49 protein-coding genes and 1 tRNA gene (1 of these 50 cut by a window edge) are annotated in these 42,126 nt (G+C 64.8%); 25 read left to right on the top strand and 25 right to left on the bottom strand.

Annotated features, from left to right (window positions below; genetic code table 11):
• The 6 genes from AC1DVR_RS07660 to AC1DVR_RS07685 form a co-directional block, all read left to right on the top strand.
• Positions 1-154, top strand: the final stretch of a protein-coding gene (locus tag AC1DVR_RS07660) for a gamma-glutamyltransferase family protein (RefSeq protein ID WP_477999946.1). It extends 1,418 nt beyond the left edge of the window; only the last 154 of its 1,572 coding nucleotides appear in the window; its start codon lies off the left edge, out of view; the stop codon is at positions 152-154.
• A gap of 1 nt (position 155) precedes the next feature.
• Positions 156-608: a GAF domain-containing protein gene (locus AC1DVR_RS07665; protein ID WP_477999947.1), complete on the top strand. Its 453-nt coding sequence runs from the start codon at positions 156-158 to the stop codon at positions 606-608.
• Positions 608-1,345 carry a GFA family protein gene (locus AC1DVR_RS07670; RefSeq protein ID WP_477999948.1) on the top strand — a complete coding sequence of 246 codons (738 nt, stop codon included), beginning with the start codon at positions 608-610 and terminating at the stop codon, positions 1,343-1,345. Before AC1DVR_RS07665 ends, AC1DVR_RS07670 begins: the two co-directional genes overlap by 1 nt.
• Positions 1,346-1,378: 33 nt before the next feature.
• Positions 1,379-2,275: a homocysteine S-methyltransferase family protein gene (locus AC1DVR_RS07675; protein WP_477999949.1), complete on the top strand. Its 897-nt coding sequence runs from the start codon at positions 1,379-1,381 to the stop codon at positions 2,273-2,275.
• Positions 2,272-2,919: an RluA family pseudouridine synthase gene (locus AC1DVR_RS07680; protein WP_477999950.1), complete on the top strand. Its 648-nt coding sequence runs from the start codon at positions 2,272-2,274 to the stop codon at positions 2,917-2,919. Before AC1DVR_RS07675 ends, AC1DVR_RS07680 begins: the two co-directional genes overlap by 4 nt.
• Before the next feature lie 112 nt (positions 2,920-3,031).
• Positions 3,032-4,657, top strand: a complete 1,626-nt coding sequence (locus AC1DVR_RS07685) for an FMN-binding glutamate synthase family protein (RefSeq protein WP_477999951.1) — start codon at positions 3,032-3,034, stop codon at positions 4,655-4,657.
• Here AC1DVR_RS07685 and AC1DVR_RS07690 read toward each other — a convergent pair.
• The 3 genes from AC1DVR_RS07690 to AC1DVR_RS07700 form a co-directional block, all read right to left on the bottom strand.
• Positions 4,654-6,630 (bottom strand): oxidoreductase, encoded by a 1,977-nt coding sequence (locus AC1DVR_RS07690; protein ID WP_477999952.1) that lies wholly within the window; start codon positions 6,628-6,630, stop codon positions 4,654-4,656. The two genes, AC1DVR_RS07685 and AC1DVR_RS07690, sit on opposite strands and share 4 nt — an antisense overlap.
• A gap of 181 nt (positions 6,631-6,811) precedes the next feature.
• Positions 6,812-7,534, bottom strand: coding sequence for a metallophosphoesterase family protein (locus tag AC1DVR_RS07695; protein ID WP_477999953.1), 723 nt, complete (start codon positions 7,532-7,534; stop codon positions 6,812-6,814).
• Complete coding sequence (locus AC1DVR_RS07700) at positions 7,531-8,982, bottom strand: aldehyde dehydrogenase family protein (RefSeq protein WP_477999954.1); 1,452 nt, start codon at positions 8,980-8,982, stop codon at positions 7,531-7,533. Before AC1DVR_RS07700 ends, AC1DVR_RS07695 begins: the two co-directional genes overlap by 4 nt.
• Positions 8,983-9,214: 232 nt before the next feature.
• On the opposite strand from AC1DVR_RS07700, the gene AC1DVR_RS07705 reads away from it, so the two are divergent.
• Positions 9,215-9,871, top strand: coding sequence for a peroxiredoxin (locus AC1DVR_RS07705; RefSeq protein ID WP_478000005.1), 657 nt, complete (start codon positions 9,215-9,217; stop codon positions 9,869-9,871).
• Between the two features lie 39 nt (positions 9,872-9,910).
• Here AC1DVR_RS07705 and betI read toward each other — a convergent pair whose 3' ends face one another.
• Positions 9,911-10,519, bottom strand: a complete 609-nt coding sequence (betI, locus tag AC1DVR_RS07710) for a transcriptional regulator BetI (RefSeq protein ID WP_477999955.1) — start codon at positions 10,517-10,519, stop codon at positions 9,911-9,913.
• 107 nt (positions 10,520-10,626) lie between these two features.
• Between betI and choX the strand changes: the two genes are divergently transcribed.
• Positions 10,627-11,559 carry a choline ABC transporter substrate-binding protein gene (gene choX / locus AC1DVR_RS07715; RefSeq protein WP_477999956.1) on the top strand — a complete coding sequence of 311 codons (933 nt, stop codon included), beginning with the start codon at positions 10,627-10,629 and terminating at the stop codon, positions 11,557-11,559.
• Positions 11,559-12,563: an alcohol dehydrogenase catalytic domain-containing protein gene (locus tag AC1DVR_RS07720; RefSeq protein WP_477999957.1), complete on the top strand. Its 1,005-nt coding sequence runs from the start codon at positions 11,559-11,561 to the stop codon at positions 12,561-12,563. The genes choX and AC1DVR_RS07720 overlap by 1 nt, the downstream gene beginning before the upstream one ends.
• A gap of 24 nt (positions 12,564-12,587) precedes the next feature.
• Here the strand turns inward: AC1DVR_RS07720 and AC1DVR_RS07725 are convergent, their stop codons facing one another.
• Positions 12,588-13,892, bottom strand: a complete 1,305-nt coding sequence (locus AC1DVR_RS07725; protein ID WP_477999958.1) for a CorA family divalent cation transporter — start codon at positions 13,890-13,892, stop codon at positions 12,588-12,590.
• A gap of 84 nt (positions 13,893-13,976) precedes the next feature.
• On the bottom strand, positions 13,977-15,275 hold the full coding sequence (locus AC1DVR_RS07730) for a D-amino acid dehydrogenase (protein WP_477999959.1): 1,299 nt from the start codon (positions 15,273-15,275) through the stop codon (positions 13,977-13,979).
• A 234-nt stretch (positions 15,276-15,509) separates the two neighbouring features.
• Here AC1DVR_RS07730 and AC1DVR_RS07735 point away from each other — a divergent pair, with 234 nt between their 5' ends.
• Entirely contained in the window at positions 15,510-15,863 is a 354-nt protein-coding gene (locus AC1DVR_RS07735; protein WP_477999960.1) for a hypothetical protein, read from the top strand.
• Position 15,864: 1 nt separating this feature from the next.
• Here the strand turns inward: AC1DVR_RS07735 and AC1DVR_RS07740 are convergent, their stop codons facing one another.
• The 5 genes from AC1DVR_RS07740 to AC1DVR_RS07760 all read right to left on the bottom strand — a co-directional run bounded on the left by AC1DVR_RS07740 (position 15,865) and on the right by AC1DVR_RS07760 (position 21,899).
• On the bottom strand, positions 15,865-16,680 hold the full coding sequence (locus AC1DVR_RS07740; RefSeq protein ID WP_477999961.1) for a glycosyltransferase family 2 protein: 816 nt from the start codon (positions 16,678-16,680) through the stop codon (positions 15,865-15,867).
• Positions 16,677-17,735, bottom strand: a complete 1,059-nt coding sequence (locus tag AC1DVR_RS07745; protein WP_477999962.1) for a glycosyltransferase — start codon at positions 17,733-17,735, stop codon at positions 16,677-16,679. Before AC1DVR_RS07745 ends, AC1DVR_RS07740 begins: the two co-directional genes overlap by 4 nt.
• Before the next feature lie 115 nt (positions 17,736-17,850).
• Entirely contained in the window at positions 17,851-18,792 is a 942-nt protein-coding gene (locus tag AC1DVR_RS07750; RefSeq protein WP_477999963.1) for a hypothetical protein, read from the bottom strand.
• Between the two features lie 84 nt (positions 18,793-18,876).
• Positions 18,877-21,018 (bottom strand): polyribonucleotide nucleotidyltransferase, encoded by a 2,142-nt coding sequence (pnp, locus tag AC1DVR_RS07755; protein ID WP_477999964.1) that lies wholly within the window; start codon positions 21,016-21,018, stop codon positions 18,877-18,879.
• A 170-nt stretch (positions 21,019-21,188) separates the two neighbouring features.
• A complete protein-coding gene (locus AC1DVR_RS07760) occupies positions 21,189-21,899 on the bottom strand; it encodes a winged helix-turn-helix transcriptional regulator (RefSeq protein ID WP_477999965.1) in 711 nt (236 codons plus the stop codon).
• A 209-nt stretch (positions 21,900-22,108) separates the two neighbouring features.
• Here AC1DVR_RS07760 and AC1DVR_RS07765 point away from each other — a divergent pair, with 209 nt between their 5' ends.
• Together AC1DVR_RS07765 and AC1DVR_RS07770 are read left to right on the top strand one after the other, a co-directional pair.
• Positions 22,109-22,309 carry a hypothetical protein gene (locus AC1DVR_RS07765; protein WP_477999966.1) on the top strand — a complete coding sequence of 67 codons (201 nt, stop codon included), beginning with the start codon at positions 22,109-22,111 and terminating at the stop codon, positions 22,307-22,309.
• Positions 22,310-22,480: 171 nt separating this feature from the next.
• Entirely contained in the window at positions 22,481-23,038 is a 558-nt protein-coding gene (locus AC1DVR_RS07770) for a hypothetical protein (protein ID WP_477999967.1), read from the top strand.
• Between the two features lie 48 nt (positions 23,039-23,086).
• Here the strand turns inward: AC1DVR_RS07770 and AC1DVR_RS07775 are convergent, their stop codons facing one another.
• The 4 genes from AC1DVR_RS07775 to dapB all read right to left on the bottom strand — a co-directional run bounded on the left by AC1DVR_RS07775 (position 23,087) and on the right by dapB (position 25,682).
• Positions 23,087-23,971: a DMT family transporter gene (locus AC1DVR_RS07775; protein WP_477999968.1), complete on the bottom strand. Its 885-nt coding sequence runs from the start codon at positions 23,969-23,971 to the stop codon at positions 23,087-23,089.
• A gap of 87 nt (positions 23,972-24,058) precedes the next feature.
• Complete coding sequence (locus tag AC1DVR_RS07780; RefSeq protein WP_477999969.1) at positions 24,059-24,286, bottom strand: hypothetical protein; 228 nt, start codon at positions 24,284-24,286, stop codon at positions 24,059-24,061.
• A gap of 98 nt (positions 24,287-24,384) precedes the next feature.
• Positions 24,385-24,654, bottom strand: coding sequence for a 30S ribosomal protein S15 (gene rpsO / locus AC1DVR_RS07785; protein ID WP_477999970.1), 270 nt, complete (start codon positions 24,652-24,654; stop codon positions 24,385-24,387).
• A 218-nt stretch (positions 24,655-24,872) separates the two neighbouring features.
• A complete protein-coding gene (dapB, locus tag AC1DVR_RS07790) occupies positions 24,873-25,682 on the bottom strand; it encodes a 4-hydroxy-tetrahydrodipicolinate reductase (RefSeq protein WP_477999971.1) in 810 nt (269 codons plus the stop codon).
• 168 nt (positions 25,683-25,850) lie between these two features.
• Between dapB and rbfA the strand changes: the two genes are divergently transcribed.
• The 4 genes from rbfA to AC1DVR_RS07810 are packed head-to-tail and all read left to right on the top strand — an operon-like array spanning position 25,851 to position 28,463.
• Positions 25,851-26,276 (top strand): 30S ribosome-binding factor RbfA, encoded by a 426-nt coding sequence (gene rbfA, locus AC1DVR_RS07795; protein ID WP_477999972.1) that lies wholly within the window; start codon positions 25,851-25,853, stop codon positions 26,274-26,276.
• 4 nt (positions 26,277-26,280) lie between these two features.
• Entirely contained in the window at positions 26,281-27,000 is a 720-nt protein-coding gene (locus AC1DVR_RS07800; protein ID WP_477999973.1) for a phosphodiester glycosidase family protein, read from the top strand.
• A 3-nt stretch (positions 27,001-27,003) separates the two neighbouring features.
• Complete coding sequence (gene truB / locus AC1DVR_RS07805) at positions 27,004-27,939, top strand: tRNA pseudouridine(55) synthase TruB (RefSeq protein WP_477999974.1); 936 nt, start codon at positions 27,004-27,006, stop codon at positions 27,937-27,939.
• Between the two features lie 8 nt (positions 27,940-27,947).
• Positions 27,948-28,463 carry a DUF1643 domain-containing protein gene (locus AC1DVR_RS07810; protein ID WP_478000006.1) on the top strand — a complete coding sequence of 172 codons (516 nt, stop codon included), beginning with the start codon at positions 27,948-27,950 and terminating at the stop codon, positions 28,461-28,463.
• Between the two features lie 71 nt (positions 28,464-28,534).
• Here the strand turns inward: AC1DVR_RS07810 and AC1DVR_RS07815 are convergent, their stop codons facing one another.
• The gene (locus AC1DVR_RS07815) at positions 28,535-28,726 is read right to left on the bottom strand and encodes a DUF1674 domain-containing protein (protein WP_477999975.1); all 192 of its coding nucleotides are present in this window, start codon (positions 28,724-28,726) and stop codon (positions 28,535-28,537) included.
• A 66-nt stretch (positions 28,727-28,792) separates the two neighbouring features.
• On the opposite strand from AC1DVR_RS07815, the gene AC1DVR_RS07820 reads away from it, so the two are divergent.
• Entirely contained in the window at positions 28,793-30,043 is a 1,251-nt protein-coding gene (locus AC1DVR_RS07820) for an RsmB/NOP family class I SAM-dependent RNA methyltransferase (protein WP_477999976.1), read from the top strand.
• A 13-nt stretch (positions 30,044-30,056) separates the two neighbouring features.
• Here the strand turns inward: AC1DVR_RS07820 and AC1DVR_RS07825 are convergent, their stop codons facing one another.
• The 4 genes from AC1DVR_RS07825 to AC1DVR_RS07840 are packed head-to-tail and all read right to left on the bottom strand — an operon-like array spanning position 30,057 to position 33,401.
• Entirely contained in the window at positions 30,057-30,794 is a 738-nt protein-coding gene (locus AC1DVR_RS07825) for an SDR family NAD(P)-dependent oxidoreductase (protein WP_477999977.1), read from the bottom strand.
• Entirely contained in the window at positions 30,791-31,366 is a 576-nt protein-coding gene (locus tag AC1DVR_RS07830; protein WP_477999978.1) for a DUF3833 domain-containing protein, read from the bottom strand. The genes AC1DVR_RS07825 and AC1DVR_RS07830 overlap by 4 nt, the downstream gene beginning before the upstream one ends.
• The gene (locus AC1DVR_RS07835; RefSeq protein ID WP_477999979.1) at positions 31,366-32,112 is read right to left on the bottom strand and encodes a DUF1365 domain-containing protein; all 747 of its coding nucleotides are present in this window, start codon (positions 32,110-32,112) and stop codon (positions 31,366-31,368) included. The genes AC1DVR_RS07830 and AC1DVR_RS07835 overlap by 1 nt, the downstream gene beginning before the upstream one ends.
• Positions 32,109-33,401, bottom strand: a complete 1,293-nt coding sequence (locus tag AC1DVR_RS07840; RefSeq protein WP_477999980.1) for an NAD(P)/FAD-dependent oxidoreductase — start codon at positions 33,399-33,401, stop codon at positions 32,109-32,111. Before AC1DVR_RS07840 ends, AC1DVR_RS07835 begins: the two co-directional genes overlap by 4 nt.
• Positions 33,402-33,699: 298 nt before the next feature.
• On the opposite strand from AC1DVR_RS07840, the gene AC1DVR_RS07845 reads away from it, so the two are divergent.
• The gene (locus tag AC1DVR_RS07845) at positions 33,700-34,212 is read left to right on the top strand and encodes a sigma-70 family RNA polymerase sigma factor (protein WP_478000007.1); all 513 of its coding nucleotides are present in this window, start codon (positions 33,700-33,702) and stop codon (positions 34,210-34,212) included.
• 5 nt (positions 34,213-34,217) lie between these two features.
• On the top strand, positions 34,218-34,862 hold the full coding sequence (locus AC1DVR_RS07850) for a ChrR family anti-sigma-E factor (protein ID WP_478000008.1): 645 nt from the start codon (positions 34,218-34,220) through the stop codon (positions 34,860-34,862).
• Between the two features lie 104 nt (positions 34,863-34,966).
• Here AC1DVR_RS07850 and AC1DVR_RS07855 read toward each other — a convergent pair whose 3' ends face one another.
• Positions 34,967-35,854 carry a cation diffusion facilitator family transporter gene (locus tag AC1DVR_RS07855; RefSeq protein ID WP_477999981.1) on the bottom strand — a complete coding sequence of 296 codons (888 nt, stop codon included), beginning with the start codon at positions 35,852-35,854 and terminating at the stop codon, positions 34,967-34,969.
• 197 nt (positions 35,855-36,051) lie between these two features.
• Here AC1DVR_RS07855 and infA point away from each other — a divergent pair, with 197 nt between their 5' ends.
• The 6 genes from infA to AC1DVR_RS07885 all read left to right on the top strand — a co-directional run bounded on the left by infA (position 36,052) and on the right by AC1DVR_RS07885 (position 38,799).
• The gene (gene infA, locus AC1DVR_RS07860; RefSeq protein ID WP_008028414.1) at positions 36,052-36,270 is read left to right on the top strand and encodes a translation initiation factor IF-1; all 219 of its coding nucleotides are present in this window, start codon (positions 36,052-36,054) and stop codon (positions 36,268-36,270) included.
• A 70-nt stretch (positions 36,271-36,340) separates the two neighbouring features.
• Positions 36,341-36,916, top strand: coding sequence for a Maf family protein (locus AC1DVR_RS07865; protein WP_477999982.1), 576 nt, complete (start codon positions 36,341-36,343; stop codon positions 36,914-36,916).
• Positions 36,913-37,947: a ribonuclease E/G gene (locus AC1DVR_RS07870; protein WP_477999983.1), complete on the top strand. Its 1,035-nt coding sequence runs from the start codon at positions 36,913-36,915 to the stop codon at positions 37,945-37,947. The genes AC1DVR_RS07865 and AC1DVR_RS07870 overlap by 4 nt, the downstream gene beginning before the upstream one ends.
• Positions 37,944-38,123, top strand: a complete 180-nt coding sequence (locus AC1DVR_RS07875; RefSeq protein WP_477999984.1) for a DNA gyrase inhibitor YacG — start codon at positions 37,944-37,946, stop codon at positions 38,121-38,123. Before AC1DVR_RS07870 ends, AC1DVR_RS07875 begins: the two co-directional genes overlap by 4 nt.
• A gap of 127 nt (positions 38,124-38,250) precedes the next feature.
• A tRNA-Phe gene (locus tag AC1DVR_RS07880) sits at positions 38,251-38,326 on the top strand.
• Positions 38,327-38,553: 227 nt separating this feature from the next.
• Entirely contained in the window at positions 38,554-38,799 is a 246-nt protein-coding gene (locus AC1DVR_RS07885) for a helix-turn-helix transcriptional regulator (RefSeq protein ID WP_477999985.1), read from the top strand.
• A 237-nt stretch (positions 38,800-39,036) separates the two neighbouring features.
• Here AC1DVR_RS07885 and AC1DVR_RS07890 read toward each other — a convergent pair whose 3' ends face one another.
• From AC1DVR_RS07890 to AC1DVR_RS07905, 4 genes are all read right to left on the bottom strand, one after another.
• Positions 39,037-39,435: a helix-turn-helix domain-containing protein gene (locus AC1DVR_RS07890; RefSeq protein ID WP_477999986.1), complete on the bottom strand. Its 399-nt coding sequence runs from the start codon at positions 39,433-39,435 to the stop codon at positions 39,037-39,039.
• Between the two features lie 251 nt (positions 39,436-39,686).
• Positions 39,687-40,319 carry a hypothetical protein gene (locus AC1DVR_RS07895; RefSeq protein ID WP_477999987.1) on the bottom strand — a complete coding sequence of 211 codons (633 nt, stop codon included), beginning with the start codon at positions 40,317-40,319 and terminating at the stop codon, positions 39,687-39,689.
• 181 nt (positions 40,320-40,500) lie between these two features.
• On the bottom strand, positions 40,501-41,532 hold the full coding sequence (locus AC1DVR_RS07900) for a nucleotidyltransferase family protein (protein ID WP_477999988.1): 1,032 nt from the start codon (positions 41,530-41,532) through the stop codon (positions 40,501-40,503).
• Between the two features lie 404 nt (positions 41,533-41,936).
• Positions 41,937-42,126 (bottom strand): integrase core domain-containing protein (locus AC1DVR_RS07905; RefSeq protein ID WP_477999989.1); only part of this gene is annotated, 190 nt, incomplete at its 5' end.

A 42,126-nucleotide genomic window follows, 5' to 3' on the forward strand; every position in this document is an offset into this window, starting at 1 on the left:
CGACGCCGTGCGCGCCGAACTGGCGCAAATGGGCCATGAGGTGTCGATCCCGCGCGATCCCCTCGGCGGCGCGCAGAACATCCTGTTGGACGACAGCGGCATCCTGATCGGGGCTTCGGACCCGCGCAAGGATGGCTGTGCCCTGGGGTACTAAGATGAACCGCGCCGAAATCTCCGCCAGCATCCTCGCCCTGACCGAGGGCGAGACCGACGCCGTGGCCCTGATGGCCACGGTCGCGGGCGAACTGCACCACCACCACGATTTTGCCGACTGGACCGGGTTTTACCGCGTGGTGGCACCCGAGCTTCTGAAGATCGGCCCCTATCAGGGCGGCCACGGCTGCCTTGTGATCCCCTTCTCGCGCGGGGTTTGCGGGGCTGCGGCGCGCACCGGCCAGATCCAGAACGTCCCCGATGTCGAGGCTTTTCCGGGCCATATCGCCTGCGCCGCCTCGACCCGGTCGGAACTGGTCCTGCCGGTCTGGAATGGTGCGGGGCGGCTTCTGGGCGTCTTGGACATCGACAGCGACACACCGGCCGCCTTCACCGCCGAGGATGAGGAATGGCTCGTCCCCCTCCTCGCGCAAGTTTTTGAAAAGGCCGAGTGATGGAGGGGTCGTGCCTCTGCGGCGCGGTGCGGTTCCGCGCCGTTCCGCCGCTGCGGCAGGTGATCGCCTGCCACTGCACGCAATGCCGCAAAAGCTCCGGCCATTACTGGGCCGCGACCGCCGTGCCGATGGCGCGGTTCCACCTGACTGAAGATGCGGGCCTGCGCTGGTTCCGCTCCTCCCCCACGGCGGAGCGCGGCTTTTGCGCCGGCTGCGGCGCCAGCCTGTTCTGGAAACCAACGGGCGAGGACCGCATCTCGATCGCCGCCGGTGCCCTTGATGGCCAGACCGGGCTGAGCATCGAAAGCCATTGGCATCAAGAGGATGCGGGCGATTACTACACCTCCCCCGCCCCGGCCGAGGCGCTGACAGGCAGCTGCCTCTGCGGCGCCAACCACTTCACCCTCGCCGGCCCGATGGGCGAGGTCACGGCCTGCCACTGCAGCCAATGCCGCAAGCTCTCCGGCCATTTCGCGGCCTCTTTCGATGCCGAGGAATCCGCCCTGCGCTGGCACTCCCACCTCATCCGCGAATTCGCCACCCCCGGCGGCGGCCAGCGCGGCTTTTGCCCCAGCTGCGGGTCGAGCCTGTATTTCCGCCTGGGTGACGACTTCTCGATCGAGGCGGGCTGCATCGCCAACCCGACCGGCGGGCGCCTCAGCGGCCACTTCTTCACCGCCGACAAGGGCGATTACTACGCGATCAGCGACGGCCTTCCGCAAGCGCCCGGGGCCTGATAACACGCGGCATTCGCGGTATCGGAGGCGACGATGGCAGAGATCATCCTACTTGACGGCGGCATGGGCCAGGAACTGGTGGCGCGTTCGGGCGACGAGCCGACGCCGCTTTGGGCCACCCGCGTGATGATCGACCACCCCGGTCTGGTGCGCGAGATCCACGACGATTATTTCGCCGCAGGGGCCTCGGTCGCCACGACCAACACCTACAACATCCTGCACGACCGGCTGGAGGGCGTCGGCCTCGACAACCTCTACCACGCCCTGCACCTGCGCGCCCTGATGGAGGCGCATGAGGCGCGTGCGGCGGCCGGGCGCGGGATGATTGCAGGCTCGATGGGGCCGCTGGGGGAAAGCTACCGCCCGGACCTGACCCCGGAAGTGTCTGTTTCCGCACCGCTTTATGCCGAAAAGGCGCGGATCCTGGCGCCGCATGTCGATGTGATCCTGCTGGAGACCATGTCCTCGCTCGACCTCGCCCGCGGGGCGCTTCAAGGGGCGCAGGCGGCGGGGCTGCCCGTCTGGCTTTCGGTCTCGGTCCATGACCGCGACGGCAGCCGCCTGCGCTCGGGCGAGCCGATCGAAGGGCTGCGCGCCCTGATCGCCGAACACCCGACCGCCGCTGTTCTGGCCAATTGTTCGATGCCCGAGGCGATGCTGGATGCTTTGCGCGTGCTCTCCACCATGGGCCTGCCCTTCGGCGCCTATGCCAACGGCTTTTCCGAGATTTCCTCGCTGCCCCTGCCCGAGGGCGGCGGCGCGCCGGATTACACCCACCGCCACGACCTGACGCCTGAGAAATACGCCGATTTCGCAATGACTTGGGTCGATATCGGCGCCACCATCGTCGGCGGTTGCTGCGAGGTGGGTCCCGCCCATATCCGCCATCTCGCCGCCCGGCTCAAATCTGCCGGCCACAACATCGCATGAAGGATTTCGACTACAACCCGCCGGATGTGCCGCTGTCGATCCTCCATGAGGACCGCGCGATTCTGGTGGTGGACAAGCCGCCGGGCCTTCTGTCGGTGCCCGGCAAGCTGGAGGGCCGCGAGGATTGTCTGGAAACCCGCCTGCGCCGCGCCTATCCCGGCACGCTGCTGGTGCACCGGCTGGATTGCGACACCTCCGGCGTGATGATCTTTGCCCGCAACAAGGCCGCGCAGGGCTTTCTGGGGCAGGAGTTTGAACAGCGCCGCGCGAAAAAGACCTATATTGCAAGGATTTCGGGCGTTCTGTCGCCCGCGACCGGCCGCGTCGATCTGCCCATCGGGGTCGATTGGCCGAACCGGCCGCGCCAGATGGTCGACCCGGTCAAGGGCCGCGCGGCGGTGACGGATTGGGAGGTCCTGACCCAGTCCGAAGACGAAACCCGCGTCCGCCTCTCTCCCCTGACCGGGCGCAGCCACCAGTTGCGGGTCCATATGCTGGCGCTCGGCCATCCGATCCTCGGCGATCCGATCTATGCGGAGACGCCCGAGGCCCATCCGCGCCTGATGCTCCATGCCGAGACGCTGGCACTGCACCATCCCGACACCGGGGAATGGGTCAGCTTCACCGCGCCCTGCCCCTTCTGACCCCTCCGGTCGCGAATCATCACAAGCTGTTTTCCGGACCTTCATCGTTCTGTGCTATGACGGGACGAAAGCAGGAAAGCGCCCGCCCGGCGCCCAGGAGAAGAACCGCGCCATGACACCCAAGACTTTGTTTGAAGTCAGATTTCTGCCGCTGACCGCCGCCGCGATCCTTGCCCTTGTCTTCACCCTTCTGGCCATCGCCTTCCCGGCGGAACGTTTTTTGAACGTGCCGCTGGTGATGCTCTGTTTGGCGATTCTGGCGCTTGGCGCGCATGACCTGACCCAGACGCGCCACGCCATCCTGCGCAATTACCCGGTTGCGGCGCATCTGCGCTTCATGCTGGAACATATCCGGCCCGAGATGCGGCAGTATTTCTTCGAGGGCGACAAGGACGGCGCCCCCTTTCCGCGCGACAAGCGGGCCATCGTTTATCAGCGCGCCAAGAAAGAGCTCGACAAGCGGCCCTTCGGCACGATGTTCAACGTCTATGAGGAGCAGTACGAATGGCTACACCATTCGATCGCGCCCAAGGCCGCAGCCCCCCTGGAGGCGATGCGCGTGCTGATCGGGCCAGAGACGAAAGCGCCCTATGCGGCCTCGCTCCTGAACATTTCTGCGATGAGTTACGGGGCCTTGTCGGCCAATGCGATCCGCGCGCTGAACAAGGGCGCGCAGCGGGGCGGCTTCTTTCACGACACCGGCGAGGGCGGCGTTTCGCCCTATCACCGCGAGTTCGGCGGCGATCTGGTGTGGGAACTCGGCTCGGGCTATTTCGGCGCCAGGGGCAAGGACGGCAGCTTCGACCCGCACCGCTTTGCCGAGGCGGCCGCCGATCCGCAGATCAAGATGGTGGAGCTGAAGCTGAGCCAGGGTGCCAAGCCCGGTCATGGCGGCGTCTTGCCTGCGGCGAAGGTGACGCAAGAGATCTCGCTGATCCGCGGCGTGCCCATGGGCGAGGATTGTGTTTCGCCCGCCAGCCATTCGGCCTTCTCGACCCCGGCGGGCTTGCTGCATTTCGTGGCCTCCATGCGCGAGATGTCGGGCGGCAAACCGGCCGGCTTCAAGCTTTGCATCGGCCATCGGTGGGAGTTCATGGCGATCTGCAAGGCGATGCTCGCCACCGGAATTACCCCTGATTTCATCGTGATAGACGGGAAAGAGGGCGGCACCGGCGCAGCCCCTCTGGAGTTCATGGACCATGTCGGCATGCCCCTGCGCGACGGTCTGAGCTTTGCCCATAACGCGCTGGTGGGCGTCGGTCTGCGCGACAAGATCCGCATCGGCGCCTCGGGCAAGATCACTTCGGCGTTTGATATGGCCAAGATCCTGGCCCTGGGGGCGGACTGGTGCAACGCGGCGCGCGGCTTCATGTTTGCGGTCGGCTGCATTCAGGCGCAGTCCTGCCACACCGGCATGTGCCCGACGGGCGTGACCTCGCAGGACCCCTTGCGCCAGCGGGCGATCGATGTGCCCGACAAGGCCGAGCGCGTGGCGAATTTTCACCGCAACACGCTGCATGCCCTGACCGAACTGGTCGCCGCCGCCGGCCTGTCGCACCCCTGCGAGCTGAAGCCGCATCACCTGATGCGGCGCGCGGCCTCTGACACGGTGATCTCTTTTGCCCAGCAATATGAGATACTTGCGCCGGGTCAGCTCTTGTCCGACCCAGCGGCCTCGCCGCAGTTCCGCGAGGCTTGGGCGCAGTCCAGCCCCGACACCTTCAGCCTGATCAGCTAAAGCCCAAGCGCCAGCTTCCGCCCCTCGTGGAAGGCATAGGCGGCGAGACGGGGTGCCGTGCAATCGCCGATCCGGTGCACCTCTTTCCCCGGGAAGGTTTCGGGGAAAGGATCGAAGGCGCAGTTGGTCGTGGACATGACAAGGGCGGAGGCGGGTAGGGTTTCCTCCTTCCCTGTCAACAGGTTACGCACCGTCACCCCATTGCCGTGCCAGCGGCTGAGGCAGTGTTCGGTCTTGAACTCCACCCCCAATTGCGCGAGCCGCCGGCGGGTAGCACCATCGGCGGCGGTGCGGGCGATTTCCTTGCCGACGAAGGGTTCAGGGGTGACGATGATCACCTTCCTGCCCTGTTCGGCCATGGCCCAGGCGGTGCCGACGCCGCGCCAGTTGGACCCCTCGTCATAGATCACCACGCTATCGCCCAACCGCGCCTCGCGCCGCAGGACGGCTTCAGGCGACCAGACGCCACCAAGCTCGATGCCCGGCAGGCTTTCGAGCTGCGGCACCCAGCGTTGAAATCCGGTCTCGTCCGGCAGCGACCCAGTGGCAAGCACCACCACATCCGCCGGATGCGCCGCGATTTCGTCGGCGTCGAGATAGGTGTTCAGCCGCAATGTGACGCCCAGCTTGGTGAACTGGCCTTCGTACCAATCCATCAGAGAAAGGATCTGCGCCCGCCGCGGCTGCATCCCCGCCAGACGGAACTGCCCGCCAACCTGCGGCAAAGCCTCAACGATTTCAACGGCATGCCCCCTTTCTGCCGCCGCACGGGCGGCCTCCAACCCGGCGGGACCGGCGCCTACGACCAGAACCGAACGCTTTTGCGCGGCGGCCGTGAACCGGTCGCCGCCCCATTCAAACTCACGCCCCGCCGAGGGGTTGATCAGGCAGGAAATCCAGTAATCCCGGCTGCGCCGCCCCCAGCACATCTGGTTGCAGGAGATGCAGCCGCGGATATCCTCGACCCGCCCTTCGGTGGTTTTGCGCGCCAGATGCGGATCGGCGATCTGCCCCCGCACGATGGAGACAAGATCGGCTTCACCACTGGCCAGGATCGTTTCAGCATTCTCCGGTGTTCTGATTCCCGCTTCCGAGGTTATGACAGCGTGTTTAACAATTCCTTTCAACTGCGCGGTCAGCGGGGTGGAAAGCTTTTCGCCATGGGTGAAAGGCGGGATGATGCCTTCGAAATCGAGATAGCTTCCGTAGCCGCAGGTCACATAGTCCACATGGCCGGTCGCGTCGTGCAAGCCTATGATTTCACACATTTCCGCGTCGGACAGCATGACCGGATAGGTCGGCGAATAGCTGATGGCGAGGCCGATGATGAAATCCTCGCCACAGGTCTTGCGGATGCGCTCGATCAGGGTTCGGGAAAACCGGGTGCGGTTTTCCAAGGACCCGCCCCAGCGGTCGCTGCGCTTGTTGCTCCACGGCGTCCAGAACTGATCGAGCAGGGAATGGTAGGCGGCCCAGACCTCAACCCCCTGGAATCCCGACAGTTTTGAGCGGAGCGCCGCCGCGGCATGGGCGTCGAGCAGCTCTTCGATCTCGGCCTCGGTCATGGCATGGGAGCCGTCGCTGTCGTGATAGCTGGGCTGGCCCGAGGGCGACCAATGCGGCGCGAAGCTGAGGTCGGAATCGCCATGCGCGCCGACGTGGTATTGCTGCTGCAGGATCACGGCGCCCGCAGCCTTGACCGCCTCGGTGATCTTGCGGAAATGCGGGATCACCTCATCGGAGGAATGCAAGTAATTTCCGCGGGTTAGCACGCCCGTCCGGTGCACGGGCACCGGTTCGGAGACGATCATTCCCGCCCCGCCCAGGGCGCGTTCCAGAAGATAGCCTTCGACCCTTGGGCCCGGAATACCCATGTCGGACATGTTGGCGGTATGGGCGCCAAAGACGATGCGGTTGCGCAACGTATGGCCGCGCAGGGTAAGGGGCGACAGAAGATGGCGGTGTTGCGACATGTGGGCCTCATGCGTTTCCGGCATGGGACCGCGAATCGACACATGTGTCAAGTTTTCTGATGCGGCAAGAATGCCGGGACGCCGTGTCTTCCCGCCGTCTTGCTTCCGTCTTGCTTTTGTCTTCACAAAATTCCGCACTGAAAGCCACAGCGGGCGATCCTAAGTGCGCCAACGCACAGGGTCAGGCGGCCCATCCCGTGCTCAAAGCTGCCACCCAATCGGGGAAATCGGCAGCGCGGGCGATGGAATCGCGGCGGTCATAGGGGATCAGGCGCTGGGTCACGGACCAGCCATGCGGCCCCCTGTCCAACAGCGCATAGGCGGCATGCGGGGCGCCGGCGCTGATCGCATAGGGCGAAGGCGCATCGCTGTCGGCAAAGCCGGGGCAGCCTACCGAGCCGGGGTTCAGGATCAGCCGACCATCGGGCAGGGTCACGGCGCGGGCGATATGGGTGTGACCGCAGAGCAGAACCTCGGCCGCGATGCCTGCGGCATGGGCCGCAATCTGGGACAGGGGGGCGCGGTGCAAGGTGCCGTGCTGCAGCTCCTCCAGCCAGAAGGTGTTGTCGTCCTTTGGCGTGGCATGGCAGAGGAAGACCTCCGCCACCTGCGCGGTGGGGGCCAGAGTGGCGAGCCACTCCAGCGCCTTGGCCGGCATATGGGGGGCCGCCGCCGCGTCCCAGTTGTCGTAGGTGCGGTCCACCAGCGCCCTGTCGTGATTGCCGCGCACGGTGAGGGCGGCAAGCTCCTCCAGAAGGTCGGCGGTGCGGGCCACGTCAAGCGGGCCCGAGAAGCAGTCGCCGAGGTTCACGGTCAGATCGGGCGATTGATGGCGCAGGTCCGCCATTACCGCTGCCAGGGCATCGGCATTGCCATGGATGTCCGACAGGACCGCAAGCCTCATTCGGCGGCCTGCGTCACGTCCCAGCCGGAGATGGCCTTGGATTCGAGGAACTCCTCCAGCCCCCAGATGCCGCCCTCGCGCGCGCGGCCCGAGGCTTTGACGCCACCGAAGAAGGCCCCTGCCCCGCGCGAGCGGCCATTGGTCTGCACCATCCCCGCCTTCAGTGCCAAGGCCATCCGGTTGCGTTTCGCGCCGTCGCGGGTTTGTACATAATCGGTTAAGCCATAGGGCGTATCGTTGGCGAGACGGACCGCCTCCGCCTCGGTATCGAAAGGAATCATGCACAGAACAGGCCCGAAAATCTCCTCACGCTCGATGGTCATGCCGGGTTTGACATCGGCAAAGACGGTCGGCTTCACATAGAAACCACGGTTCTTGTCCTCGGGCAGGCCGGGGCCGCCGGCGACCAGGCGCGCGCCTTCGTCGATGCCCTTCTGGATATAGCCCTGGATCTGATCCCACTGGCGCTTGTTGACCACCGGGCCGATATGGTTGCCGGGCAGATGGGCGCTGTCCACCTTGATCGAGGCGGCAACCTCGGCCGCGATGGTCACTGCGCGGTCATAGGCGGGACGCTCGACGAACATCCGCGAGGGCGCGTTGCAGGACTGGCCGGAGTTGTCCATCATCAGCCGCACGCCGCGCTCGACGGCTTTGTCATCGGCATCGGCGAAGATCACGTTGGCGCCCTTGCCGCCAAGCTCCAGCGTCACCCGCTTCAGCGTGTCGGCGGCGGCCTTGGAGATGGCTTTGCCGGCACGGGTCGAGCCGGTGAAAGAGATCATCTCGACATCGGGATGGGTCGACAATTGGGCGCCCACACCCATGCCGTCGCCGTTGACCAGGTTGAAGACGCCGGGCGGCAGGCCCGCATCATGGCAGAACTCGGCGAAGATCATCGCGTTGAGGGGGGATTCCTCGGAGGGTTTCAGCACGCAGGTGCAGCCGGCGAGGATGGCGGGAATCGCCTTCAGCGCGATCTGGTTCATCGGCCAGTTCCACGGCGTGATGAGGCCGACGACGCCGATCGGTTCAAGCGCGATCATCGTGTCAGGCGCATGGGGGCCGAGCGGGCGGAGCCATTCCAGCGCATCGAAGGCGGTCAGGAAATTGGTCAGGTGCCAGGGCAGGCAAGGCGCCTGCTGTTCGCGGGAATGGTCGATGGGGGAGCCCATCTCCATCGACATGGCCCCAGCCAGGTCTTCAACGCGCTTTTCGTAATGCTCGAGGATGCGGACCACGGCAGCCCGGCGCTCGGCCGGCGGGGTGGCGGCCCAGAGCGGGAAAGCGGCCTTGGCGGCGGCCACGGCGGCATCGGTATCGGCCTGCGACCCGAGCGAGATCACAGCACAGGGTTCCTCCGTCGAAGGGTCGATCACCGGGCAATCGCGCGGGGTGGCGGGGGCAACCCAGGCCCCGTTGATGTAGAACTCGCGGCGGATGATCATGGCAGGCTCCTGTGAAAGACGCCTGATCGTGGCATTCCCGGCCGGGGTCGGCAAGCATTCCGGCGTCATTTTTGATCAAATTCCGACCAATTTGGCCTGCGGGAAGATCACCCGCGCCGGAGGGATTTGGCGGAACAGCAGACTTTCTTGGGGCGAGGGCGCCGGAGGGGGATGAAATTTCGTTCCGATTTGGATATGTGCTAGGCATCAGAAGCCATTCATGAGGATGACCATGGGCCTTCGCATCAACGACATCGCTCCCGATTTCACCGCCAATTCGACCGCCGGGGAAATCAGGTTCCACGACTGGCTGGACGGCCATTACGGAATCATCTTCAGCCACCCGCGCGACTTCACCCCGGTCTGCACGACCGAGTTCGGTGCCGTCTCGCAATTGGTGCCCGAGTTCAAGAAGCGCGGCACGAAGGTGCTGGGCGTGTCGGTCGATTCGGTGCAGGACCATGAGAAGTGGAAGCGCGACATCGAGGCTTTCGGCGGCGCGCCGGCCGATTTCCCGATCATCGACGACACCAGCCTGACTGTCGCCAAGGCCTATGACATGCTGCCGGCCGAGTTTTACCTGCCGACCGAAGGCCGCACCCCGGCGCATTCGGCGACCGTGCGGACCGTGTACATCATCGGCAAGGACAAGAAGATCAAGCTGACCATGACCTATCCGATGTCGGTGGGCCGGAATTTCGCAGAAATTCTGCGGGCGCTGGATGCGGTGCAGCTGACCGATGGCGTGCCGCTGGCGACCCCGGCGAACTGGGAAGTGGGCCAGGATGTCATCGTGGCGCTGGCGCTGAACAACGAACAGGCGACCGAGAAATACGGCGCCCTCGACATCAAGCTGCCCTATCTGCGTTTTGCCAAGGCCCCGAAGTAAGGGCGCGATTTTGCGCAGAAAAATCGGGGTCCCCGGGGGTCAGGGCTGTTGCAGTCCCTGCCGCTCGGGGCCCGTCAGAAGCGCGTCGGTGACATCAAGCACCAGATCGGTGGCGGTGGCGATGCTCAGATCCTCACCGGTGGCGCGGCGCAGCCAGAGCCCGTCGATCATCGCGCCGAGCGACAGGGCCAGCTGGTCGAATCGGCCCTGCGTGACCAGCCCGGCGAAGACCGAGGCGAGATTCGACTTCAACCGCCGGTAAAACACCCGCTGCAGCCGCGCGTAACGCGGGTTGGTGGCGGAAGCGGCACAGACCGAAAGCCAGGCATTCGCGATGTTCGGCTCGAACAGCCCGGTCGGGAAGTTGCCCCTTATGATCGCCTCCAGCCGGCCCCGCCTTGTGGTTGCGAGTTGCAGGCCCTTGACGACCTCCTCCATCAAAAGCCGGTTGTTCAGCCGCACCATAGCGAAGAGGACGTCCTCTTTACCCTTGAAATAATAGGACAATATCCCCGGCGACATGCCGGCCTCCTCGCAGATGCGCTTGGTGGTCATCCCCCCAAGCCCATGCTGCATGAAGACGCGGTGCGCGGCCTCGATCAGTTCCTTGCGGCGCAGGTCTTCTATTCTGGTGCGGGTTCGGCTCATGGTTTTCTATAGCAGTTCAAAATTTTGTATGCACATACAAAAATTTATATTGACGCATAAATTCACCGGGCGCAGGCTTGCCCAAAATCAACACTGGGGAGTGGATCATGCGGAACAAGCTTGCGGGATGGGTGACGGCGGTTGCGGTTGTGGCGGCATCGGCGGCCTTTGCCGATGCCGAAAGCTGCAAGGCGGTGCGGATGTCGGACCTTGGCTGGACGGATATCGGCCTGACCAACGCCACCGCGATGACGGTGCTTTCCGCTCTGGGCTACACGCCCAGTCAGAACCTGCTCGCCTTGGACGTGACCTTTGTTTCGATGCAGCGCGGCGATATCGACATTTTCCAGGGCAACTGGCGCCCGTTTCAGGACGAGCAATACAAGCAGTTCTTCGATGACGGCTCGGTCACCCGGCTGGGGATGAACCTGGAAGGCGCGAAATACACCCTCGCCGTGCCGAAATATGTCGCCGATGCCGGCGTTGCGAGCTTTGACGATCTGGCGGCGCATGGCGCGGAGTTCGGCAAGAAGATCTACGCGATCGAACCGGGATCGAACCAGCCCTTGCTGGATATGGTCGCGGCCAACCGGCATGGGCTTGGGGATTGGACCGTGGTCGAAAGCTCGGAAGCCGGGATGCTGGCGCAGGTTGACCGGGCCGAGGCGAAGAAGGAATGGATCGTCTTCCTCGGCTGGCAGCCGCATCCGATGAACGTGACGCATCAGATCAGCTATCTCTCGGGCGGCGATATGGAGTTTGGTCCGAACTATGGCGGGGCGACCGTCTATACCATCGCGCGGCGCGGCTATGCCGAGGCCTGCCCGAATGTGGCCAAGCTTTTCGCGCAGATGAAATACGACATCGACTTTGAAAACACCGGGATGCAGATGGTGACCGGCGACGGGAAAGAGTTCACCGATGCCGCCAAGGAGATGCTGGTCCAGCGGCCGGAACTGCTCGACGCCTGGTTGAAGGATGTGACCACGCTGGACGGCAAACCCGCCCTGCCCGCTGTCAAAGCCGCTTTGGGGATGTGATGAGGGCCGCAATTCTTGACGGCTACGGCCAGCCTTTGCGGCTGGTCGATTTGCCCATGCCGGTGCCCGGCCCGGGTGAAATTCTGATCCGGCTGGAGGCGAGCGGGGTTTGCCACTCGGACGTGCATATCTGGAAGGGCGAAACGCGGCCCGCTGCGGCGCCGGACCCGTTTATCCTTGGCCATGAAGGGGTTGGTGTGGTCGAGGCCTTGGGCCCCGGTGTCACCGACTGGCAACTTGGCGATCGGGCCGGGGCGGCCTGGATCCATGACACCTGCGGGATTTGCGATCTGTGCCGGTCGGGGCACGAAAGCTTCTGCGCCGCCCAGCGCGCGCATGGCTTCAACGTGCCGGGGACCTTTGCCGAATATGTCGTGGCCAAGGCCGCCTTCGCTGTGCGGGTGCCGGAGGGTGGGGCGGCGGCGCTTGCGCCCCTTATGTGCGCCGGGCTGACCGCCTTTGGCGCGGTGGAGCGGGCGCAGGTCGCGCATGGCGAGACCTGTGCGATCTTCGGCTGCGGCGGTCTGGGGCTTTACGCGATCCAGATCGCGGCGCGGCGCGGGGCGCGGGTGGTGGCGGTGGACTCTGATCCGGCCAAGCTGGACCTTGCCCGCAGGATGGGGGCTTCGGAGGTGGTGCTTGCCACGCCGGCGCTGGCCGAGGGCTGGCCCGAAGCCTTGCGCGCCCATGCCACAATCAACTTTGCCCCCACGCCGCGCAGCTGGCCCGCGATGCAGGCGGCGACACGGCCTCTGGGCCGGATCGTGGCGGCGGCGATGGTGTCGGAACCGGTGCCGCTCAGCCAGGAATGGCTGACCTGGACCGGGATCACCATCACCGGCACCAGCGTCGGCAGCCGCAGCCAGATGGTGGAGATGATGCAGGAGCACGCCCGCCAACCCTTTGAAAGCGCTGTCGTAAAGATCCGGCTTCAGGACGTGTCGGAGGCTTTGGCCGCCCTCGCAAACGGTCGGGCGCGGATGCGCTACTGCGTCGAGTTCTGAAACCCAGGACGCCGGGACGGGGGCCTACTTCCCCTCGGCCCGGCGCGCCTTTTTCTGATCGACACGGCGCACGATGCGATAGGTGAACCAGCCGAGAAGCCCCGAGCCTACCGCGAAGGCCGAATAGGACAAGGGCCAGGGAATCCCGTCGGTCACCCGCGAAAACTCGGACATGCCGCCCATGCCGGCCAGGATGTTCATCGGCAAAAACACGAGGCTCAGCATGGTCAGCTGGGTCACGCGGCGGTTCTGGTTGATGTTGATGAAACCGATGGTCGCATCCATCAGGAAGTTGATCTTGTCGAACAGAAAGGCCGTGTGGCTGTTCAGGCTTTCGATGTTGCGCAGCACCTGTTTGGCGTCCTGCGTGATGTCCTTGGCCAGAACCCGCGACTGCATCAGGAAGACGATGGCGCGCTGGGTGTCCATGATATTGGCGCGGATACGGCCGTTCAGATCCTCTTCCTCGGCGATGTCGGCGAGGACGGAGGCGGCCTCTTCGTCGGTCATGGTTTCCGACAGGACATGTTTGCCGACGCGGCTGAGGGTCTTGTAGATATCCTCAAGACTGTCGGCGGAATATTCCACGTCCGAGCCGTAGAGGTTCAGGAGAAGGTCGAAGCAGTCGCTGGCATAGCCCGGCACCGTCTCGGCCCGGCGGCGTTGCAGGCGGAAGACCGGAAGATCCTCGTTGCGCAGCGAAAACAGGATATCCTTGTGCAGGATGAAGGCCACCGGGATCGAGCGGCTTTTGCCGCCGCGGTCCAAGAGGAAGTTGGAATGCAGGTTCAGGGCGCCGTTTTCATCGACATGGAAGCGGTTGGAGACCTCCAGATCGGTGGCATCGCCGGGGTCCTGCAGGTCGAGCCCGTAAAACTCGCCGATATAGGCGCGCTGTGCGGAGGAGGCGTTCAGAAGGTCGATCCAAACCGGCTTCTTGCCCTCCAGATCCTTGCGGGCCTTGATCGGGTTTTGCTTGATCCGCCCGCCGTTGAGTTCAAAGACCGTGACCTTGGTTTCGGCCAGACGCGGGCCGGCCACCTCTTCCAGCCGGTCGCGGAGTTCGTCGGACACTTCCCACAGCACATCGGTCGAACGGCCGGCCGGCACGCGCGGCCACAGCATCGCGGCCTCGTCTTCGGGCAAAGCCTCAAGGATTTCAACGATGTCGGCCACGGCCAGCTTGGCCATGAAGTTTTCCAGCTCGCCCAGATGCTGGCGTTCGACGACGCTTTCGACCAAGCCCTGATGCGGGGCGCTTTGCCCTTTGACCAGACCCTCGACCAGCTTCTGCTTGCGGAGGAGTTCGCGCACGGCATCGAGATACATGGCCACTCCGTCCCGGTTTCAGGCATGGTTCAACAGGGCCGGGGCGGTCCTGTCAAGCCGGGATGGCGCGAAAAGAGCGGGCTTTCAGGCGGCCTTGGCGTTCAGCGGCACCGAGGCCGGCGCAGGCTTGCGGCCATAGCGTGCGATGCCGAGATCGGAGGTGTCGATCTGCGGCGCACGACCCGAGACGAGGTCGGCCAGAACCTGGCCCGAGCCCGTGGACATGGTCCAGCCCAAGGTGCCATGCCCGGTGTTGAGCCAGAGGTTGCTGTAGGGCGTGGTGCCGATGATCGGCGTGCCGTCGGGGGTCATCGGGCGCAGACCGCTCCAGAACAGGGCCTTGGACTGGTCGCCCGCGCCGCCGAAGAGGTCCTCGACCGAATGGGTCAGGGTTTCCTGCCGGCGCTTGGACAGCGTGTTGTCGAAGCCCGAAATCTCCGCCATGCCGCCGACGCGGATCCGGTCGCCCAGACGGGTGATCGCGATCTTGTAGGTCTCGTCCATCACGGTCGAGACCGGGGCCTTCTCGGCGTCGACGATTGGCACGGTGATCGAATAGCCCTTCACCGGATAGACCGGCAGCTTCATCCCCAAGGGTTTGGCCAGCGCGGGCGAATAAGACCCCAGCGCCAGAACATAGGCATCCGCCGTCACCCGGCCTTCCGAGGTTTCGACCCCGGTGATCTTGCCGCCCTGGCTTTCCAGTTTCTTGATCGACACGCCATAGCGGAAGGTCACGCCCGCCGCCGCGCACATCTCGGCCAAGCGGTTGGTGAACTTGAAGCAATCGCCGGTCTCGTCCCCCGGCAGGCGCAGGCCGCCGGCAATCTTGTGCAGCGAGGTGGCAAGGCCCGGCTCGGCGGCCACGCATTCGGCGGGGGTCAGGACCTCGAACGGGACGCCATCAGCCTTGAGGACCGCGATATCCTTGTAGGCGGCATCGACCTGCTTTTGCGTGCGGAACAGTTGCAGCGTGCCTTGCGTGCGTTCGTCATAGGTGATGCCGGTGGAGGCGCGCAGGTCGCGCAGGCAGTCGCGCGAATATTCCGCCAGCCGCACCATCCGGCTTTTGTTGACCGCATAGGCCGCCGAGGTGCAGTTGCCCAGCATCCGGATGATCCAGTCGAGCCGCGCCACGTCGATCTTCGGCTGCAGGATCAGGGGGGCGTGGTGCATGAAGAGCCATTTCATCGCCTTCATCGGGATGCCGGGGGCGGCCCAGGGCGAGGCATAGCCGGGCGAAATCTCACCCGCATTGGCAAAGGAGGTTTCCAGCGCCGGGCCAGGCTGACGGTCGATCACCGTCACCTCATGGCCGGCTTGTGTCAGATACCAGGCCGAGGTCACGCCGATCACGCCAGCTCCCAGAATAACCACGCGCATGAAACTCTCCTGTCTTGGGGTTGGTTCAATATAGGGCAAAGTCGCTGACGCTTCTTTGCGAAGATCGGCGCGGCGGGCGGGGATGTGTGAAGTTTATCCCGCCCTTTTCATCATTCTTCGAAGGATTTCCTGCAGGCTTTTCGCCATGCCGGATATTTGTGCGTTTTGAAAACTTTGACCAGCCGCGAGGCGACTCGGTCTAGACTGCGATCATTGCATCAAGAGGAGGACTGAATGAAGCGACTTGCTGCCATGACCGCCCTGCTGATCACCGCTTCTGTGGCGCATGCCCAGGATGTAGGCGGGCAATACCGGGTGAAGGGCACCAATCTGGACGGCACGAGCTATGAGGGCGAGGCGCAGATCACCGCAAGCAGCGATTACACCTGCCACATCGTCTGGACCACCGGCGGCTCGACCTCCTCCGGCATCTGCATGCGCGACAGCAATGCCTTCACCGCCGCCTATCAGCTGGGCGACAAGATCGGTCTGGTGATCTACCTGATCCAGAAGGATGGCACGCTGGAGGGCAGCTGGACGGTGGATGGCGTCAACGGCGTGGGGACCGAGGTGCTGACCCCGGAATAGGTCAATACTGGTCCAGATCGCGGAAATCGGGCTCGACCGCCGGGCGCTGTTGCAACGCGTCATGTTCCCAGCGCTTCGCCTCGGTCAGGAAAGCATAGACCCCGCCGGTCGCCGCATTGACAAACCCGGCCCAGCCGCAACGCCAGAGGCCGTTGTGGAAGTAAAGCCGCAGGAAATAGAGCGGCGGGGAGAGGAGCATCTTCCACGGCTGGGCCTTCTTGCCCTGTTCGGCCTTCATCTCGGCCTTGAGGGTGGAGTATTTGTTTTCCTTCAGGATCTGCTCTTTCATCCCGATCGGGCGAAAGTGCAGAAGGCCGCCGTTCGGGGCCTTTTCGACCCGGCCTTGGGTGACGATGCCCTCGTGCACCTTGGCTTTCAGGTCGAACCGCGCCTTGCCGTTGCGGAAGAGGCGGGCGTTGAAACGCTCCTTCGCCTGCGGCAGGGCATAGCCGAAACCGCCGAGATAGGGGTAGCGGGTGACGCGCCAGGCGGTCACATCGGGGTTTTCGATCAGGCGCGGCAGGTCGGCGGCGAGTTTCAGGCTGATGCGCTCGTCACTGTCGACCGAGAGGCACCAGGGCTGCTGGCATTGCTCCAGCGCGAACTGCTTTTGCCCGGCATAGCCGCGCCATTTTTCCGAAATGATGCGGAGGGGGAAGCCCTCGGCCTTGAGGCGTTCGAGAATCTCCAGCGTGCGGTCGGTGGAGCCGCTGTCGACCACGACAATCTCGGCGCACATGTGCAGGCTGCGGATGCAGGGCTCGATATAGGGTTCCTCATTCTGGCAGATCACGAAGGCGGAAATCGGAAGCGTCATGCCGCCCCTCCCTGCCCCAGAAGGCTGCCCCGGAAGACCGCCATATAGTCGCGGCAGACGGCATCTTCCGACAGGAAATCATCCAGCCTTTGCCGGGCGTTGACGGCATATTCCCGCGCCTTGGCCGGGTCGTCGCGCAGACGGATCAGCGCCGCGGCGATCTGGGCGTCATTGTCGATATCGGCCATCAGCCCGTCCACCCCGTCGCGCATGTACCAGCTTGGCCCTTCGGAGCGGGTCGAGACCGAGGGCACGCCGGCCGCCCAGGCCTCCAGCAACAGGTTGCCCAGGGGTTCGTGGCGCGAGGGCATGAGGAAAACATCGGCGGCGGCGATATGGTGGACCGGATCATCGACCCAGCCGATGAAGCGCACCCTGTCGCTGACGCCAAGAGTCTTGGCCAAGGCGGCGAGGTCATCCCGCTCACCGCCATCGCCGATCAGCCAAAGCCAGGCGCCGGGGATGCGGGCAATGGCACGCACCGCCATGTCGAGCGCCTTGCGCGGCTGGAAGCGGCCCCCGGCGGCCACCAGGAACACGCCCTCGGGCGTGTCATGGGCGGCACGGGGGATGGGTTTGGGCGTCACGTCGGGGGTGAAGTTCGCGATGGTCAGGGCGGGCTTGGTCCAACCCAGATCGCGGCATTTCTGCGCGATGCCGGGGACATTGCCGACCAGAAGGTCGCAATTGCCGAAATGCTTCAGGTTTTCCGGAAAATCCCCCATCCGAGCCAGTTTCACGACTCCGGGCCAGCGGTGCAGCAGCCGTGCCGCGCGCGGCATCCAGGCCATGACGGCGTCGGGTTTCCAGTCCTTGACCCAACGGTCGGCCTGATAGTGCAGAACGGCGGAGAGCGGCGACAGGCGGCTGAAGTTGTTGCGCATCACCGGGCCCAGATTGGCCACATGATGATCCCAGCTGCGCCCCGGGCGGATCACAAAGCGCTGCTCGACCCCACGCCGGTCCAGCGCCTGCGCCAGCTTGACGAAAAACCGCTCGGCCCCGCCCTCCTTGCCGAAGTGAAAGTGGATGACTTTGAGGGTTTTGGCGGTCAAATTCAGGTCTCCGGCAACATTTGGCTCAAGCGGGCGCGGTGCCGCAAAGGCCATCTTCGGACCTTCATCGCATCTTGCCATGTCAAAGGTCCAGCGTGAAGTCGGTGGGGCCTGCCTAGCGCGCGGGCATTGGCAGGCGCGACAGGATGGCGAGGCGGGTCAGCTTCCGGCGTGCGGCGTCGATCTGGGTTTGGCGGGCCAGATCGGTGGCGGCGCGCAGGCTCGCCAGCGCGGCGGGGGTGACTTCGGGGGCCTGCATCGGCCCGCTCAGCTCCGCCTTCTGCGCCTCGGTCGCCTGCCAGTCGCGGCGGGGGAATTGGTAGAAGCGGTAGCGCGGGTCATTCTGCGGCAACATCCAGACATCGGGGCGCTGTGCGGGGTTGAAGATGCCCAGCATCGGCAGGTGGATGGTCTCTGCCCCCGACATCCAGGCCGCGAGCCAGGAAAAGGTGCTGACGCTGACCGCGATATGGCGGGCGAGGCGGATCGCGGTGAAATCCCCGAGGATGCCCTGGCTCGGCACGAACCGCGCCGAAGGATAGCGGCGGCGCAGCAGGTCGGAATAGTAGTCGTCCGACAGCTGGCCCAGAAAGACCGGCTTCAGGCCCGTACTTGCGATCAGCTGGTCGTACCAGCCGAGCGGTACAGGACCATAGCCGGAATGGGCCGCTTTCAGGATCTCGTCGCCGCGGACGTTGATCAGAAGCTCGTCGGCGGCGGTGGCAGGGCCCATGCCCTCGGCCAGCGGGAAGAGGCTGGCAAAGCGGGCGGGTGGCGCGAAAAGGTCGCAGTAGAGCGGCACATCGCGCAGCTTGGCGCGGGCCAGGGCACCGGAACGGAACAGATCCTCCACCCCCTGCCCCGCGCCCTTGTGGAGGTGCAGCGAGGGGGTCAGAAACTCCCACCGTGGCGCACCGGGGCGGGAGAGGTGCCAGAGCGGCAGGTCATAGCCGCGGATCTCCAACCCCGGAACCCGGTCCTGCAGGCTGGTCGCATAGATCAGCTGCAGCATCTGATTGCCAAGATTGCCGCGTGGCAGAAGATAAAGATCCGGCATGGCAGCCCCCTCGGAAGAAAACACCCGAGGCTGGCGCCCCGGGTGCAGACAGGATCATGGATTGATCGCCAAGGACAGAAGGGCTCAAGCCTCGGAAGGCTCTTCCTTCTTCTCGGTGATTTCCAAGCCGGTTTCCTGATCGACCATCTTCATGCCAAGGCGGACCTTGCCACGCTCGTCGAAGCCGAGGAGCTTGACCTTGACCTCTTGACCCTCTTTCAGGATCTCGTTCGGGTGGTTCAGGCGCTTGGAGGCGATCTGCGACACGTGGACGAGGCCGTCCCGCTTGCCGAAGAAGTTCACGAAAGCGCCGAAGTCGACCAGTTTCACCACTTTGCCGGTGTAGATATGGCCTTCTTCCGGCTCTGCCACGATCGACCAGATCATGTCATAGGCCTTCTTGATCGCCGCCGCGTCGTTGGACGCGATCTTGATCATGCCGTCGTCGTTGATGTCGACCTTGGCGCCCGAGACTTCCACGATTTCGCGGATGACTTTGCCGCCGGAGCCGATGACTTCCCGGATCTTGTCGGTCGGGATGGTCATGGTTTCGATCTTCGGCGCATAGGCCGAGAAGGCCTGCGGGCCGGAGAGCGACTTGGCCATCTCACCCAGAATGTGCATCCGGCCGTCCTTGGCCTGCGCCAGGGCCTGCTCCATGATCGCGGGCGTGATGCCGGCAATCTTGATGTCCATCTGCAAGGAGGTGATGCCATTGGCGGTGCCGGCAACCTTGAAGTCCATGTCGCCGAGGTGATCCTCGTCTCCGAGGATGTCGGTCAGCACGGCAAAGCGGCCGTCGTCTTCCAGGATCAGACCCATGGCAACGCCAGCCACCGGCGCTTTCAGCGGCACGCCCGCGTCAAGCATGGAGAGCGAACCACCGCAGACCGAAGCCATCGAGGAGGAACCGTTGGATTCGGTGATCTCGGACACGACACGGATCGTGTAGGGGAAATCGGTCGCAGCCGGCAGAACCGCCTGCAGCGCGCGCCAGGCCAGCTTGCCATGGCCGATTTCACGACGGCCCGGGGAGCCGACACGACCCACTTCACCAACCGAATAGGGCGGGAAGTTGTAGTGCAGGAGGAAGTTCGACCGGGTGTTGCCGTTCAGTGCGTCGATGATCTGCTCGTCTTCGCCGGTCCCGAGGGTGGTGACCACCAGACCCTGGGTCTCGCCCCGGGTAAACAGGGCCGAACCATGGGTGCGCGGCAAGAGGCCGGTTTCGCAGACGATCGGGCGGACGGTCTTGTTGTCACGGCCGTCGATGCGGGCACCGCCGTTGATGATGTCACCGCGCAGGATCGAGGATTCCAGCTTCTTGATCGCTGAGCCGAGGTTGATGTCGGCCAGGTCTTCCGGCGCCAGCGCCGCCTTGATCGCAGCCGAGGCGGCATCGATCGCGTTCGAGCGTTCCTGCTTGTCGCGGAGCGCGAAAGCGGCGCGCATCTGCACTTCGCCGGCGGCCTTCACCTTGGCGTAGAGCGCCGAGATATCGGGGGGCGAGAAGTCGAAGGGCTCTTTCGCGGCGATTTCCGCAAAGTCGATGATCAGGTCGATGACCGGCTGCATCTGGGCATGGCCGAACTTCACGGCGCCGAGCATTTCGTCTTCCGACAGTTCGTAAGCCTCGGACTCCACCATCATCACGGCGTCTTTGGTGCCGGCGACGACGAGGTCAAGGCGCTGCTCGGGGTTCTTGCGGAGCTGGGTCATGTCGTCCATGGCCGGGTTCAGCACATAGGCGCCATTGGTGAAGCCGACGCGGGCGGCGGCGATCGGGCCCATGAAGGGCACGCCGGAGATGGTCAGTGCTGCGGAAGCCGCGATCATCGCAACGATATCGGGGTCGTTGACCAGGTCGCAGGACAGCACGGTCGCCATGACGAGGACTTCATGCTTGAAGCCTTCGACAAACAGCGGGCGGCAGGGACGGTCGATCAGGCGCGAGACCAGGGTCTCTTTTTCCGAAGGGCGGGCTTCACGTTTGAAGAAGCCGCCGGGGATCTTGCCGGCGGCGTAGTATTTCTCTTGGTAATGCACGGTCAGGGGGAAGAAATCCTGTCCGGGTTTCGCCGCTTTGGCGAAGGTCACGTTGGCCATGACGGAGGTTTCGCCCAAAGTGGCAACAACCGAACCATCAGCCTGACGCGCAACCTTGCCCGTTTCCAGCGTGAGCGTTTCGTTGCCCCACTGGATTGATTTCGTAGTGATATTGAACATGTATCGTTTCCTCTCGGATCAGCCCGGCGCTCCGGGTGTCCGTGTCTGGCGGCCCCATTGCCGCCGCCCCCCCAATCCTTCGCATGTGGCCGGGGGCATGGCCTCACGTCGCAGATTGCGGGCGCATACAGGAAAATGAGGCGTTTGGGAAGAGGCAGGGTGGCGCAGGCCTATTCGGCGGCGGGCAACATCCGGATACCCTCGATCGTCGCGTAGTAGGAACGCGGCAGCCATTGCTGGATGGTGCGCTGCAAAAGCGCGTCGCCCGTCACATACATGCGCCCGGCATCGACCTCGCGCGCAACGGTGGAGCGGCCATAGAAGATCGCGCTCAGCGACACCTTGGTCAACTCGACGTAAAGATCGACGTCGAAGTCGGGCATGGCGACGCAGACTTCGCAGGGCGACCCCGGTTGAGCCACGAGGTAATAGGTCGTGTAAGGCCCGGGTTCGTCCGAGAAGTTGAACCGCACCACCACCCGCCGCTGGGGAAGGACCTCTGATTTGATGTATTTGCCATAGGCCCACATCATCTGGGCAACGTCACTTTCCGCCAGGGCCACATCGGCCTCGATGTTGCGCTGCGCCCAGATGCACAGGGCATCCATCGCGGGTTCCAGATCGATCGCCATCTGGGTGCGCACATAGTCCACCGTGCCCTTAGCGCGGTCCTCGATCCGCTCGATCAGGCCCATGCGTTCCAGCTCGGTCAGGCGCTTGGACAGGACACCGGGAGATATGTTGCCAACGGCACGGCGCAGATCGCTGAAGCGGGAATAGCCCGACCACATCTGATTGAGGATCGGCAGCGTCCAGCGCGGCTCGATCACCTCGCAGGCCTTGGACAGGGCGCAGATCGTCCCATAGGGTTTGGTGGGCATGGCATCCCTCCTTTGCGGCAGTTTACGGCAGCGAGGCGCGTTGCGGCTAGTACGAAAACCGTAGCGCCAGCGTTCCTTTCCAGAACTGGCCGCAGGCCGGGGCGGCGCGCAGGATGGGTGGCAGGAAACCTCAAACCAAAGGTGACATCATGCTGAACCCTTCCCGAGACCGCCTTTCCCTTACCTCCCTTATGCCGCAGCTTCTGCCGATGGCCCCCGCACTCGCCCTTTGCGACGAGGCCATTCGCCGCCGTCAGATCCGTGGCAGCTATGGGCGCATGACCGACACCCAATTGCGCGACATCGGCCTGACGCCCCATGAGGTGAACGTCGCCCTGTCGCTTCCGTTGGACCGCAATGCGACAGATTTTCTGGCCAAGGCGGCGTCTGCAGAGGCGACGAAGTGGTGACAGGCAAGCCCGGCCTTTCATGTACCCCGGCCTTTCGGGTACCAAACAGGCGCCGCGCCATCGCGGCGCTTGCGAACCACGCTTCTGTGGTCATTGCATGACGCGGTTCCATCCCATTCGACTTCGAAATCGGGTTATGGCATCCTCTGTAAAAAACCTGGGGAGGAATGCATGAAAACGGTTCGTCTCGCCGCAGTGTCCCTTTCCGTCTCCTGTCTCATCCTGTCGCTCGCCACGACTATCGCACGGGCCAGAGTGGCCTTCGACCAGATGCCCGCAGGCTGTAATTGGGTGACGCATTATTCCAACGGAAATGTCTGGCGCGATACCTTCACGGGAAAGCAGGGGCGTTTCTACATCGTGGAGACGACCGATGCGAAGAACGGCGCCAAGCACGTAAAGCAGACCAGATACGATCTTGAGGGCCGGATGGTCTATCGCGACTGGGGCGGCGGGAAATGGGAGAAGTTCAAGCCCTTCAGCTGCTATGACGAGATGGGCACCTGCACCTACCGTTTCTCCAACGCCGATGGTGCCAACCTCAAGATCGTGAACACGAAGACCAAGTCCGGGGAGGGCTATCTGATCCGCGCAGGCGTTCCGGGCGGCGAGACCTTCAACGACGATCATGTCTTCTACGGCCCGTTCAACCTGTCCGTGCGGCAGTGGTCGAAGAACTTCTCTGACACGACCGGTGATTTCCGCCAGTGCGGAAGCGGTATTTCCTGACCCCGACCTTGACCCTGCCACGAAGCGGCAGGAGTGACGGAGGAAGCTTCAGCCCTGATGGCTGCGACCCGCCACCAGCGCCACGCCGGTCAAGGTCACCACAAGGCCCAGCGCCATGGTCAGGGTGAGAGGCTCGCCAAACAGGAAGAAGGCCCAGATCAGCGTGACGGGGGGCGAGAGGTAGATCGTGGCCGAGACCATGGCCGCAGGGTAAAGCCGCAGGAAGGCAAAATAGATCACCCAGGCGCCATAGGTTGCCAGGACGACCAGCCAGAGGATGCCGAGGAGGAAATCGCGCCCCGGCGGCGGGGCAAGCCCGCCCGAGGCCGCGGCGAAGGGCGCGAAAAGCAGCGCCGCCCACAGGCATTGCAGCGCCAGCCTTTGCGCCACATGCAACTCCACCGCCCGGCCTCGCACCTGCAGGACGGTCGAAAAGGCGAAAGCCACCATGCCCAGGATCGGCAGGACATAGGCCCAGGCCGGGGCCGTCCCCAGCGCCAGCGCATCGCCCGAAACCGCCAGCACCCCGAAAAGCGCGATGCCGGTACCGAGCCATTGCCGCCCGCTGAGAGGCTGGCCCAGCATCGGGGCCGACAGCGCTGCGATGGCCAGGGGCACCAGATCGGCCATCAGCGCGACAAGGCCGGTCGGCACGCGCTGCCCGATGGCCAGCGCAAAGCCGCCGAGGTAGAGGAACATGCCGAGAAAGGCGAAAAACCCCTGCTCCAGGACCGCGCGCGCGGTGATCCTTGGCCCGCGCAGCAGGGCCAGCGGCAAAAGCCCGAGGCCCGAGACCAGGCTGCGCCAGAACAGCACCTGCGGCACGCTGGCGACATCCGAGGTGAAGCGGACACCGACGAAACCCGAGCTCCAGGTAAGGATCAGACCGGTGGCAAGCACCACGAACAGCAAGGGTGAGGGGCGCAGGGTCATGGTGTGACCCTGCCAGAGTGGCCGGCATCCTGCACCGGGCAGCCACGACACCTGCGGGGCCGATTGCGACGATCTCAGGGGGCGGATCTACCACCTGCCCAGAAAGCCGAAGAATGCGAGGCAGATCACCATGGCCAGCAGAACCAAGCCCGCGATCAGGTCAAAGGGCGGACCGGCCAGCAAGCCGGCAAAGATCAGGGCGCTGGCCGCCACCCCGGCCCGCATCCGGCCCTGCAAGCGCGGTTGGCCGATGAAGGACAGCACCAGAAAGACAAGGGCGGCAAAACCTGCCAGCGCATTCCATCCCATCAGCATCTGCACATCCCTCTGGCCCGTTCCGTGGGGCTTCATGCCACAAAACAAAACGCCCGCAGCTTGCGCTGCGGGCGTTTCGGTTTCCCGGCTGGGAAAGCTTAGCGACGCAGGCCGAGGCGAGCGATCAGGGCGGCGTAACGGGCGTTGTCCTTGGACTTCAGGTAGTCCAGGAGCTTGCGGCGCTGTGCCACCTGCATCAGCAGGCCGCGACGCGAATGGTTGTCTTTCTTGTGCGACTTGAAGTGTTCGGTCAGGGTCGCAATCCGCGAGGACAGGATGGCAACCTGAACTTCCGGCGAGCCGGTGTCGTTCTCTTTGGTCGCGTATTCCTTGATCAGGCGGGCTTTTTCTTCAACAGTGATCGACATCGGGATCTCCTAGGTTGAGTGTGACGGCACGAGCCGGGATGTCGTCCAGCAAGGCCCTTGGCATCCCTCCGCGAGGGGGATGCGGGCCTATAGGGGGAAAAGGGCGAAAAGGAAAGCGGATTCGTGTTGGGACGGCCGCTGCGCCTGTGGCAAGCCTGCGCCTCCGGCGGGGATATTTGGACCAAAATGAAAGCCGCAGAGGCGGGAGGGAGCCCCGATCAGAGGCCAAGTACGTCCATCATGTCATAGCGGCCGGGCTTCTGGTCTAGGCCCCAGAGGGCGGCGCGGAGTGCTCCGCGGGCGAAGATGCCGCGGTCGGTGGCGACGTGGCGCAGCGTGATGCGCTCGCCATCGGCGGCGAAGATCACGTCATGCTCGCCGACGATATCGCCGCCCCGGATGGCGGAGAAGCCGATGGTGCCCCGGGTGCGCGCGCCGGTGATGCCGTCGCGGCCGGAGACCTTGGCCTCCTCGAAGCTGATGCCACGGCCTTGGGCCGCGGCCTGGCCCAGCATCAGGGCGGTGCCCGAGGGGGCGTCGACCTTCATGCGATGATGCGCTTCGACGATCTCGATGTCCCAATCCTCATCGAGGGCCTGGGCGATCTTTTGCGTCAGGCGGGTCAGGATGTTGACGCCAAGGCTCATGTTGCCGGCCTGGATGATCACCGCATGGGGGGCGGCGAGATCGAGGCGGCGGTGGTGTTCGGGCTCGAGTCCCGTGGTGCCCACGACATGGACGAGGCGGGCCTGGGCCGCGAGGCCGGCAAAGGCCACAGAGGCTGCGGGCGAGGTGAAATCGACCAGCGCCCGGGCGCGGGCAAAGGCGGGCAAGGGGTCGTCGGAGACCGTCACCCCCAGATCGCCGAGGCCCATGCAGGCGCCGATGTCGCGGCCGAGCCATTGGTTGCCTGCACGCTCGATGGCGCCGACCAGCTGCCAGCGGTCGGACGCCAGGATCAGACGGATCAGGCTTTGCCCCATCCGCCCTGAGGCGCCGGTGACCACGATGCCGGGCTTGTCGCTCATCTTTGCCTCCTGAAACTTGAGGGCTTTTCGCCCAGCGGCGGGCACTTTGCAAGGAAAACGGCGCGGATTTGCGGCAGAAGGCCGCGATGGACGCCAAAGCCTGCCGGAGCGGCCCGGCCGCCGGGCCTTGCAGTTGCGGTGGCGGCGAATTCGGCCTAAAGGAGCGCCATGGTCAAACAAACATCCCGTGGGCCCGGCCAGCGTCAGCTGCGCGTGGGCGAAATGATCCGGCGCCGCTTGTCGGAGATTCTGTCGCGTGGCGAGATCCACGATCCGGCCTTCGACGCCATGTCGATCACGATCGGCGAGGTCTCGGTTTCCTCCGACCTCAAGATCGCGACGGTCTATGTCATGCCTCTGCTGGGCAGCGGCGACATCAACCTCGCGATCGAGGCGCTGTCGCGCCACAAGGGGATCATCCGCAAGAAGGTCTCCGAAGAGGTCATCCTGCGCCATGCCCCCGATCTGCGCTTTCGCCGGGACGAGACCTTTGACCGGCTGGACGAGACGCGGCGGATGTTCTCTGACCCGGCGGTGCTGCGCGATCTGGCGGCCCCCGAGGACGGTGAGGACGATCCGACCAGCGACGCGTAGGGCGATGCGGAGTTTTCTGCTTGCCTTGGCGCTGATGGCCAGCCCGGCGGGGGCGGCTTGCGTCACCTCGACCTTCGAGGGCACGCCCTTCACCACCTGCGAGGCGCGGGCCGGGCAGGACCTGCGCCTGTTCCTGGATGATGCCGCGGGCCGGCCCTTTGGCGGCTTTGCCGGCATCGATGCCGATCTGGCACCCAAGGGTCGCCATCTGGCCTTCGCGATGAATGCCGGCATGTTTCAGGAAGACCAGTCGCCGGTCGGGCTTTACATCGAACAGGGCCAAGAGAAGCACCGGATCGTCACCTCGGACGGGCCGGGCAACTTTGGCCTCTTGCCCAACGGCGTCTTCTGCATCGGGCCGCGCCTGCGGGTGATCGAGAGCCGCGCCTTTGCCGCGAAGCCCGCCAATTGCCGCTATGCGACCCAATCGGGGCCGATGCTGGTGATCGACGGCAAGCTGCACCCGGCGTTTCAGCCGGATTCGGCGTCCTACCACATCCGCAACGGGGTTGGGGTCAGCCGCGATGGGCGCAAGGCCTGGTTCGTCATTTCGGATTCGGCGGTGAATTTCGACCGCTTCGCCCGGTTCTTCCGCGACGCTTTGGGGGCCACCAACGCGCTTTATTTCGACGGCTCGGTCTCGCGGCTTTATGCGGCGGATCTGGGGCGGCGCGGCACGGGCTTTCCCGTGGGGCCGATCGTCGGTCTGGTCGAGGAGAACTGAAGCATGGGACGTGCCAAGAAGGGCCGCAAACTGTCGGGCTGGCTGGTGGTGGACAAGCCGGCGGGTCTGGGCTCGACCGATGTGGTCAACAAGGTGAAATGGCTCTTGAAGGCGCAGAAGGCGGGCCATGCGGGCACGCTGGACCCGGCGGCGACCGGGGTTCTGGCGCTGGCCTTCGGCGAGGCCACCAAGACCGTGGCCGTACTGACCGATGCGTTGAAATGCTACCGGTTCGAGGTGACCTTCGGGGCCGAGACCTCCACCGACGATGCCGAGGGCGAGGTGCTGGCGACCAGCGACAAGCGCCCCTCGACCGAGGCGATTGCCGATGCCCTCGCCGCTTTCCGCGGCGAGATATTGCAGGTGCCGCCGCAGGTCTCCGCCGTGAAGGTCGATGGCGCGCGGGCCTATGACCTTGCGCGCGAGGGCGAAGTCTTTGAACTGGCCGCGCGGGCCCTGTGGGTGGAATCCCTGGAGATCATCGAGCGTCCCGATGCCGATCATGTCGTCTTGGAAATGGTCTGCGGCAAGGGCGGCTATGTCCGCGCCATCGCCCGCGATCTGGGCCGCGCCCTGGGCACCTTGGCCCATGTCCACTGGCTGCGCCGCACCTGGTCGGGGCCTTTCGACGCCGAAGACGGACTGAGCTGGGACGAGATCCTGCGGCTTGGCGAAGAGGGCTTGCTGGAGAGCCGGCTTTTGCCGATCGAGGCCGCCCTGGCCGATATGCCGATGGTCGAGGCCACCGCCGATGGCGCGCGCCGGATCAAGCTCGGCAACCCCGGGACGGTCTTCGAAAGCCCGGTGTATGACGGGCCGGTGCTGGAGGGCGAAGAGGTCGAGGTTTGGGCCGCGCATCAGGGCCAGGCCCTCGGGCTCGGCGTGGTCAAGCTGGGCATGTTCCACCCAAGCCGCGTTTTCGTGCTGGATGCGGAATGACGCTCGGGCTGGTCACGCGGGCGCATCAGAAGGGCGATGCTGCCAGCCTTGCGGTCTATTCGGCGGATGAGGCCTATCGCTACCGGCTGATCCGGGTCTGGGAACCGCAAGGGGAGCGGGCGCTGTTCGTGATGCTCAACCCCTCCACCGCGACCGAGACGCAGAACGACCCCACGGTGGAACGCTGCGAGCGGCGGGCGCGGGCCTTGGGCTTTGGCAGCTTTGCCGTGGCCAATATCTTCGCTTATCGCGCCACCGACCCCAAGGTGATGCGGGCGGCCTCCGATCCGGTCGGCCCGGGCAATGACGCGGCGATTGCGGAGATGGCGGCGCAAGCCGACCGGATCATCTGCGCCTGGGGCACCCATGGCCTGCATCTGGGCCGCGGCGCTGCGGTCGAGGCGCTGCTGCGCGCGACCGGGCGGGATTTGCACCATCTGGGCCTGAGCAAGGGCGGGCTGCCGAAGCATCCTTTGTACATTGGCTACGAGACCCAACCCGATCTGTGGCCGCCGGCCGGGTAAGCGGGGGGTTTCACACCCCCCGCACCCTCCGTGGGATATTTATGGACCAATGAAGGGGGGGCCGGGGGGGGTCAGAAGTCGACCGCGAGGCCTTTGCGTTCCCAGTCGCCGTAGCGGATCGGCTCGAGGCCCTTGGGGCCGCCGAGTTCGGGGGGGAGCGGGGTCTTGTCGACGGCGGCGCGGCGGGCCTCGGCCTCGGCCAGGGCGCGTTGGGCGGCGGGGGGGAGGTCTTGCGGGATGGGGTCGGCGTTCGGATCTGACATGGGCCTCTCCTTGGCTTTGCCGGGCCTATTGTATAAGGCGCAGGGAGATCAGGACAAGGGCGGACGATGGCAGAGGGTTTGACGGCGCGGCGGGCGGTATTGGCTTTGCTGAACGGGGTGCTGGAAAAAGGCGCCTCCCTGGCGGAGCAGGGCGAAGCGCCCCTGGCCGGCCTGTCGCCGGGCGACAAGGCGCGGGCGCAGCGGCTGGCCTCGGCGGTTCTGCGCCAGGCCGAGCCGATCGACCGCATGCTGGGCGCCCATCTGCACAAGGAGCCGCCTTTGGCCGCCCTGAATATCCTGCGGCTGGCGGTGACGGAACTGGCCGAGGGCGGTGCCGCGCATGGCGTGGTGAACTCCGCCGTGGAACTGGCGCGGCGCGACAAGACGACTCAGGGCCTCGCGGGGATGATCAACGCCGTGCTGCGCAAATTCGTGCCGCCGGTGGTGATCGCCGGCCCGGCGCAGCGTCTGCCGGGCTGGATGCGGCAGGCTTTCGTCGCGCGCTATGGCAAGGTTGCGGTGGCGGCGATGGAGGTCGTGCAAGCGGGGACGCCGCCGGTGGACCTGACCTTGAGGGCGGGGACCCTGGCCGAGAGCATCCCGGGCGCCGAGGTCCTGCCGACCGGCAGCCTGCGGCTGGCGCCGGGGGTTCAGGTCTCGGCCCTGCCCGGCTTTGCCGAGGGCGCCTTCTGGGTGCAGGATGCGGCGGCGGCGCTGGCGGTGAAGATGCTGGGCGATGTGACCGGCCTGAAGGTGCTGGACCTTTGCGCGGCACCCGGCGGCAAGACCTTGCAGCTGGCCGACGCCGGGGCGGAGGTCACGGCGCTGGATATCTCGGGCCCGCGCTTGGCGCGGTTGCGCGAGAACCTGGCGCGGACCCGGCTTTCGGCCCGCATCGTGACGGCAGATGCCTTGCAATGGCAGCCCGAGGCGCCGTTTGACGCGGTGCTGCTCGATGCGCCCTGTTCGGCCACCGGCACGATCCGCCGCCATCCCGACCTGCCCTTCCTGCGCCAGGCCTCCGACATTCCCGGTCTGGTCGAATTGCAGGCCCGGCTTCTGGACCGTGCCCTGGGGTTCCTGAAACCCGGCGGGCGGCTGATCTACTGCACCTGCTCGCTGCTGCAGGACGAGGGCGAGGCGCAGGTGGCCGCCGCCTTGGCGCGCCATCCAGGGCTGGTGATGACCAAGCCAGAGGTGACCGGCGTCGAACCGGCTTGGGCGGGCGAGCGCGGTCTGCGGCTGCGGCCGGATTATTGGGCCGAGCGCGGCGGGATGGACGGCTTCTACATGGCTTGCCTGCAGATTCCGGGCTGATGTTGGGTTTGTACTATTTTCGGGCCGCGAAGAGCCGGTAATAGGCCCAGTCGGGCAGGAATTGTGAAAGCCGGAAAAGCCAGGAGAAGGCCGCGGGAAAGCTGCGCTTGAAGTTGTTACCTGCCATAAGGCGCATGATCTGGGCGGCGGCCTGCTCCGGTTCCATCAGGAAGGGCATGGCGAAGGCGTTCTTCGCCGTAAGCCGCGTGCGGATGAAACCGGGGTTGGCGAGTTGGACCTTGATGCCGGTGCCGCGCAGGTCGGCATAAAGGCATTCGGCAAGCGCCATGACCCCGGCCTTGCTCGCCTGATAGCCCAAGGCCCCCGGCAGACCGCGAAAGCCGGAGAGCGAGCCGGTCAGCACGATATGCCCCTGCCCGCGCGCCACCATGCCAGGCAGGACCGCGCCCAGAAGCCTTGCGCAGCCGGTGAAGTTGACCTCGGCCATCTGGGTGAGCTTGTCGGCATCCACCTCTTGCGCGGTCATCGGCCAATAGACGCCGGCGAGCCAGATCATGCCGTCGATCGCGCCCAGCTCGGCGGCAGCCTGAGTCACGGCGGCGCTGTCGCAGACATCCAGCACCAAGGCCCGCGCGCCGGGAATGCTGGCGCAGGCGGCCTCCAGCCGGTCAAGGCTGCGGGCCGACAGGATCAGATCGGCCCCGGCGGCATGCATCTGGCGGGCCAGCGCAAGTCCCAGGCCTTCGGAGGCGCCGACCAGCCAGTAGCGTTTGCCTTGCAGCCCGGTCATGTCGAACCCAAGGGAGCCGGGCGCATGGTCGCGATCAACTCGGCCACCGTGATGCCGAATTTGCGGAACTGGCTGCGGTTCAGGATCGTGCCATTGGGGGCGAGGTACATCCAGTCTTCCACATCCAGAAGATGGCCGCCCGCCTCGACCGGCAGGCGCAGGCGGTAGCGCATCTGGCAGGCCGGGCCCTCGCAGCGGCCGATGCCCGGGCCGACGAGATCCTCAGCCTCGGCACGGATCTGGCCGCTGTTGGACAGGGTCAGATCCCAGGCGCGGTTCTGGGTGCTGCCGTTGTCATAGGTGAAATCCTCGGTCAGGCGGGCGCGGTTGCCGGTCCATGTCCCCGCCATATCGGCCACGAAGCGCGAGGTCGGGCGGCCGAAGGGGCCGTAGATCATCCCCTCGCACAGGATCGGGCCCGCGAGGTGCTGGCGCGGGTCGAACTGCGGGCCCTTGCCGGCGAAATCGGCGAGGCGCTGGCTGCGAAAGCCGGCGAGCCGGGGCAAGGCCAGCGCCGCGCCGAGGCTGGTGGCCAGGCCTGCGACAAAGCCGGTGGCGAGTAGGGGCAGCATTACGAGACCTCGGTTTCAGGGGGCGGCGGGCGGGGGCGGAAGACCGCGCCCTTGACCCAGAGTTTCAGCGCCTGCCAATGGATCAGCGCCAGCACGCGGCGCGCACCAAGCGGGCGGCGGAGCATGGCGGCCATGAGGCTCGCATTGGTCAGGGGGCGCAGGGGGCCGACCAGCGTGGCGGTCAGACCTTCGGCGCCGGCGGTGAAGTCGATGACGATGCACAGGCGGTCTTCGCGCAGGTCGATCCGGAAGACATAGCCGCCCGCCACGGTCTGGAAGGGCGAGACGTGGAAGATCTTTTGCGCGGTCAGCCGGTCTTCGGGGCCGATCGGCTCCAGATCTTCCCGATGGCACAGGTAGGAATGGCGGTCGCCGTAGGTATTGGTCACCTCGGCGATCAGGACCCGCAGGCCGCGCGGGTCTTCGCAGAGCCAGAAGGCCACCGGGTTGAAGACATGGCCCAGAATCCTGGGCTGGGCCAGAAGGCGGATGCGGGCGGGGTCGGGCAAGCCGTGGCGGGCCAGAACCTCGCGCACCCAGAGGGCGCCCCTGCCCTGCCCCGGCGCGCCGCCATGGTCGGCATCGTGGACCGAAGCCAGATTGCGGCGGTTGCGGGAGAAGAGGCCGGGGCCGCCCGAGCCCTCGGCATCCAGCAGGATGTAATCCACGCCATAGCGGAAGACATTGGCGATTGCCCCCTTGCGGGCATGGACGGTGTGGCCGGCAAGGTGGAGCGGGGCGGTCATGCGGCCTCACGCAGGGGCAGGCTGGCGCGCAGCGCCGTGACCACCTCGGCGGCCGAGGCGAAGCCGTCCTCGTGAAAGCCGTTGCGCATCCAGGCACCGCAGAACCAGGTCGAGGAGCGCCCGTTCATCGCCCGGATCATGCCTTGGGCATCCAGCGCGGCCTGGTCAAACACCGGGTGGCGGAAGGTCTTGACCGCATGGATCAGCTCGTCACGGATCGGGCGGTTGGGGTTGAGGGTGACGAACAAGGGGTCGTCATGGGGGATCGGCTGCAGCGAGTTCATCCAGTAGGTCAGGTCGATGCGGTCCGGGCGCGGCCCGGCCGGTTCGGCATAGTTCCAGCTGGACCAGGCCCGGCGCGAGCGCGGCATCTGGCCGGGATCGGCGTGCAGGATCGCCTCGTTCGGCTGATAGCGCACCGCCGACAGGGCCGCGCGTTCGGTGGGCGTCGCGTCCGACAAGAGGCGCAGGGTGTCGTCGGAATGGGTGGCGAAGATCACATCATCGAAGGCCTCGATCAGACCACCCTCGGCCTTGATCGTGACGCCCTGCGGCACCCGGCGCACGGCGGAGACCGGGGCCGACAGGCGGATGTCAACACCGCGCCGCGCCAGATCCGCCTCCAGCCGCGAGACATAGGCGATCGAGCCGCCCTTGACCGTATACCATTGATGATGCTTGAAAACCCCCATCAGCCCGTGGTTTTTGAAGAAGCGGATCAGCGCCTCGGCCGGGAAATCCATGATGCCGGCGGCGGGAGTGGACCAGATGGCGCCGGTGAAGGGGGCGATGTAATTGTCGCGGAAGGCATCCGACAGGCGCATGGTGGACAGCAGCGTGCCCAGCGTCATGCCTTGGGTCAGCACCTGATCCGCCTCGCGGTGAAAGCGCAGGATGTCCAGCATCATGCGGGCATAGCTCGGGTTCAAGAGGTTGCGGCGCTGCGCCAGAAGGGCGTTGAGGTTGCGAAGCCCATATTCCAGCTTGCCGCCCTGGATCGAGCAGCCAAAGCTCATGTCGCTTTCCACCATCGGCACGCCAAGCTTGTCGAAGAGCCCGCAAAGCAGCGGGTAGTTCACCCGGTTGAAGACGATGAACCCCATGTCGACCGGCTGATCGCCCCTTTTGCCCGCCATCACGGTATGGGCATGGCCACCAAGCCGCGCCCCCGCCTCGAACAGGACCACCGCATGGTCGCCGGCCAGCAGATGCGCCGCCGCCATGCCGGAGATGCCGCCTCCAATGACAGCGATGCGGCGGGGCGGGGCGGAGGGGGTCTCGAACGGCATGGCAGCTCCCTTGTGGTTTGAAGATGTTACGCGGGGCGGCGGCGATTGGATCAGTACGGCGACCGCCCGGAGATTTTCAGAGGCAGGAGGTTTCGGGGTCAGGAGGTTTCAGTTCGAGATCAGGCGTTGTGATCCAGTTACGCGGGGGCTGCGTAGAAGTTTCATGTGGATGGAACAGCACCCTTTTCAATTTCGGCATGGACGGCAAGAGCCGCGCCCTTATGGTGCGCAGGGGATTGCGGGGGCAAAGGGGACGCAAAGGGTGAACCTGGGCCAAGAGACCGACTGGACGGCGCTGATGCTGGCGGTGCGCGACCGGGGCGACCGCGCGGCCTTTGCGGCGCTGTTCCGGCATTTTGCGCCCCGGGTGAAGGCTTACCTGATGAAATCGGGGGCTGCCGCCGCGCAGGCCGAGGAATGCGCGCAGGACGTGATGGCGACGCTGTGGCACAAGGCGGCGCAGTTCGACGCCGAACGCGCCTCGGTCGCGACCTGGGTCTTCACCATCGCGAGGAACCGGATGATCGACATGATCCGCCGTGACCGCCGCCCGGAACCCGAACCCGCACCCTGGGACCGCTCGGAAGAGCCGGATCAGGCCGAGATTTATGCCGCGACCGAGGAAAGCCGCCTCTTGACCGCCGCCCTGGCCGAGCTGCCCGAAAAGCAGCGCAGCCTGATCCAGCGGGCATTTTATGGCGACCTCTCGCATTCTGAGATCGCCTCGGAAACCGGATTGCCTCTGGGCACGATCAAATCGCGGATCAGGCTGGCCTTGGACCGCCTGCGCCTCCGCTTGAGTGAAAGCTGACGATGATGCAGATCAGGCACCACCTGAACGACGCCCTGTTGCTGGACTATGCCGCCGGCACCCTGCCCGAGGCCTTCGGGCTGGTCGTGGCCACCCATATCTCGATGTGCGACGACTGCCGCGCCCGGGCCGCGGCCTTCGAGGCCCTGGGTGGTGCGGTTCTGGACGCGACCCCTTCCGTCGCGATGAGTGACGAGAGCCTGTCGCGCGCCATGGCCCGGCTCGACATTCCGGTGATCTCGGCGCCGCGCCCCTCGCCGCGCCGCAGCGGGTCGCTGCCCGCGCCGGTGCTGGATTATATCGGCGGCGATCTGGATCAGGTGAAATGGCGCAATCTGGGGATGGGGGTGCGGCAGGCGATCCTGCCGACCTCGCGCCGCGCCTCGGCTCGACTCTTGTTCATTCCGGCGGGGCAAGCGGTGCCCGACCACGGCCACCGCGGCACCGAACTGACCCTGGTCCTGCGCGGCGCCTTCCGCGATGCGACCGACCGCTTCGGGCCGGGCGATGTCGAGATTGCCGGCGAGGAGCTGGAACACACGCCCGTGGCCGAGCCGGGCGAGGATTGCATCTGCCTGGCCGCGACCGACGCGCCTTTGCGGTTCAACGCGTTCTTGCCGCGGTTGTTGCAGCCCTTGTTCCGGATCTGAAGCCGCGCGCGGCGGATCCGTCGGAGCGGGGGGTTTCACACCCCCCGCGCCCCCCGTGGGATATTTATGGACCAATGAAAGGGGGGTTGGGGGGGAAAGCCGGGCTAGAGGACGACGATGCCGCTGTGTTTGGCCTTGAATTCGGGCTCGACATGGATGGTGACGATGCAGCCTTCGACCAAAGCCTTGAGGCCCGCTTCGACACGGTCGCACATGTCATGCGCCTCGGACACCGTGATGGCGCCGGGGACGACGAGGTGAAACTCGATGAAGGTGGCGGCGCCAGCGGCGCGGGTGCGCAAATCATGCGCCTCGACCGCGCCGACCGCCTCCACCGCGATGACGCGGCGCACCTCGGCCAGAACGTCGCCCGAGAGCGATTCGTCCAGCAGGCCCGACAGGCTTTCCTGCATGACCCGCCAGCCCGACCACAGGATGTTCAGCGCCACGAGCGCCGCCAGCGCCGGGTCAAGCCAGGACCAGCCGGTCTCGATCGCCAGAAGCACGCCGAGGGTCACGACGACCGAGGAAACAACGTCAAGATAAAGGTGCTTGCCATCGGCCACCAGCGCCGGCGAGCGCGCCCGCCGCCCGTGGTGGATCAGCACCCAGGCCCAGACCGCATTGAGGACCGAAGCCACGCCATTGACCAGCAGCCCGCGCAGGGGGGCGTCCAGCGTACGGGGGGTCATCAGCCCGCCCCAGGCCTGATGCAGGATCACCAAGGCCGCCACGATGATCATCACGCCTTCGAGGATGGCCGAAAACAGCTCTGCCTTGTGGTGGCCATAGGGATGGTTGGCGTCGGCCGGCAGGGCCGCGACCCGGATCGCGACCAGGGCCGCGATCGCCGTCACCACGTTGACCGTGCTTTCCAGCGCATCCGACAACAGCGCGACCGAGCCCGTCATGGCCCAGGCCACCAGCTTCAACCCCAGGACCACCAGCCCCAGGATGATGCTGCCGATCCCGATTTTCACGACTCTGGACATGACCGGCCCCCTTGGGTCTTGCGAAAGAAGCGCGACCTAACGCAGGCCTTCCCCGGGTTCAAGCACCTTGGCAAGCTGCATCTGCAGCATGGCGGTGTTATCCCCCACTTTCCTCTTGAATCGCGACAAGAACAGGCGCATATGGCCGCCACGCCTGCGACCCCTTCGGACGCGGGCCAACCCTATTTGGAGAGACCATGGCCAAGGAAGAACTTCTCGAATTCCCCGGTGTCGTGAAAGAACTCCTGCCCAACGCGACATTCAAGGTTGAACTCGACAATGGCCATGAATTGATCGCGGTGATGGCAGGCAAGATGCGCAAGAACCGCATCCGCGTTCTGGCCGGTGACAAGGTGCAGGTCGAAATGACCCCCTACGACCTGTCGAAAGGTCGCATCAACTATCGGTTCAAGTGAGCACGGACCGGACCCCGGGCGCCGCCTTGCGGCCCCGCCCGTGCGGAAAACCCCCGTACGGAAGAGTATCGTGAGACTTATTCTCGGATCTGCCAGCCCGCGTCGGAAAGAACTTCTGGCGCAGCTGGGAATTGTGCCGGACGCGGTCCAGCCCCCCGACATCGACGAAGACCCCAAGCCCCGCGAACTGCCCCTGCCCTATTGCGCCCGCATCGCGCGCGAAAAGGCTCTGGCGGTTGTGGCCGAACCCGGCGATCTGGTGCTTTGCGCCGACACGACCGTGGCCATCGGCCGCCGCATCCTCGGCAAGCCCCGCGATGCCGCCGAGGCGGCGGAGTTTCTGACCGCCCTCGGCGGGCGGCGGCATCAGGTGATCACCTCGGTCGCGCTGCGGCTGGGTGACCGGCTCTGGAGCCGCGATTGCGTCTCGGCCGTCAAGATGAAACGGCTGTCGGATGCCGAGCTGAACACCTACCTCGCCGCGGGCGACTGGCAGGGCAAGGCGGGTGCCTACGGCATCCAAGGTGCGGCGGGCGCATTCATCCCGTGGATTTCGGGCAGTTTCACCGGCATCGTCGGCCTGCCCCTTGCCGAAACCGCCGCCCTTTTGCAGGCTGCGGGCTATCCGGTGTGGAGGGCGTCATGAAGGGCCGAGTGATCATTCTGGACGAGATCGCGGGCCGCAAGGCCGCGGCCCTGGTCGTGGACGGCGTTCTGCAGGATCTGCTGATCGACCCCGAGGATGACACCCCCCTGACCGGCGCCATCTACCGCGCCGTGGCCGACCGCCCGATGAAGGGCATGGGGGGGATGTTCGTCAAACTCCCCGGCGGCGAATCGGGCTTTCTGCGCCAGACCGATGGCCTGGCCCCCGGGCAGCGCCTGCTGGTACAGGTCACCGGCCCGGCCGAGCCGGGCAAGGCCCTGCCTGTCACCTCGCGGCTTCTCTTCAAGGGCAAGCTTGCCATCGTGACACCGGGTGCCCCCGGCATCAACATCTCGCGCCGGATCCGCGACGAGGCCATGCGCGACGATCTGCAGGCGCTCGCCGATGAGGCCATGTCCGGCGCCGATCCGCAGCTCGGCCTGATCGTGCGCTCCGCCGCTGAGGCCGCCGAGCCGGAGGATCTCACCGCCGAGATCGCCGAACTGCGCGCCCTCTGCGCCGCGGTGCTGGCCGACCTCGACGGCGGGCCCGAACTGCTTCTGGAAGGCGCCAGCGCCCAGGACACCGCCTGGCGCGACTGGAGCGACCCGGCGCCGGATGAGGTCGTCGAGGGCGGCTTTGAAAGCCATGACGTGATCGACCTGATCGACGCGCTGCGCACGCCGCGGGTGCCGCTGGGCGAAGGCCACATGATGGTCGAGCCGACCCGCGCCCTGCTGGCGGTCGATGTGAACACCGGCAACGACACCTCGCCTGCCGCCAGCCTCAAGGTCAACATCGCCGCCGCCCGCGACCTGCCGCGCCAGCTCCGCCTGCGCGGCCTTGGCGGCCAGGTCGTGGTGGATTTCGCGCCGATGGCAAAGAAAGACCGCGCCATCCTCGACCAGGTCATCAAGGCCGCCTTCAAGGCCGAGGGCGGCGAAGCCAACCTCGCCGGCTGGACGACGCTGGGCCTCTACGAGCTGACCCGCAAGCGCGACCGTCTGCCGCTCGCGACGCTCCTGCCATGAGCTGCCCGATCTGTGGCAAGGCGGTGGATGCCAAATACCGCCCCTTCTGCTCGCGACGCTGTGCCGACGTCGACCTCGGCCGCTGGCTGACCGCCTCCTATGTGGTGCCCGGCCCCGAGGTCGAGGACGACCTGCCCCCCGAAGAGACCGAGCCCCCGCCGCGCCGCCCGCAATAGCCTCAACCGCACGCCGACCTTAATGATGCTCCCGACGCATTTTTCTTGCAAACCCCTCTGGACAGCCCCGATCCCCTGACGTATCAGACCGCCACCCGCAGGGAAGCCAACCGGCCACCTGACATGGGCCCAGATAGCTCAGTTGGTAGAGCAGCGGATTGAAAATCCGCGTGTCGCTGGTTCGATTCCGGCTCTGGGCACCATCTATATCCTTAAAATTGCAGCAGATTTTTTGGCGCTCAGCTTAGCGCTTTGCTTGATGCCGAAGCTGGGCAACATATGGGCAACAATTTCTGATCGACAGGCTGATCCAACAATGAAGACCGGAACCGAGTCTTCGGTACGACATTTGCGTCCCCATCCCATGAGACACACTCCGAGGCCATGACTATAGGGAGGCATATGAAATCAGAACAAGGACTCCCACACCATGAACCAGCCTTCCCCGTCATCTAACGAACTCGGAGTGCCTCACTTCCTTTCCGTTGAGCAAGTTGCGAGGCGCTACGACGTATCGACCGATAGTATCTGGCGCTGGGTGCGGAAAAACAAGTTCCCCGCGCCTGTGCGTGTTGGGGGTGGCACCACGCGCTGGCGTCGCAAGGACATCATAAAGCATGACGGCGCTTTGAGGTGCTGCTTCATGACCAGCATGCCGTTTTTCTTGGCGGCTTGATTTTGAACAGGGAGGGGGCGGCAATGTGAGTCGCCCCCTCAGGGAGCGGCTCGTTCTTCCGCTACACGCCTCATCCCGCGTCGAGCAACGCCCTCAGCCTGCGCACGCGCTCAGGTGTGGCCTTCGGGTCGCGACCGCCTGAGATGACGCGAATGAACTCGACCCAGGTCTTTTCGTTCTCCGACAGCTGATCCCACTGACCCTCGGGTGATGTCGGAAGCATGAAGTGCTGAGAGTTCATTTCGCGAAGATCCCTCTCAGAACGGAACGTGAGCGGGCGGTGATACGAGGGTCGGAATTGCCCGATGCGTCGCATATCTCATCGAGCCAGCCGCGCTCGTGGACTGTTACGGGTGTGCCAAAACACTCGATGATGGCATTCGATGCTGTCACCCCGACTGACTGATCCAGTGACAGGCGCATCAGGTAGGCGGGGTCAGCCTCCAGTGCCTTTGCCAGGGCGGGCACGCGGTCGAGGGGTATCTTGTTCGCGCCGGACTTCAGCAAGGAGAGCATGTTCGCGTTGATGAAGCCTGCCTCCTGGGCGATCTCCTTCTGGGACTTGCGGTGCTTAAGGTCCCGCATACGGTCTATGAGAAAGGTCGCAGCAGCGGTCTTTTCGTGGGGGTTGGTCACAGTTTTCTCCGGTCTGTTTCGAGGTAACACCTTGATACAGTGTGCAGAGACCCCGGTCGGGTGGGGACATGTTGCCGGTCGCAGAAAGCATCGAAGTCTTAGAAAAAACAGGTCTGGTCGATGGGGACGCGTTCTGGCGCCACAGGTCAGGACAGACCAACCCTCCGGGTTCAATTTTGGAGCGCTTGGGCGTGCTGGCTTCTTATCCGACCGAATGCGGCTCAAAGTGCTCGGCCGCCAAGGTCCTGACTCTAGTCCCGAACCTTCACGACGATGTGCCCCAAGTCGGTGTTCGGACCCCAGTCCCGATGCATCAATTCCCCATTAACTACGTAGAGATTAAGAATTTCGTAGGTAACGACTTTGTCGTCTTGTCTAAGCCAGAGCCATGGCCCGGTTGGTTGGTAGACAATGCCCATCATTGTTGGGTCGCCAGTTGCGACAACCTCTTGCACCAGCTTGTAGACCGTATGGAAATCCGTGATCCGCTCATCAGCGAAGTAGCAACCGCCTTCCATACCAATTCCCGCCAATGCAGCAATCCCAGCAGCAGCAATAGTGACGGGTGCAGAAAGGACAGAGGCTACAGCACCGATTCCTGCCCCCGTCCCACCCATGATGCCAACGGTGCCGGCGGCCGAGGCGCCTGCAGCGGTTGAACCAAGCATCGTAGCTCCGGTTGTAAAATTTGTGATCAAATAGACACCAGACGCCTGCATCGCCAAATTCGTGGAGGCAACAACGACCGCTCCGCCAACGACTTCTGTCGCTTGCATGCTCCCGATCAAAGAGCTCAACCTGTAGTCACAAATTCCTGCAGAGGCAGGAAGCGCGAGGGCTCCGAACAATGCAAATGAAGAGATCAGCGTCTTGATTTTTTGCAACTCCCCCTCCCCGGGTTCAACAATCATCACAAAAGTGTGGTGTCTATCATAGGTTGTTTCAATACCAAGGTTGAAAGATAAGGAGGCCGGAGTGCTATAGCGAGATCGTCAGGTGTAGCTCTCAAGGGCGAACGAGAGGGATAAGCCTCCACTCTGTTGGTCTCTTTAGCTGGAAAACTGCTTAGCTCTGCAATTGAAGCTGTTTCGCCAACTCAGGCATCCGCTTCAGCGCGTCCGCGATGGCACTGCGCCAGGCTGGACCCTTGGACAAGGCGTCGTGGTGCGCCTCGGTTAGGGCGTGGGGGTCTTCTTTAGCCAGCACACGGATCAGGAAGGCGGCTTGGGACCGGTCTTTCTGCGCCTTCTGAACGGCATCAAAGCCAAGACGGCGCTCGGACACTATCAGCTTGTGGATCGCGAAACGTTCCGGCCGGGGAACCTGGATCAGCGCGCCGGAACGGTAGAGCAGCGGCACGGTCAGCGGCTCGGCGATCAGATAGTTTAGGAAGTGCAGCGACTGGGCACTGACGCCCAGGGCGGGCAGGTCGCGCAGTCCCTGTTCATCGTCAAACGACGGGGTCAGGAACTCGACCAGCGTCTGCTGCTTGGTCTGACGCCACCGCCAGACCTTGCGATCCAAGGCTGACGGCAGCGGTTCGAAGTCAAGGCCGCTGAAAACGTCGGCCATGGCTGGGTCAACCTGATCCTGCACTGCCACCGACAGACGTTCAAAGCTGGCGATGTCGATGTCGTTGGTCTGGGCCGCCTGATCTGCCCCGATCCTGACGCCCAGCACGCCTTCATAATGTCGGAAGGCATGCGTGCCGACGATGGTGCCCCCAAGGCGAAAGACCCCCGCCCGTGCCATCGCTGTCAGGATCTGCCCTGTGGCCAAGTCGGGTGTCAGATAGCCTTCGCTTCGCAGAAGCCGGACAAGACGCGCTGTCTCGACCTGACGGTCCCTGGACAGGGCGCGGAGGGCCTCGTGACGTTCAAGGCGGTGCCGAAGGTCTTCGGAATCGTCACCCAGATACCGATCGACCACTTTGTCGCCGACCCGGTAGCGGTCATACCAATAGGCGCGACCGCCCTGATGTCGCAAAGTCGGTTTGCCCCTGATGTCGGAGACTGCGTCTTCCTTGAGCAGGCGCAGAAGATCCTGCCAGGCAGATTGTCCGGTCATGCTGAGGTAGCGAAGGGGAGGCAGAGCCATGGCGCACCACACGGAAGATTATTTGTGTGGTATACCGCAGATCGACGGACCGCACCACGCAAACTTTCTTTCGTGTGACAGATCCAGCATGAGCGGGCACTTCGCAAGTTTCCCTCCCCAGCCAGTCCTGATATCAGCACGCTTCCTGCAGAGAGCTCGCCAAGGGGTTTCTGGGTGAAATAACTTAACACGACCAAATAAGTCGTGTTAAGTTTGGCCCATGAAATGTAACATTTCGGCTTTGATCGAGGCAAACCGAGTCCAATTCCAAGCGCAAACTTAACATTCCGAGGCTGCACCTTACCAAAAATGTTAAGCAAAAACCCTGCAATCGTTGAGGCTTTCTGACCTGAGCCCCGTCTTCCCTCCGGGATTGGGGAGAGTCCTTGGGTTGCTTTCTGGGCCTATGCGGCCATCATTTCCAGTCTGATCTTCGTGGCAAACTCGGCAGGTGGGATGTTCCCGAGGGCCGAGTGGGGTCTGTGGTGGTTGTAATCCTCCTTCCAGGTGGTGATCTGGACTCGGGCATCGGTCAGGGTCGAGAACAGCACCTCGTTCAGGAACTCGTCCCGAAAGCGGCCGTTGAAGCTCTCG

The organism is Rhodobacter sp. P2_H5 (assembly GCF_056403335.1).

Excerpts from the sequence above, each read along its gene's own strand:
- AC1DVR_RS07665 (WP_477999947.1), top strand. The coding sequence starts at position 156 with ATGAACCGCGCCGAAATCTCCGCCAGCATCCTCGCCCTGACCGAGGGC.
- AC1DVR_RS07670 (WP_477999948.1), top strand. The coding sequence starts at position 608 with ATGGAGGGGTCGTGCCTCTGCGGCGCGGTGCGGTTCCGCGCCGTTCCG.
- AC1DVR_RS07675 (WP_477999949.1), top strand. The coding sequence starts at position 1,379 with ATGGCAGAGATCATCCTACTTGACGGCGGCATGGGCCAGGAACTGGTG.
- AC1DVR_RS07680 (WP_477999950.1), top strand. The coding sequence starts at position 2,272 with ATGAAGGATTTCGACTACAACCCGCCGGATGTGCCGCTGTCGATCCTC.
- AC1DVR_RS07685 (WP_477999951.1), top strand. The coding sequence starts at position 3,032 with ATGACACCCAAGACTTTGTTTGAAGTCAGATTTCTGCCGCTGACCGCC.
- AC1DVR_RS07690 (WP_477999952.1), bottom strand. The coding sequence starts at position 6,630 with ATGTCGCAACACCGCCATCTTCTGTCGCCCCTTACCCTGCGCGGCCAT.
- AC1DVR_RS07695 (WP_477999953.1), bottom strand. The coding sequence starts at position 7,534 with ATGAGGCTTGCGGTCCTGTCGGACATCCATGGCAATGCCGATGCCCTG.
- AC1DVR_RS07700 (WP_477999954.1), bottom strand. The coding sequence starts at position 8,982 with ATGATCATCCGCCGCGAGTTCTACATCAACGGGGCCTGGGTTGCCCCC.
- AC1DVR_RS07705 (WP_478000005.1), top strand. The coding sequence starts at position 9,215 with ATGGGCCTTCGCATCAACGACATCGCTCCCGATTTCACCGCCAATTCG.
- betI (WP_477999955.1), bottom strand. The coding sequence starts at position 10,519 with ATGAGCCGAACCCGCACCAGAATAGAAGACCTGCGCCGCAAGGAACTG.
- choX (WP_477999956.1), top strand. The coding sequence starts at position 10,627 with ATGCGGAACAAGCTTGCGGGATGGGTGACGGCGGTTGCGGTTGTGGCG.
- AC1DVR_RS07720 (WP_477999957.1), top strand. The coding sequence starts at position 11,559 with ATGAGGGCCGCAATTCTTGACGGCTACGGCCAGCCTTTGCGGCTGGTC.
- AC1DVR_RS07725 (WP_477999958.1), bottom strand. The coding sequence starts at position 13,892 with ATGTATCTCGATGCCGTGCGCGAACTCCTCCGCAAGCAGAAGCTGGTC.
- AC1DVR_RS07730 (WP_477999959.1), bottom strand. The coding sequence starts at position 15,275 with ATGCGCGTGGTTATTCTGGGAGCTGGCGTGATCGGCGTGACCTCGGCC.
- AC1DVR_RS07735 (WP_477999960.1), top strand. The coding sequence starts at position 15,510 with ATGAAGCGACTTGCTGCCATGACCGCCCTGCTGATCACCGCTTCTGTG.
- AC1DVR_RS07740 (WP_477999961.1), bottom strand. The coding sequence starts at position 16,680 with ATGACGCTTCCGATTTCCGCCTTCGTGATCTGCCAGAATGAGGAACCC.
- AC1DVR_RS07750 (WP_477999963.1), bottom strand. The coding sequence starts at position 18,792 with ATGCCGGATCTTTATCTTCTGCCACGCGGCAATCTTGGCAATCAGATG.
- pnp (WP_477999964.1), bottom strand. The coding sequence starts at position 21,018 with ATGTTCAATATCACTACGAAATCAATCCAGTGGGGCAACGAAACGCTC.
- AC1DVR_RS07760 (WP_477999965.1), bottom strand. The coding sequence starts at position 21,899 with ATGCCCACCAAACCCTATGGGACGATCTGCGCCCTGTCCAAGGCCTGC.
- AC1DVR_RS07765 (WP_477999966.1), top strand. The coding sequence starts at position 22,109 with ATGGCCCCCGCACTCGCCCTTTGCGACGAGGCCATTCGCCGCCGTCAG.
- AC1DVR_RS07770 (WP_477999967.1), top strand. The coding sequence starts at position 22,481 with ATGAAAACGGTTCGTCTCGCCGCAGTGTCCCTTTCCGTCTCCTGTCTC.
- AC1DVR_RS07775 (WP_477999968.1), bottom strand. The coding sequence starts at position 23,971 with ATGACCCTGCGCCCCTCACCCTTGCTGTTCGTGGTGCTTGCCACCGGT.
- AC1DVR_RS07780 (WP_477999969.1), bottom strand. The coding sequence starts at position 24,286 with ATGCTGATGGGATGGAATGCGCTGGCAGGTTTTGCCGCCCTTGTCTTT.
- rpsO (WP_477999970.1), bottom strand. The coding sequence starts at position 24,654 with ATGTCGATCACTGTTGAAGAAAAAGCCCGCCTGATCAAGGAATACGCG.
- dapB (WP_477999971.1), bottom strand. The coding sequence starts at position 25,682 with ATGAGCGACAAGCCCGGCATCGTGGTCACCGGCGCCTCAGGGCGGATG.
- rbfA (WP_477999972.1), top strand. The coding sequence starts at position 25,851 with ATGGTCAAACAAACATCCCGTGGGCCCGGCCAGCGTCAGCTGCGCGTG.
- AC1DVR_RS07800 (WP_477999973.1), top strand. The coding sequence starts at position 26,281 with ATGCGGAGTTTTCTGCTTGCCTTGGCGCTGATGGCCAGCCCGGCGGGG.
- truB (WP_477999974.1), top strand. The coding sequence starts at position 27,004 with ATGGGACGTGCCAAGAAGGGCCGCAAACTGTCGGGCTGGCTGGTGGTG.
- AC1DVR_RS07815 (WP_477999975.1), bottom strand. The coding sequence starts at position 28,726 with ATGTCAGATCCGAACGCCGACCCCATCCCGCAAGACCTCCCCCCCGCC.
- AC1DVR_RS07820 (WP_477999976.1), top strand. The coding sequence starts at position 28,793 with ATGGCAGAGGGTTTGACGGCGCGGCGGGCGGTATTGGCTTTGCTGAAC.
- AC1DVR_RS07825 (WP_477999977.1), bottom strand. The coding sequence starts at position 30,794 with ATGACCGGGCTGCAAGGCAAACGCTACTGGCTGGTCGGCGCCTCCGAA.
- AC1DVR_RS07830 (WP_477999978.1), bottom strand. The coding sequence starts at position 31,366 with ATGCTGCCCCTACTCGCCACCGGCTTTGTCGCAGGCCTGGCCACCAGC.
- AC1DVR_RS07835 (WP_477999979.1), bottom strand. The coding sequence starts at position 32,112 with ATGACCGCCCCGCTCCACCTTGCCGGCCACACCGTCCATGCCCGCAAG.
- AC1DVR_RS07840 (WP_477999980.1), bottom strand. The coding sequence starts at position 33,401 with ATGCCGTTCGAGACCCCCTCCGCCCCGCCCCGCCGCATCGCTGTCATT.
- AC1DVR_RS07845 (WP_478000007.1), top strand. The coding sequence starts at position 33,700 with ATGCTGGCGGTGCGCGACCGGGGCGACCGCGCGGCCTTTGCGGCGCTG.
- AC1DVR_RS07850 (WP_478000008.1), top strand. The coding sequence starts at position 34,218 with ATGCAGATCAGGCACCACCTGAACGACGCCCTGTTGCTGGACTATGCC.
- AC1DVR_RS07855 (WP_477999981.1), bottom strand. The coding sequence starts at position 35,854 with ATGTCCAGAGTCGTGAAAATCGGGATCGGCAGCATCATCCTGGGGCTG.
- infA (WP_008028414.1), top strand. The coding sequence starts at position 36,052 with ATGGCCAAGGAAGAACTTCTCGAATTCCCCGGTGTCGTGAAAGAACTC.
- AC1DVR_RS07870 (WP_477999983.1), top strand. The coding sequence starts at position 36,913 with ATGAAGGGCCGAGTGATCATTCTGGACGAGATCGCGGGCCGCAAGGCC.
- AC1DVR_RS07875 (WP_477999984.1), top strand. The coding sequence starts at position 37,944 with ATGAGCTGCCCGATCTGTGGCAAGGCGGTGGATGCCAAATACCGCCCC.
- AC1DVR_RS07885 (WP_477999985.1), top strand. The coding sequence starts at position 38,554 with ATGAACCAGCCTTCCCCGTCATCTAACGAACTCGGAGTGCCTCACTTC.
- AC1DVR_RS07900 (WP_477999988.1), bottom strand. The coding sequence starts at position 41,532 with ATGGCTCTGCCTCCCCTTCGCTACCTCAGCATGACCGGACAATCTGCC.